The sequence below is a fragment of the Rathayibacter sp. AY1B4 genome (genome assembly GCF_002932815.1).
GTDB lineage: Bacteria > Actinomycetota > Actinomycetes > Actinomycetales > Microbacteriaceae > Rathayibacter.
The window spans coordinates 57,672-114,382 of record NZ_PSWN01000007.1 but is presented as its reverse complement, the minus strand read 5'-3'; the positions used below and the strand labels follow the sequence as shown (position 1 = coordinate 114,382).

Sequence of the window (56,711 nt, the reverse complement as noted above, 5' to 3'; positions counted from 1 at the left end):
CGCCCTCGCGGCCCCGGTCGCCGCCGCGACGGCGACCTCGACGCCCGCTCCCGGCATCGTCACCACGACCGCGGGGGCCGGCAGCGACGGCGTCCTGCGGCCCGGCCAGGACCTCGAGCTCTCGATCGCCGTGCGCAACGGCACCACCGAGGCGATCGACAGCGCCGACGTGACGGTCGCCCTCTCCTACGCCACCCTCGACACCCGCGCGGAGCTGCACGACTGGCTCGACGCCGAGGCCGACAACGACACCGACCCGGTCCGTGCGACCGCCCAGCTGCGCCTGCTGCCCTCCAGCACCGCCGAGGCCGGCCTCACCGTGCCGGTCGACCAGATCCCCTTCTCCAACGACCGGACCGCCCTCGGCACCCACGCCGTCCTCGTCACGGTCACCGGTCCGGGTGGTGTCGTCTCGACCGCCCGCACGGCCGTCGAGCTGACCGACGACGCGGCGGCCCCGGAGCGCGAGACCGGCGTCAGCGTCCTCGTCCCGCTCACCGTCCCGGACACGGCCGACGGCCTGCTCTCGGCCGAGGCCCTCGCCGACTACACCGACGGCACGGGGACCCTCACCCGGCAGCTCGACGCGGTCGCGGGGAAGGGCGTCACGATCGGGGTCGACCCGCGCATCCTCGCCTCGATCCGCATCCTCGGCAGCGCCGCTCCGGAGTCGGCCCTCGACTGGCTCGACCGGCTGCAGTCCGTGCCGAACGAGCGCTTCGCCCTGCCGTACGCCGACGCCGACGTCTCGGCCCAGGCGCAGGCCGGGCTCTCCGCGCTCCTCTCTCCCACCTCCTTCGAGTACGCGATCGACGACACCCGCTTCGCCGCGGTCCCCGGCACCGCCAGCCCGGCGCCCACGGTCGCCGTCGACTCCGACCAGCCGGCCGAGGAGCTGCCGGCGCGTCCGAGCACCGAGTCGCTGCTCGCCTCCGACTGGAGCACCTCCCTCGGCAGCGTCGCGTGGCCCGACGAGGGCACCCTCCGGGGGTCGGACCTCGACGTCTACGCGGCCAGCGGAGTGAACCGCACGGTCGTCCCCTCCTCCGGTCTCCTGCTGCCGGAGGAGGTGACCACGACCTCGCGCGCCACCGTCGGCGACTCGGACCTGGTCGTGGCCGACTCGCGCCTCACCGAGGCGTTCGACGCGGCCGCCACCGCCACCGACGACACCGAGTGGCGCGCCCGCATGTCCGAGATCGCCACCGATCTCGCCGAGGTGCAGGAGGAGGGGACCGCGCCGGACGTCGTGCTCACCCTCGGCCGCGGCTCGGCGATCGGCGCCGCGCGCCTCTCCGAGACCCTCGACGCGATCGAGTCGCTGCCCTGGGCCCGCGGAGTCGCCCTCTCCACCGCCCTCGCCGTCCCCGCGACCGAGGGCGCGAGCGTCGTCGACTCGCCGGAGTCGGAGTCGCGGCTCGACCGGGTGCGCGACCTGCTCGACGCCGGCTCCGAGGTCGAGGCGTTCTCCTCCGTGCTGCAGGAGCCGGAGCTGCTGTCGGGCAAGAGCCGCAACGACGTGCTGGCGCTGCTCTCGGTGACCTGGCGCGGAGACGGCAGCGGCTGGGGCGACGCCGTCGGCGCGGCCATGACCGAGGCCGACCGGACGCTCTCGCTGGTGTCGATCGACGCGACCGGCAGCATCCTGCAGGTCTCCCGCGACTCGAGCATCCCCGTGTACGTCCGCAACGAGCTCCCCTGGCCGATCGCCGTCCGCATCCAGGCCTCGACCTCGAACGCCGTCCTCGACATCGACGAGGAGGCGATCGAGACCACCGAGATCGACGCCCGCTCGCAGGGCCGCGTCCTCATCCCCGTGAAGGCCCGGGTCGGCAACGGCGAGACGAGCCTCGGCCTGCAGCTGACCTCGGCGCAGGGCGTCCCCATCGGCACCCCCACGGGCATGACGACCAGCGTCCGCGCCGACTGGGAGACCGTCGGCACCCTGGTCATCGGGATCGCGCTCGTCGTCGTCTTCGGAGCCGGCATCCTCCGCAACATCCGCCGTCGCCGTCGAGGCGACACCCCTGAGGACGAGGAGGACCCGAACGCCGTGCTCGAGGTCCAGCCCGACCTCGACGACCAGCGATCGGACCCGCGTGGCTAGCTTCTCCCTCGGACGCGCGAGCGCCGTCCTCGCCTCCGGCACGATGGTCTCGCGGATCCTCGGCTTCGTCATGTCGATCGTCATGGCGAACACGATCGGAGCCGCGGTCGCGCCGGGCGCGGACGCCTTCACGACGGCGAACCTGCTGCCCAACACGATCTACTCGATCATCGCGGGCGGCGCTCTGAACGCCGTCCTCGTCCCGCAGATCGTGCGGGCGGGCCTCGACGCCGACGGCGGCCGCGGCTACATCAACCGCCTGCTGACCCTGGCGCTCGGCCTGCTCCTGGTGACCACGATCGCCGCCACGGTCCTCGCTCCCCTGCTCGTGCGCCTCTACGCGCCCGGCTACGGACCGGAGCAGTACCAGCTGGCCGTCGCCTTCGCGTTCTGGTGCCTGCCGCAGGTCTTCTTCTACGGCCTCTTCACGATCCTCGGCGAGGTGCTCAACGCCCGCGGCTCGTTCGGCCCCTTCACCTGGGCGCCCGTGCTGAACAACGTCGTGGTGATCGCCGGGCTCGTCGCCTTCATGGTGCTGTTCGGCGCCGATCCGGAGGGGAACCGTCCGGTCGACTCGTGGTCCCCGGCGATGGTCACCCTCCTCGGCGGGAGCGCGACACTGGGCATCGTCGTCCAGTCGCTGTTCCTGATGCTCTTCTGGCGGAGGGTCGGCCTCAGCTACCGCCCCGACTTCCGCTTCCGGGGCGTCGGTCTCGGCACGGCCGGGCGGATGTCGCTGTGGTCGTTCGCCACGGTGCTGCTGACCATCGTCGCCGGCATCGTCGAGAGCCAGGTCTCCTCCACCGCGTCCGGCGAGGGGCCCTCGGCCGCGGCGCTGCAGAAGGCGTGGCTGATCTTCATGCTGCCCCACTCGGTCATCGCGATCTCGATCGCCATGGCCTACTTCACCAAGATGAGCGGCCACACCGCGCGGGGGGAGATGAAGGAGTTCCGCTCGGACGTCTCCACCTCGCTCCGCCTGGTACTGATGATGCTCGTCTTCGCCGCCGCCGCGATCGTCGTGGTCGCAGTGCCGTTCGGCTCCGTCTTCACCGACTCGTTCGCGGACGCGCAGGCCATCGGAGCGATCGCCATGGCCTACGTGATCGCCCTGCCGCTGTTCTCCTCGATCGCCATCATGCAGCGCGCGTTCTACGCCCTGAGCGACGGAGCGCGGCCGTTCCTGTTCACCCTGGTGCAGGTCGTCGTGGCGGTCGCCGGGTACCTGATCGTGCTCCGGCTCCCCGCCGACCGCACCGCCGTCGGCATCGCCGCTGCGACCTCGCTCGGCATCTGCGTGCAGGCCCTCGTGGCGGCCCTCCTCCTGCGCCGCCGGCTCGGCGGCCGCGGAGGCAGGCGGATCCTCGTCAGGCTCGCGCAGTTCGTCCTCGCCGCGGTGCCCTCCGCCGCCGCCGGCTACGGCGTCCTGGTCGCCCTCGGCGGCACGCGCGCGGGCGGTTTCGCCGTCTCGAACTACGTGGAGCCGCTGCTCTCGATGGCCGCGATCGGCACCGTGATGGCGCTCGTCTACTTCGCGGTCCTCTGGTTCCTCCGGGTGCCGGAGCTGCGCGCCGTCCTCGCTCCGGTGCTCCGCCGACTGGGCCGCTGATGCTGCTCCGGTAAAAGCCCGGTCAGAGTGCATTTCCTGGGCTGCTGCATCGAGCGGCGCGTGGCACGACCGGCACTCCCGGGCCCGCGGAATAGTGCCCGCCTAGGATGTGTTGTAGCCCACGGAGCCGCGGAACGATTCGAGCGACCGGCTCCGGGTGCTCGGCTCCCGCCCCACCCGTCACCGCTCGTACAGACCCCGAGGAGTTGCCGTGCGCGACATCGTCATCATCGGATCCGGCCCCGCCGGCTGGACCGCCGCCATCTACGCGGCGCGCGCCGAGCTGCACCCGGTGGTCGTGGCCTCGTCGGTCGAGATCGGCGGCGACCTGATGAACACGACGGACGTCGAGAACTTCCCCGGCTTCCCCGACGGCGTCCTCGGCCCCGAGCTGATGACCTCGATGCAGGCGCAGGCCGAGAAGTTCGGCGCGGAGACCTTCTACGACGACGTCACCTCCCTCGATCTCGAGGGCGAGGTCAAGACCGTCCACCTCGGCTCCGGCGAGAGCATCGAGGCGAAGACCGTCGTCGTCGCGACCGGATCCGCGTACCGCAAGCTGGGCCTCCACGACGAGGACCGCCTGTCGGGACACGGCGTCTCGTGGTGCGCCACCTGCGACGGCTTCTTCTTCAAGGGGAAGACCATCGCCGTCGTCGGCGGAGGCGACTCCGCCATGGAGGAGGCGACCTTCCTCACCAAGCACGCCGCGAAGGTCTATGTGATCCACCGTAAGGACTCGCTCCGCGCCTCGAAGGTCATGCAGAAGCGCGCCTTCGACAACGACAGGATCGAGTTCATCTGGAACGCCGAGGTCACCGGCATCACCGGCGAGAACCACGTCGACGGCGTGAAGCTGCGTGACACGGTCGACGGCACCGAGTCCCACCTCGACCTCGACGGCCTGTTCATCGCGATCGGCAACGACCCGCGCACGCACGTCGTGCACGGCAAGCTCGACCTCACCACCGAGGGCACCATCTCGGTGGTCGGCCGCTCCTCCCAGACCTCCGTTCCCGGCGTCTTCGCCGCGGGCGACGTGATCGACCCGACCTACCGTCAGGCCGTCACCGCCGCGGCATCCGGAACGGTCGCCGCCCTCGACGCGGAGCACTACCTCGCTTCGCTCGCCGATGGCACCGCCCACACCGAAGGCTCACCCCGGGCCGAGCTCATCACCCGCTGACCGTCCGGTCATCGCACATCGGAGCCGGCAGCCCGCCGACTCGTGAAGGAGAGAACACCATGTCCACCGCGAAGAGCGTCACCGACGCATCGTTCCAGTCCGACGTCCTCGACTCCGAGAAGACCGTCCTGGTCGACTTCTGGGCCGAGTGGTGCGGCCCCTGCCGCATGGTCGCACCGATCCTCGACCAGATCTCGGCCGAGCACGGCGACAAGATCGAGATCGTCAAGCTGAACGTCGACGAGAACCCGCAGACCGCCGCGAAGTACCAGATCACGTCGATCCCGGCGATGAAGGTGTACCAGAAGGGCGAGGTCGTGAAGACCGTCATCGGCGCCAAGCCGAAGCCGGCCCTCGAGGCCGACCTGGCCGCGTTCCTCTGAGTTCGCACTCCTGACCGCCCTCTGCGGTCTCCGAGAGCCCCTGTCACGTCGTGACGGGGGCTCTCCTCGTTCCCGGAACTGTTTCACGTGAAACAGCCGCGCTGGGGCGCAGGCCACGATCCCTGCACTGGCGCCCGACCGCCCCGCCGCAGCACAGGACCGGCCGGTACTGTGGATCCACCCGGCTCCGGCCGGAGAGACCCTGTCCACCGAGCGAAGCGGAACCATCGTGACCAACCGCGGCACCAACCTCGACCCCTGGTACAACTCCTATGCGGAGCGCACGGCCGGTCTTGCCGCCAGCGAGGTCCGAGCCCTGTTCGCCGTCGCGTCACGCCCCGAGGTGGTCTCGCTCGCCGGCGGCATGCCGTTCGTGTCCGCGCTCCCCCAGGAACTGGTGACCGGCGCCATCGACACAGTGATGCGGGAGCAGGGGCCCGTCGCGCTGCAGTACGGGTCGGGCCAGGGCGTCCCCGTCCTGCGCGAGCAGATCCTCGACGTCATGGCCCTCGAGGGCATCTCCGCCAGCGCGGACGACATCGTGGTCACCACGGGCTCTCAGCACGCCCTGGAGCTCGTTTCAAAGCTGTTCCTGGACCCGGGGAACGTCGTCCTCTCCGAGGGCCCCAGCTACGTCACGGCGATGGTCATCTTCCGGTCGTACCAGGCCGAGGTCGAGCACGTCCCGATGGACGAGCACGGGCTCATCCCCGCAGCCCTCCGCGAGCACATCGCCCGCGTGCGCGCCGCCGGGAAGACGATCAAGTTCCTGTACACGATCCCCACCTTCCACAACCCCGCAGGCGTGACCCTCAGCTGGGAGCGCCGCGTCGAGATCCTCGAGATCTGCAAGTCCGAGGGAATCCTCGTGCTCGAGGACAACCCGTACGGCCTCCTCTACTTCGAGGACGTCCCGCCGAAGGCGATGCGCTCGCTGGAGGAGGACGGAGTGATCTACCTCGGCACGTTCTCGAAGACGCTCGCTCCCGGCTTCCGGGTGGGCTGGGCTCTCGCTCCGCACGCGATCCGCGAGCGGCTGATCCTCGCCAACGAGGCGGCCGTCCTCAGTCCGTCGTCCTTCAGCCAGCTGGTCATCTCGAAGTACCTCGAGACGGCCGACTGGCGCGGACAGATCGACACCTTCCGCGGCGTCTACCGTGAGCGGAAGGAAGCGATGCTGAAGGGCCTGCAGACCCATCTGCCCGGCCTCAGCTGGACGAACCCGAACGGCGGCTTCTACGTCTGGGTCACGCTGCCCGAGGAGCTCGACTCCAAGGCGATGCTGCCGCGCGCGGTGAAGGAGCTCGTCGCTTACACGCCGGGCACTGCGTTCTACGGCAACGGAGACGGACGTCAGAACATCCGCCTCTCGTTCTGCTACCCGACGCCGGAGCGGATCGGTGACGGCATCCGCCGCCTCGCCACGGTCATCAACGGGGAGCTCGATCTGCTGTCGACCTTCGCGGGCACGGGCCGGCTGAGCAGCGCCGACGCGAGCAAGCGCGACGCCGTCCTGCCGCCGAACGTCTCCTGACACCGCTCCTTCGATAAGAAAGCCCTGGTCATGACTGATTTCTCTGTGCTCGACCGTACTCTCGACATCGTCGTCATCAGCGGCGGCATCAGCCACGAGCGCGATGTCTCCCTGCGGTCGGGCCGTCGCGTGGCGGATCGTCTCTCCGCGATGGGCCACCGCGTCTCCCTGCACGAACCGGACGCCGGTCTTCTCTCGATGCTCCTGCAGAAGCGTCCCGACGTCGTCTGGCCCGCAGTGCACGGGGCGAGCGGTGAGGACGGTGCGCTCCTCGGGCTCCTCGAAGCGGCGGGCTTCGCCTACGTCGGCTCGCAGACGGACGCGGCGCGCTTGGCCTGGTTCAAGCCCACCGCGAAGACGCTCGTCGCTCGCGCCGGCTTCTCGACCCCGCGCTCCGTCACCCTCCCCCGCGAGACCTTCCGCGAGCTCGGAGCAGCCGGGATCCTGGAGCTTGTCGAAGCGCACCTGCCCGGCTCCCTCGTGGTGAAGCCCGCTCAGGGCGGTTCGGCCCAGGGCGTCAGCATCGTGTCGGAGTCATCGCAGCTCCCGCGAGCGATGGTGGAGGCGTACACCTACGGCGACGTCGTGCTCATCGAACAGCAGATCCATGGGATCGAGGTCTCCGTCGGTGTTCTCGACCTCGGTGACGGTCCTTTCGCCCTGCCGCCTGTCGAGATCGCACCCGTCGCGGGCCAGTACACCTTCGAGGCGCGCTACAACGCGGGGGAGACGCACTTCTACACGCCGGCACGGATCTCGCCGGAGATCACGGAGGAGGTGTCCCGCGTGGCCGTTGCGATCCACGAACTGCTGGGACTCCGCCACCTGTCGCGGCTCGACTTCATCATCGACGACGCCGGACTCCCCTGGTTCTTCGACGCGAACGTCCTTCCTGGAATGACCGAGACCTCACTCGTTCCCCAGGCTATCGAGGCGTCCGGCCGCTACCTCGGCGACGTCTACTCCACCCTCGCGAAGCTCGCAGCCTCCTGACTCCATACCGTTTCACGTGAAACGGTCGTCCGCTGCGCGTACGCTCCTGATCACGTGGCTGCTGAGTTCTGAACGAGTACTCGAATCCATGCCAGACGAGTAATTGCGTCGCGGCCGATCAGGACCCTCTATCGCCGCCTTCTCCCTACAATGCGGGTCGAGTAGCCGCTCAATAACGGGTCCACGTCTTCATCAGCAGACCAGTAGTGGCAACCCGGGGAAGAACCCGAGGCCGCGTATCGACTCCCACCAACATTAGCCATCTGTCGCCGCGCCGGTCGATTATCCGCAGATCAGCGTGGTATATCCCGCCCCCGCCGCCACCTTTTCACCAGGCTTACGGGCATCCATCGCCACCTGGTCCTCGTCGTCATGCTCGTCGAGTAGACGCATTGCCGCGTATCGAGACCCGGCCACCCCCAGTGGGTACCTGGTGAGCGTTGCTTGGAGCGATGTATCCACGCCCACTGTCTGGCCATATCCGCAGACCTAGCGGTGAGGAGCAGTTGTGCGTCGAATCGAGGCTCACCACGATCGCCGCCCGCGCCATCTCTGCAGAGACACAACATGGTCGATCGACGCTGATCGACACCAGCCAGCCGTCGCCATGCTGGTCGAGTAGCCACAATGCAACGTATCGAGACCCACGGCCCGAAGGGACCCCTATCGCTTGGTTCTCCGACCTCAACTCCGCCTCGGGCGGGTGGTGTTTCAATCTCGGCTGGTCAGGCGAGCAATCTCTTTCGAGCATTGCGGTCGAAGTCGGTCCCACGATGATCCGCATGGGCGTCCAACGTTTTCGGCAGGGGCGTTTCACGTGAAACGCTTCTGCAGCCGTTGAGGAACTTCAATCCGAAATGTTGCGCCCGTTGGAGCGAGTCGAGCCGATGAGGGCCTCCCCTCCTACATGACAAGCTCGTAGCTCTTCAATGGCTAGGCCGCCCTAGAGCGCACCGTTTCACGTGAAACGGCCCTTCAATCGTCTCTCTCAGTGCTCTCCGGGGGCGACCGCCGACGGGGTCCTCCGTCAAACCTCGGCGAACCCACCCATCACATCCGCGTCGATCCGCGAGAACGAAGCGATACTGCATTTCGTCAAACTTGCCCCCCCGCCAGCCAATTTCTGGAGGCCCAGGAAGCGCTCCTTACCGGCGAATTGGGATGCACGGACAGCCGAGGGGGTCCTCATCTCAGCGGCCAACGTAGGAATGTTTCACGTGAAACACTCCGCACGGGAATATCGGCGACCATGACGTCGCCCTGGGCAGCGGAGAGCGCCACCGAGTACGACCCACCCAGGCACCCGTCCTGCGCCCGCCAGCGAGTCACCGAAAGCGACATGAACTCCGGAGGTCAACGAGGTCTGAACTCAGCCAACCCTAGATCCGGCGCTCCACGACTACTCAACCGCCATGTAGGCGCATCGTGAGCTGCTCTATCCAGAGATCAATGCCCCAGATACCCGGCGATCGTCGCCGTTCGGCTATACCAGCCGTATTCTCGACCAGGCCCGGAGTCAGCAGGGCCCCGCAGAACCTGGGGCCACTTCATCAGACTGTGCCGGTCACAAGGGCTCATCAATCAGAGAGATGGCGACGGCCGAGAATGCACAGCTCACAAGGCATTTCGTAGGCCGCCTCAAGCGTACCGATTCCTGTGATCGCGGTGCCGACGAGGGGAGCGGATACCGCCACATCGGCGATTGCGGCCAAGTGGCGGTCACTAGGCCGGCCACTACGGAGCGAGCGACACCTCGGTCGGCTCCCCGATCTCGGCGAGGATGCGGTTCAAGTCCTGGATGGTGGCGAAGTCGATGACCATCTGGCCCTTACGTGCGCCCAGGGTGACCTTGACGCGCGTGTTCAACCGGTCGCTTAGGTGATCCGCGATCGACGAGAGGTGTCCGGAGTGCCCGCCCTGCTCCTCCACCACGGGACGCACGGTCGTCCGCGGCGCCTTCATCTGCGCGGCGGCAGCCTCGGCGGCACGGACGGACAGGTCCTCGTTGACGATCTTGTCGGCCAGGCGGCGCATCATCTCGACGTCGTCGAGGGACAGAACCGCACGCGCGTGTCCTGCGGTCAGGACGCCGGCAGCGACGCGGGCCTGCACATCGGCCGGGAGCCGCAGGAGACGGAGCGTGTTCGAGATCTGCGGCCGAGACCGTCCGAGCCGCGTGGCCAGGGCCTCCTGGGTGATCCCGAAGTCGCTGAGGAGCTGCTGGTAGGCGGACGCCTCCTCGAGCGGGTTGAGGTCGGCGCGGTGCAGGTTCTCCAGCAGCGCGTCGCGGAGCATGTTCTCGTCGGTCGTGTCCTTGACGACCGCGGGGATGGTGGTCAGTCCCGCGGCCTTCGAGGCGCGGAACCGGCGCTCACCCATGACGAGCTCGTACTTCGCTCCACCGCGAGCCGTCACGGGCCGGACGACGATCGGCTGCAGCACTCCGAACTCGCGGATGCTGTGGACGAGTTCCGCGAGGTCGTCCTCGTCGAACACCGACCGCGGCTGCGCCGTGTTGGGGGTGATGTCGGCGAGGGGGAGTCGCGCCAAGCGCGCGCCGGGGACCTCGAGGAGCTCCTCGGCACGGGCCGAATCGCCGACCTGATCAGGGAAGAAGACGTCGACGGGCCGGGAGCGCGACTCATCGCTGGTCGGGATGAGCGAGCCGATCCCCCGGCCGAGTCCCGTGCGCTTGGTCGCCATCAGCGTGCCTCTCCTTCGTGTGCCGTCTCGGGTGTCTTCCGGGCTCCGCGTCGTGCGATCTCCGCGGCCGCCTCCAGATACGCCAGCGAACCGGACGACTGCGGGTCGTAGCTGATCACGCTCTGTCCGTAGCTCGGCGCCTCCGAGATCCTCACGTTGCGCGGGATCACCGCGCGCAGCACCTCCTTCGGGAAGTGCTCTCGGACATCCGCTGCCACCTGCTGGGAGAGGTTCGTGCGGCCGTCGTACATCGTCAGGAGGATCGTCGAGACACCGAGGTTCGGGTTGAGGTGCCGCTCGATCAAGTCGATGTTCTTGAGCAGCTGGCTGAGCCCCTCGAGCGCGTAGTACTCGCACTGGATAGGGATGAGCACCTCGCGAGCGGCGACGAACGCGTTGATGGTCAGCAGACCGAGCGACGGCGGGCAGTCGATGAAGACGTAGTCGAACGGCTCGTCCATGGTGTCGAGCATGCGGTCGAGCGCACGGCGGAGACGCTGCTCGCGTGCGACGAGCGAGACCAGCTCGATCTCGGCGCCGGCCAGGTGGATGGTCGCCGGCACACCGTAGAGCGAGGCGAACTCCGGGCTCTTCTGCACGACGTCCGCGAGGGGAGTGTCGTTGACGATCACGTCGTACACGCTGGCCGTCTCGGCGCGGTGCTCGATGCCCAGGGCCGTCGACGCGTTGCCCTGCGGATCGAGGTCGATGACGAGCACCTTCGCCTCACCGCGGGCGAGCCCGGCGGCGAGGTTGACGGTCGTCGTCGTCTTGCCGACGCCGCCCTTCTGGTTCGAGATCGTGATGACGCGCGTCGACTCGGGCTTGGGCAGCGGCTGGGCGTTCAGCAGTGCGCGCCGACGGGTCATGTCCGCGATCTCCCGGGCCAGGGGAGTCGAGGAATCGAAGCCTCCGGTCAGACCGGCGGAATCGGTTTGTTTCACGTGAAACCTTCGCTCAGCGAGTGGGACGGACAGCAGCACCGAGGAGTCGACGGACGAGGAGTCGGGGGCTCACTGCGGCGTCGTGGCGATCAACCCACTGTAGCCCGGACGACCCTCGTCACCTCGGAGAGCACGCCGTCGCCGAGCACGACGACCTCGGGCGGGGAGAGCCGGAAACGACGGATCTGCTTGGCCGCCGCCTCGATCTCCTTCTCGGCGTTGATGCCCTTCAGCAGGACCAGCTCGCCTCCGGGCCGCAGCAGCGGCGCGGTCAGCGGGATCAGCTTCGAGAGGGCGCTGACCGCCCGAGCGGTCACCTGGTCGAGAGGCTCCGCGAGCTCCGCCTCTTCAGCACGGACTCGAAGAACTGAGACATTCTCGAGTCCGAGTCCGTCCACCTGCTCCTGAAGCCAGACGACGCGACGCTCCATCGGCTCGATGAGCACGAAGCGGACGTCGGGCCGCACGATGGCCAGGACGAGCCCGGGAAGGCCCGCGCCACTGCCGACATCACCCACCAGTCCCGGACGCAGGAGAGGGGCCACCAGGGCGCTGTTGAGCACGTGCCGCGTCCAGAGACGGGGGAGCTCCAAGGGCCCGATCAGGCCGCGCTCCTCACCCTGGTCGGCGAGAGCCTCCGTGAAGCGCCGCAGGAGGGGCAGGCGGTCGCCGGCGATCGCCGCAGCGGCTGCGGGCTCGGCCTCGAGGGTCGACTCCACGCCGCTCAGCCGCGGGTGATGACGGTGTGGCGCTCGCGCGCCTCGCCGCGCGACTCCGACACGAAGCCGCGCTCGCCCACCATGTCGTGGACCAGCTTGCGCTCATACGACGACATGGGCGGGAGCGAGGCCGACGTGGCGCCGTCCTCGATCCGCTCGATCGCGCGGTCGACCAGCTGGGCCAGCTCCGCCTCGCGGGCGTCGCGGGAGCCGCCGATGTCGAGGATGAGGCGGGAGAACGCGCCGGTCTTCGTCTGGACCGCCAGTCGCGTCAGCTCCTGCAGCGCCTGGACGGCGTCGGGACGGGAGAGGACCCGGAGGTTCGTGTCGCCGGAGGCGGTGACCGAGAGGTAGGCGCGGCCGTTGCGCACCTCGATGTCGATGTCGCCGTCGAGGTCGCAGATGTCGAGGAACTCCTCGATGTAGTCGGCGGCGACGTCGCCCTCGTCCTCCAGCTGAGAGAGCGTGGACTCGGGCGCCTCGTCGACGGCGGACGCGTCCACGTCCGCGGGTGCGGACGCGTCGTCGGTGATGGTCTGCATCGGATCGGTCATGGCGGCTCTACTTCTTTCCGGCTTGCTTCTTGGAGCGGTTCTTGCTCACGGGCTGCGTGCGCTGCACGGCCTTCTTCTCGACGAGGGTGACGTCGCCGGCGGCCGTGGTCTCCTCGACCAGCTTGCCCTTGCGGCGCAGGCGCTCCTCGCGGGCCTTGGCGGCCTCGCTGCCCGGGGTCGGCATGTTCCGGATGACGATGAACTGCTGGATCATCGTCCAGATGTTCGAGGTCAGCCAGTAGAACATGACGCCGAGGGGGAACGCGAAGCCCGAGAAGGCGAAGACGAGGGGGAGGATGTAGAGCAGGATCCGCTGCTGCTTGAACGTCGGCGAGGCCTTCGCCTCGGGCGACATGTTCTTCGACACGATCTGCAGCTGCGTGATGAACTGCGACGCCGTCATCAGGACGACCATGATCACCGCGATGATGATGACCGGCTCCTGGCCGCCCTCGGCGAGTGCGCCCTGGATCGACTGGTGCAGCGGTGCGACGCCGAAGAGGTTCGCCTCGCCGAACTGGCGGGCGAGCGTCTCGTCGAGCGGGCCCACGCCCTTCTGGCTGTGCTGCGCCGCGTTCAGCACCGAGAACAGGCTGAAGAAGATCGGCATCTGGATCAGCAGGGGCAGGCAGGAGGCGAGCGGGTTGGTGCCCGTCTTCTTGTAGAGCTCCATGGTCTCGCGGGACATCGCCTCGCGGGACAGCTGGTCGCGCTTGCCCTTGTACTTGTCCTGGATCTTCTTGAGCTGGGGCGCGACCTCGAGCATCCGGCGCTGGCTCTTGATCTGCTTGACGAAGATCGGGATGAGCGCGGCGCGGATGACGATGACCAGGCCGACGATCGAGAGGACCCAGGTGATTCCCGCGGCCGCCTCCATGCCGGTGAAGGTCAGCAGCTGGTGGAAGGCGACGAGGAGCAGCTCGACCACCCACTTGAGGGGCCAGAGGATCGTGCCGAGGAGGTCCATGGAGTGGGGTCAGTCCTTTCGAGGGCCCACGACGAACCCGGCTCGCGTCACGGCGAAGCGGGTCCGGCCGGAAGCCGGTCGGTGCAGGGGGATCGAGGTCGGGACGTCGTCGATGCCGCCGGCCGCCCACGGGTGGCAGCGGAGCAGACGGCGGGCCGCGAGGACGGAGCCGAGGACGAGCCCGTGGAGCTGGACCGCCTGGAGCGCGTACGCGGAGCACGAGGGGTAGTAACGGCAGACGTCCCCGTAGAGAGGGGACACGACCGCCCGGTAGACGATCAGGAGCAGGACGCCGATGTTCCGCGGCAGCAGGAGGATCGCCCACCCGAGCCGGGCGAACGGCGCCTCGCGGCGGGGGAGCACGGCGGTCACGAGGACGCCCCGCTCTTCCGCGCGGCTCGCGCCATCGCGGACCACACCTCGGAGCGCAGCTCCGACCAGGGGGCGTCGGCGCTGCCGGGCAGCGCGCGGACGACGACCTGGGTGCCGGGGTCGATCTCGGGGACGAGCTCGAACGCCACGGCCTTGAGCCGGCGGCGGACGGTGTTGCGCGTCACCGCGGTGCCGACCGTCTTGGCGACGATGAACCCGAACCGCGCCGGATCGCCCGCGGAGGACCGGCGGACATACGTGACGGTGTGCGGTCCTGTGGACCGCACACCGCGACGGACGACTGTCCGGTACTCGCCTCCGTGGACGATGCGATTGGCTCTGGCCAGCACCGCTGGTCGGTACCGCTCGCTGCTAGGCGGAGAGCTCGGTGCGCCCCTTGGCGCGGCGCGCGCTGAGGATGCCGCGGCCGGCACGGGTGCGCATGCGCAGACGGAAGCCGTGCACCTTGGCGCGACGACGGTTGTTCGGCTGGAAGGTTCGCTTGCTCATAATCAGATCTCCACGTACGTGTTCCGCGGCGCGAACCGGCACCACCCGCTCGGGCGGAGACTCGGATCCTCCGGGAAGAAGGGGTGCCCGGCTGCGGAATCCGCTCGGCCTGCGAGGGCCGCACGGACGACACCGGGCAGGCGTCAACTGATTTAAACTACGGCCTGTTCCGCCACCGGTCAAATGTGGACGGCGCGAAACCTCGATCATGCACACGGGACACGGGGTTCCGCGCATTGACACGCGGGTGTCGCTGTGGTGGATTTGTCTCCCGTCGGCTCCGTTCGTTACGGTGTTGAGCCGCAGTTATCCACAGGTGGGATCCGCGTCCTCCCGCGCCCGCACAGGCATCGCTCGAGGCCGGTGGACAACCCTGTGGAGAGAGCGGCACTCGAGACCCGGCTCCGCGCCCGGTCCGCGACGCCCCTGCAGCGGGCGACGACGGGTCCGGCGGAGACGGCGATCCCGCAGCGACTTCACAGCGACAGCACCCAGGACCGGAGACAGATGGCAGACGACACGTCGATGGTCGACGCGTGGAACGTGATCCTCGGCGCACTGTCCCAGGACGAGCGGATCACCGCTCCCCTCTACGGGTTCGTCTCGCTCGTGGAGCCCAAGGGCATCATGGCGGGCACCTTCTACCTGGAGGTCCCGAACGAGTTCACCCGCGGGATGCTCGAGCAGCGCGTGCGCGTGCCGCTGCTCAGCGCGATCGGGACGCTCGACGACTCCTTCGGCGTCACGACGTTCGCCTTCGTGGTGAACCCCGACATCGAGCACGAGCCCCTCAGCTCCCCGTCGTCGCAGGAGTCGATGAACCCGTTCGAGCCGATCACCGCCTCCTCGGCGACGGTCGCGCCGACCCGCGGGGTCGAGGAGCTGCGGACCGTGCCAGCGACCGACACCCGGCTGAACCCGAAGTACAGCTTCGACAACTTCGTCATCGGAGGCTCCAACCGGTTCGCGCACGCCGCGGCCGTCGCCGTCGCCGAGGCTCCCGCCAAGGCCTACAACCCGCTCTTCGTCTACGGCGACTCCGGGCTCGGCAAGACGCACCTCCTCCACGCCATCGGCCACTACGCGATGAGCCTCTACCCGGGGATCCGCGTGCGGTACGTCTCGAGCGAGGAGTTCACGAACGACTTCATCAACTCGATCGCGAACAACCGGGGCAACGCCTTCCACGGCCGCTACCGCAACGTCGACATCCTCCTGATCGACGACATCCAGTTCCTGCAGGGGAAGGCGGAGACGCAGGAGGCGTTCTTCCACACCTTCAACCAGCTGCACGACCACAACAAGCAGGTCGTGATCACGTCCGATCTGCCGCCGAAGGCCCTGACGGGCTTCGAGGACCGGATGCGCTCGCGCTTCGAGTGGGGCCTCATCACCGATGTGCAGGCTCCCGACCTCGAGACCCGCATCGCGATCCTCCGCAAGAAGGCGGTCAGCGAGAAGCTGCTCGTGCCCGACGACATCCTCGAGTTCATGGCGTCGAAGGTGTCGAGCAACATCCGCGAGCTCGAGGGGACGCTCATCCGCGTCACCGCGTTCGCGAGCCTGAACCGGACGCCGGTCGACATGTCGCTCGTGCAGACCGTGCTCAAGGACCTGATCACGCTCGACGAGGACAACGTCATCTCGCCGGTCGACATCATCAACCACACCGCGGACTACTTCAAGCTCACGGTCGACGACCTCTACGGCTCGTCGCGCTCGCAGGCCGTCGCCACCGCGCGCCAGATCGCCATGTACCTGTGCCGCGAGCTGACGAACCTCTCGCTGCCCAAGATCGGCCAGCTGTTCGGCAACCGCGACCACACCACGGTCATGTACGCGAACAAGAAGATCTCGGAGCTCATGAAGGAGCGCCGCAGCATCTACAACCAGGTCACCGAGCTGACCACCCGCATCAAGACGAACCGCTAGCCGGCAGTCGTGCGGTCCCCGGGACCGCCTGTCGCGGGTGGCGTGCCCCGGGGTCCATCGGCGTACGTGCCCGGTGGTCGGGTAGTCGCTCTCCTTCCTCGCGTGAGGGGAGGCGGAGGCGACGGGGGTCGCAGCGCGAGCAGCAGGACGTCGGTGTCGGCGCGCGTCGAGATCGGGCGAAGGAGCCGGCGGGGGTCTCGATACGCCGCGCTGCGGCTACTCGACCAGCATGAACCGCACGTGCTCAAGGGGTCCGGGTGAGCGGCTGAGCGGCCGGCGTGCGATCGGACGGTGTCGATCCGCCGTGCGTTGGCCCGGAGGGCAACGCGGGGGAGAGGGAGCGCGCACTGTCTTCCGGGCTGCTCGGACGGCGGCAGCTGCGCTCGACGGTCTCCGTCGTGACCGGAGAAGTCGTCGACGGACTCCTCGGACCTGCAGCGCGCGCCTCGGACACGCCGCCTCGCGCGCCCCGGAGGGCCGATTTCCACAGTGTGAGGAACCTGTGGATAACTGTGGACAACCGCCTCGGGACTGTGCGCCGGGAGAGCCCGCCTGTGGAGGGCGACCGGTCGGCTCGGATCCCTCCACAGGGCGTCCACGGGCCCGCTCACACTCCCTCCACAGGGGCGGGTCCCTCCGATCCCACCCAGGAGTAGGGGTCCGAAGCGTTTTCCACAGTTTCCACACGTGTTAACACTGTTAACGCAGTTCTCTCTTTAATGAAGCCTCGACCGGCAACCTCTCCACAGCGGCTCGGGAGTGCTCGGCGGTCCACCCCCTTCCGAGCTCGCCGAGCCCGGCGGGTACGATGGGCGACGGTCTTCGTCCGCGACTCGTCAGGGGTGTACTCGTGAGGTTCCAAGCCAACCGCGATGTCTTCAGCGAGGCGGTGTCCTTCGCGGTCAAGCTGCTTCCGCAGCGCACGACCCTGCCGATCCTCTCCGGAGTCCTCATCGAGGCGACCGCCGAGGGTCTGACGCTGTCCTCCTTCGACTACGAGGTGTCCGCGCAGACGCAGATCGCGGCCGACGTGGAGGAGACGGGGACCGTGCTCGTCTCGGGCCGTCTGCTCGCCGACATCGCGAACCGCCTCCCCAACGCTCCCGTGCGCATCGCCACGGAGGAGTCGCGCGTCTCGGTCTCGGCCGGCTCAGCGCACTTCACGCTCCTGCAGATGCCCGTGGAGGAGTACCCGAGCATCCCCGAGATCGACGCCTCCACCGGCCTCGTCCCGGCCGACGCTTTCGCGGCCGCCGTCTCGCAGGTCGCGGTCGCCGCCTCCCGCGACGACGTGACCCCCGTCATCACCGGCGTGCAGCTCGAGATCACCGAGAACACGATCGGCCTCGTCGCGACGGACCGCTACCGCGTCGCCGTCCGCGAGATCGACTGGGACAACGGGGACAACCCCGCGCCCACCCAGCCGCTCACCGCCCTCGTGCCCGCGCGCACGCTGCAGGAGGTCGGGAAGACCTTCGGCCACTCCGGCACCGTCTCCGTAGCGATCACCAACCGCGACGAGCGCGAGCTGATCGCCTTCACCGCGGACCGCAAGACCGTCACCTCGCTGCTGATCAAGGGCAACTTCCCGCCCGTGAAGCGCCTCTTCCCCGCCTCCGTCGAGAACTACGCGGTCATGTCGACCAGCGACCTCATCGAGGCCACCCGCCGCGTCTCGCTCGTGCTCGAGCGCGAGGCGGCCCTCCGCTTCAGCTTCAGCAGCGACGGCCTCACCCTCGAGGCCATCGGCTCCGAGCAGGCGCAGGCGTCCGAGAGCATCGACGCGATCGTGACCGGCGACGACGTGGTCGTCTCGCTCAAGCCGCAGTTCCTGCTCGACGGCCTCGCCGCCGTCCACTCGGAGTTCGTGCGCATCGCGTTCACGAAGACCGAGAACCCCAACAAGCCCGGCCCCGTCCTGATCACCGCGCAGACCTCGCGGGAACAGCCCGGCAGCGACAGCTACCGCTACCTGCTCCAGCCCAACCTGCTGCTGCGCTGACCACTCCCCGGATCGCAGAGCCGCGACCGCCCCGCTCCCGACGAGCGCCCGCCCGCCGGACAACGAATCCAGGAAGGTTCACCATGCACATCGGACTCGTCGGCCTCGGCAAGATGGGCGACAACATGCGCTCCCGCCTCCGCTCCAAGGGGCTCGAGGTCACCGGCTACGACCGCAATCCCGACGTCTCGGACGCGGCCTCTCTCGACGAGATGATCGCCGCACTCCCCTCGCCCCGCATCGTCTGGGTGATGGTGCCGGCCGGCGAGATCACCGACGCGGTCGTCAAGGACCTGTCGGAGAAGCTCAGCGAGGGCGACCTCGTCATCGACGGCGGCAACTCCCGCTTCACCGAGGACTTCAAGCACGACGCGCTGCTGAAGCCCAAGGGCATCCACTACATCGACGCGGGCGTCTCAGGCGGCGTCTGGGGACTCCAGAACGGCTACGGCCTGATGGTCGGCGGCCCGAAGGAGCTCGTCGAGTACGCCATGCCCGTCTTCGACGCGCTGCGCCCGGAGGGCCCCCGCGAGGAGGGCTTCGTCCACGTGGGCGAGGTCGGCGCCGGCCACTACGCGAAGATGGTCCACAACGGCATCGAGTACGCCCTGATGCAGGCGTTCGCCGAGGGCTACGAGCTGCTCGAGACCCGCAGCGACATCATCAAGGACGTCACCGGCACCTTCAAGGCGTGGCAGCGCGGCACGGTCGTGCGCTCCTGGCTGCTCGAGCTCCTCGTCCGCGCCCTCGAGCAGGACCCGGACTTCAAGAACATCGAGGGCTACGTGCAGGACTCGGGCGAGGGCCGCTGGACCATCGAGGAGGCCATCAACAACGCCGTCCCGGTGCCCACGATCAGCGCCTCGATCTTCGCCCGCTTCGTCTCCCGCCAGGAGGACTCCCCCGCGATGAAGGCCGTCGCAGCGCTCCGCAACCAGTTCGGCGGGCACTCCGTCAAAGCCGTCGACTGAGTCGGCTGGTGAGGACTGCCTCCGGCAGTCCTCACGGCGGTCGGCTTCCGGAGGCGGGCGCGTTCCCTAGAGCCGGTGACGGACGGCGGACTGCGGCCCGCCGCCCCGTGAGGCAGGGATGCTCTCACGGGGGCGGCGGGCCTCCGGCCGCCTCCACCTTGCTACCGACGTCGGGCGGCGGGCCTTCGGCCGCCTTCACGGGCGGGGACGGGGCGCCGCCGATCATGGTGAGCGAGTAGTGGCCCCGGAGGGGCGTATCGGGATCCGCTCTCGTACGGTTCCGCCGCCGTGCTGGTCGAGTAGCCCGCAGGGGTGTGTCGAGACCGGGGGCGCAGGCCAGGCCGGCAGGGGGAGAGCGGACCGCAGGCGCCGGAGCGGGTGGATCGGCCGATCGGGACGGGCGAGGAGCCCGCAGGGGTGCAGGGAAGGCCCGCGACGACGGGTGGAGGAGAGGAGCGCGACGTGCAGGTGACGCAGCTGGCGCTCAGCGACTTCCGGAACTACGAGTCGGTCGACGTCGAGCTCGTGCCCGGACCGAACCTCTTCGTCGGCCGCAACGGCCAGGGCAAGACGAACCTCGTCGAATCTCTCGGCTACCTCTCCACCCTGGGCTCGCACCGCGTGTCGAGCGACCAGGCGCTGATCCGCGCCGGCCGGGACAGCGCCGTGGTGCGCGCCCGCCTCCGCAACGGCGAGCGCGACCTGCTGGCCGAGGTGCAGATCAACCGCTCCTCCCCCAACCGCGCGCAGATCAACCGCGGCGGGATCAAGCCGCGCGAGCTCCCCCGCTTCTTCTCCAGCGTCCTCTTCGCGCCGGAGGACCTCCTCCTCATCCGCGGCGACCCGTCGGCCCGCCGCCGCTTCCTCGACCAGCTGGTGATCCTCCGCTCCCCGCGGATGAGCGCCGTCCAGGCCGACTACGAGCGGGTGCTGCGCCAGCGCAACTCGCTGCTCAAGTCCGCACGGGCGAGCGGCGTCCGCGACCCCTCGAAGCTCGGGACCCTCGACATCTGGGACGAGCGCCTGATCGCGCTCGGGACCGAGATCATGCAGTCGCGCCTCACCCTGGTGGAGGAGCTGAGCGGACCGGTGCGCGCCGCGTACGAGGCGGTCGCCGGTGCCGACCAGCGTCCGGTGCTCCGCTCCCGCCTGAGCATCGAGGGCGCGGTCGACGACGACGGCGAGCCCGTGGAGCAGCCGGGCGCCGCGTCACCGGCGGCGGGCGAGGGACTGGCGGAGGCGTTCGCGTCCGCGCTGGCCGGGGTGCGCCGCCGCGAGCTCGACCGGGGCGTCTCCCTCGTCGGCCCGCACCGCGATGACGTGCAGTTCGAGCTGAACGCGCTGCCGGCCAAGGGCTACGCCAGCCACGGTGAGAGCTGGTCGTTCGCCCTGGCGCTGAAGCTGGGCGCCGCGGAGCTGCTCCGGCGCGACTCCCCCATGGGCGATCCGGTGCTGATGCTCGACGACGTCTTCGCCGAGCTGGACGCGCGCCGGCGCGAGCGCCTCGCCTCGGTGGTCGCCGACTACGAGCAGGTCCTGATCACCGCGGCCGTCTTCGACGACGTCCCGGAGGCGCTGGCCGCGCACACCGTGCGGATCGAGGCCGGCCGGATCGTCGGCACGGGCGCCGCCGCCGCGCCGATCGCTGTGCCGGAGCCGATCGCTCCCGACTCGGCCTCGCCCGATCCGGTGTCCTCCGACTCCCCTCCTCCCGGTCCCGAGTCCTCCCGCTCCTCTTCTCCCGATCCGGTCTCGTCCGACTCCCCTTCTCCTGGTGTCGTCTCCTCCGCCGCGGCCTCCTCCTCGGAGCCCGCGTCCCCAGCGCCGGCGTCCACGGATCCCGCGTCCCCGGAGCCGACCGCCCCCGCCCCGTCGGAGCCGTCCGATGGCTGACTCCCCCCGCCGCGGAGCCCCCGCACCCGACTCCGAGGCCGCCCGCGTCTACCGCCACCTCAAGGAGGTGTTCGGCGCCGACGGCCCGCGCCGCATCCGGAAGACCGTCGAGCGCGCCGAGCCCAAGGGCGACGCGATCCCGTTCGGCAAGGGCCGCGACCCGCACGACCTCGGCGACGTCCTCGACTCCCTCACCGTGAAGCTCGGCTGGACGGCGCCGCTGGCGCAGGGCGACCTGATGTCGTCGTGGACGGCGATCGCCGGCGAGGAGACCGCGAAGCACTCGACTCCGGTGGGCGTCGTCGACGGCGTGCTGACCGTCGCGTGCGAGTCCACGGCGTGGTCGACCCAGCTCCGGCTGATGCGGATCGAGATCATGAACCACATCGCGGTGAACTTCCCCGACGCGGGCATCGCGTCGATCCGTTTCCAGGGCCCGGACGTCCCGAACTGGAAAAAGGGTCCCAGGTCGATTCCAGGGCGTGGTCCGCGCGACACCTACGGCTGAGGACGCATTTTCGGTCGACCGCCGATCTTTCGCGCCTCAGATCGCCGTCCAGCGCTTCGGATCGACCCGGCACGCGGTAGAATGGAGGGCCGCCGAACCGCAGTGACGCCGCCGCGCGGGCGATCTCCAGATCACCGTGCGCGTCGCGACGGACCGTCAGAGGAGAACTCCACAGCTATGACTCACGAGCCGAACGACTCCACGTCACCCGCAGCGAACGACCTGGACGCGAACGGCTCAGCAGCCCCCTCCGCTCCGCACGAGAGCATGTCGACCAAGTCGTCCGGCGACTACGGCGCGAACCAGATCCAGGTCCTCGAGGGCCTCGAGGCGGTCCGCAAGCGCCCCGGCATGTACATCGGATCCACGGGTCCGCGCGGTCTGCACCACCTGGTCTACGAGATCGTCGACAACGCCGTCGACGAGGCGCTCGCGGGCTACTGCGACAACATCGAGATCCTGATGCGCGCCGACGGAGGCGTCACCGTCTCCGACAACGGCCGCGGCATCCCGGTCGACATGCACCCGACCGAGGGCATCTCCACGGTCGAGCTGGTCCTCACCGTGCTGCACGCCGGCGGCAAGTTCGGCGGCGGCGGCTACGCGGTCTCCGGCGGCCTGCACGGCGTCGGCTCCTCCGTGGTCAACGCGCTGTCGACGCGACTCGACGTCGAGGTCAAGCGCCAGGGCGCCGTGTACCGGATGAGCTTCACCGACGGAGTGCCGGACGCCCCGCTCGAGAAGGGCGAGGCCAGCGACGAGACCGGCACGACGATCACCTTCTGGCCCAACGCCGGCATCTTCGAGACGGTCGAGTTCGACTACGAGACCCTGCGCGCGCGCTTCCAGCAGATGGCGTTCCTCAACAAGGGCCTGCGCATCGCGCTGACCGACCAGAACGAGGTCGAGTTCGAGGGGGAGGGCGAGAACGAGACCGAGGGCGACCGGACCGACGTCTTCCACTACGAGAAGGGCCTCGTCGACTACGTCGAGTACATCAACTCGCTGAAGAAGTCGGACCTCGTGCACTCCGAGATCATCGACTTCGAGTCCGAGGACACCGAGCGCCGCATCTCGCTCGAGGTCGCCATGCAGTGGACCACGGCCTACACCGAGAGCGTCCACACCTACGCGAACACCATCAACACCCACGAGGGCGGCACCCACGAGGAGGGCTTCCGCGCCGCGCTGACCACTCTGGTCAACCGCTACGCGCGCGCGAACAACCTGCTCAAGGAGAAGGACGAGAACCTCTCGGGCGACGACATCCGCGAGGGCCTCACCGCCGTCGTGTCGATCAAGCTCGGCGAGCCGCAGTTCGAGGGCCAGACCAAGACGAAGCTCGGCAACACCGAGGCGAAGGCGTTCGTGCAGCGCGTGGCCGGCGAGCAGCTGGCCGACTGGTTCGACCGCAACCCGAGCCAGGCCAAGGACATCATCCGCAAGGCGATCCAGGCGGCCTCGGCCCGCATGGCGGCGCGCAAGGCGCGCGAGACCGCCCGCCGCAAGGGCCTGCTCGAGGGCGGCGGCATGCCGGGCAAGCTCAAGGACTGCCAGTCCAAGGACCCGTCTATCTCCGAGATCTTCATCGTCGAGGGCGACTCGGCGGGAGGATCCGCGGTGCAGGGCCGCAATCCCGAGACGCAGGCGATCCTCCCCCTCCGCGGCAAGATCCTCAACGTCGAGAAGGCGCGGCTCGACCGCGCTCTCGGCAACAACGAGGTCCAGGCGATGATCACGGCGTTCGGCGCCGGCATCGGCGAGGACTTCAACCCCGACAAGGCGCGGTACCACAAGATCATCCTGATGGCCGACGCCGACGTCGACGGCCAGCACATCACGACGCTGCTGCTGACGCTCCTCTTCCGCTACATGCGCCCGCTGATCGACCTCGGCTACGTCTACCTCGCGCAGCCGCCGCTGTACCGCCTCAAGTGGTCGAACTCCCCGCACGAGTACGTCTACAGCGACCGCGAGCGCGACGCCCTGATCGCGCACGGCTCGGCGACCAACAAGCGCATGCCCAAGGAGAACGGCATCCAGCGCTACAAGGGCCTCGGCGAGATGGACTACAAGGAGCTGTGGGAGACCACGATGGACCCCGCCACGCGGACCCTCCTCCAGGTCACGCTCGACGACGCGGCCGCGGCCGACGAGATCTTCTCCACCCTCATGGGCGAGGACGTCGAGTCCCGCCGCTCCTTCATCCAGAAGAATGCGAAGGACGTGCGCTTCCTCGACATCTAGTGGTCGAGGAAGCGGACGTCCTTCGAAAGACGGCGGCCGGGCGGTCCAGTGGACCGTCCTCGCGACCACCTCGGACACGTGACGGCGGCCCTCGATGGGCCGCATCCTCGACCAGAACACGACAGAGGCCGTCACCGGCCCGCACACCGACGACACACCTGACACCCAGCGCGACCGCCGCCCCCGCTCCTCCGGGGCACGGACCCACCTGAGAGACCAGAGACCATGGCAGAAGAACCCACCACCCCCACCGGCCCGGACGAGAGCGACGACATCGTCACCGAGACCGGTGTGGTGATCCACGGTCACGACAAGATCGAGCCGGTCGACCTGCAGCTCGAGATGCAGCGCTCCTACCTCGACTACGCGATGAGCGTCATCGTCGGGCGAGCCCTGCCGGAGGTGCGCGACGGCCTGAAGCCCGTGCACCGCCGCGTGATCTACGCCATGTACGACGGCGGCTACCGCCCCGACAAGGCGTTCTCGAAGTGCTCGCGCGTCGTCGGCGACGTGATGGGCCAGTTCCACCCGCACGGCGACTCCGCGATCTACGACGCGCTGGTCCGCCTGGTGCAGCCGTGGAGCCTCCGCTACCCGCTCGCGCTCGGGCAGGGCAACTTCGGCTCCCCCGGCAACGACGGCGCGGCCGCCCCCCGGTACACCGAGACCAAGATGGCGCCGCTCGCGCTCGAGATGGTCCGCGACATCGACAAGAACACCGTCGACTTCCAGGACAACTACGACGGCCGCACCCGCGAGCCGGCGATCCTGCCGGCGCGGTTCCCGAACCTGCTCGTCAACGGCTCCGTCGGCATCGCGGTCGGCATGGCGACCAACATCCCGCCGCACAACCTGCGCGAGGTCGCCGCCGGCGCCAAGTGGGCGCTCGAGAACCCCGACGCGACGCGCGAGGAGCTCCTCGAGGCGCTGCTGCAGCGGATCAAGGGACCCGACTTCCCCACCGGTGCGCAGATCCTCGGCGTCCGCGGCATCCAGGACGCGTACCGCACCGGCCGCGGCTCGATCACGATGCGCGCCGTCGTCTCCATCGAGGAGATCCAGGGCCGCACCTGCCTGGTCGTCACCGAGCTGCCGTACCAGGTGAACCCGGACAACCTGGCGATCAAGATCGCCGAGCTGGTCAAGGACGGGCGCGTCTCGGGCATCGCCGACATCCGCGACGAGACCTCCGGTCGCACCGGCCAGCGCCTCGTCGTCGTCCTCAAGCGCGACGCCGTGGCGAAGGTGGTGCTGAACAACCTCTACAAGCACACGCCGCTGCAGGAGAACTTCGGCGCGAACATGCTCGCGATCGTGGACGGCATCCCGCGCACGCTCTCGCTCGACGGCTTCATCCGCGCCTGGGTCGACCACCAGGTCGAGGTCATCGTGCGCCGCACCCAGTACCTCCTCGACGAGGCGGAGGCGCGGATCCACATCCTGCGCGGCTACCTCAAGGCGCTCGACGCGCTCGACGAGGTCATCGCCCTCATCCGCCGCTCCCCCACCGTGGAGGAGGCGCGCGACGGCCTGATGGAGCTGCTCGACATCGACGAGGTGCAGTCCCGCGCCATCCTCGACATGCAGCTGCGCCGCCTCGCGGCCCTCGAGCGCCAGAAGATCATCGACGAGCACGACCGGATCCAGGCCGAGATCGAGGACTACAAGTCGATCCTCGCGAGCCCCGAGCGTCAGCGCACGATCATCTCGGATGAGCTCGACGAGATCGTCGACCGCTTCGGCGACGATCGCCGCACCGAGATCCTCTTCGGGTTCGACGGCGACATGAGCGTCGAGGATCTGATTCCCGAGGAGGAGATGGTCGTCACCGTCACCCGCGGCGGCTACCTCAAGCGCACCCGGAGCGACTCCTACCGGGCGCAGCACCGCGGCGGCCGCGGCGTGCGCGGCGCGCAGCTGAAGGCCGACGACATCGTCGAGCACTTCTTCGTCACCACCACGCACCACTGGCTGCTGTTCTTCACGAACACCGGTCGCGTGTACCGCGCCAAGACCTACGAGCTGCAGGAGGCCGGCCGCGACGCCAAGGGCCAGCACATCGCGAACCTGCTCGCGCTCGAGCCGGGGGAGCAGATCGCGCAGATCCTCGACATCCGCGACTACGAGGCGGCCCGCTACCTCGTGCTCGCCACGCGCGACGGCCTCGTGAAGAAGACGGCCCTCTCGGAGTACGACACGAACCGCTCCGGCGGCATCATCGCGATCAAGCTGCGCGACGGCGACGAGCTCGTCTCGGCGCTCCTGGTCGAGGAGGACAGCGACGTGCTGCTGGTCTCCCGCAAGGGCATGTCGATCCGCTTCACCGCGTCCGACGAGGCGCTTCGTCCGATGGGCCGCTCCACCTCCGGAGTCCGCGGCATGTCGTTCCGCGGGGAGGACCGCCTCCTCGACGCCAACGTCGTCAGCGACGAGGGCTTCGTGTTCGTGGTCACCGAGGGCGGCTACGCCAAGCGCACCGCGGTCGACCAGTACCGCCTCCAGGGACGCGGCGGGCTGGGCATCAAGGTGGCCAAGCTGGAGGAGAAGCGCGGCGACCTCGTGGGCGCCATCATCACCGGAGAGGACGACGAGGTGCTCGTCGTGCTCGCCAGCGGCAAGGTGGTACGCTCTGCGGTGGCCGAGGTACCGGCCAAGGGTCGCGACACCATGGGAGTCGTCTTCGCACGATTCGCTGAGGACGACCGCATCATCGCACTCGCCAAGAACACCGAACGCAATCTCGACGCCCAGGACGAGGATCCCGACGCCGCGGCGCCGGCCGAGTCCGCTCCGGTGTCGGAGGAGGATGGGTCCGTAGATGAGTAGCACCGTCGCCGAGAAGCTCGCCAGGAAGTCCGCGAAGAGCCCGGCGGCGAAGCAGGTCCGCCTGAAGCTCGTCTACGTCGACTTCTGGTCGGCCGTGAAGCTCTCGTTCCTGCTGGGCCTGACGCTCGCGATCATCACGATCGTCGTCGTCTACCTGGTCTACACGGTCCTGGCCCAGACTGGCGTGTTCGACGAGGTCAACGGCCTCGTGCAGGACATCGCCGGCGCGGAGGCGTTCGACCTCAACACGATCATCTCGCTGCCGCAGGTCATGGGCTTCGCGATCGTCGTCGCGGTGCTGAACACCATCGTCACCACCGCGCTCGGCGCGATCGTGGCGTTGCTGTACAACCTCAGCGTCAAGATCACCGGCGGCCTCCTGGTGGGCTTCACCAACCAGTAGGGCGCACGGTCCGGCCGATTGGGATTCCTGCTCGATGTCGGGTAGAGTCTCCTCTGGCCATTCCGGGGGTATAGCTCAGGCGGTTAGAGCGCTTCACTGATAATGAAGAGGTCCCAGGTTCAAGTCCTGGTACCCCCACCCGGTCCGAACGGCCCGTCACCTCGCGGTGGCGGGCCGTTCGACTCTCGGAGACGGATCGCCCCGTCTCCGGCCCGGGGCCTTAGCTCAGTTGGTAGAGCGCCTGCTTTGCAAGCAGGATGTCAGGAGTTCGAATCTCCTAGGCTCCACACTTCCTCCCCTCTCGCGGGTGCTCCCAGTCGCCAGATGCGCCCATGCAGTTGTGCCGATGCAGCTCGGACGGCTCTCGAGGGTGCACGACGCAGGCACATCCTCACAGCAAGGCGCCGCGGGCCGTCCACTCGGAGCGACCACCGCATCTCCGTGCTGGGACGATAGTGTGACCGCCGTGGGGGACGCGACGGAGAAGAAGGCTCAGAGGCGCGGTCTGCGGTTCTGGGAGATCGTGGTCTACGTCATCGGCGCGGCTCTGGTCGTGCTCGGCGGTTGGGTGTGGGTTCTTCGCGCAAGCGTCGAGGGGGACCTGTCGCTTCGCTTGTCGCAACTATGGGACTCCATCGGGCTCATTTCGCTCGGTCTCGCCATGGTTGCCATCGGACTCACTCTCTCCATCCTTCGCGTGCAGAATCGCGAAGCCGCGCGAGCCGACCGCGAGACGAAGACCCGCCAGGACCAGCATGAAGAAGTGCTGAGGCGGGTCGAGGCCATCGCCGAGAGAACGCAGGTCGCCGTCAGCGAGACGGGAGTGGACGTCAAGGACATGAAGCAACTCCTCGGGTCGCAGATCGAGTCAGCTCAAGCCGCGAGCCGGTCGGAGCCGGAGCCGGATCCGGGAACGTCATCGACGACGGAGTCCGAGACTGACGCGCTCTTCGACGACCTGTCGCTCGAAGGTGTCCGCGATGGCGACATCTCGAACCTCCCGCTCGATACTCACGCTCTCGCGGACAACCGACTGCTCGAAGAGGTGAGAATGCGCGAGGGTGTCTTCTATCCTGTCGGTGCTGTTCCCATCGGCGTGCTCGCCGACATCTTCGACGGGTGGGAAGCCGCCTATCCCGAGTCGAAGGCTCAGTGGAAGGTGGGCGCGCTCGTCGGCGCGTACCGCTCGTACTCAGCGAAGGCTCTGGCCAAAGGGCGCCGGTCGTTGCAGGGCGCGCCCTGGTACGTCACCTTCCGTCCGTCGCACGACACTCTCGTCACGTACTACCTGTCGAGATCCGGTCGTCTCCGACGCGGCCAGACCGAGCGAACACCAGTCGTGAAGCGTCTGATGGGCGAAGGTGAGGATGCGCGCTGGGTGCCTCTCAATGAGGCACCCGACTTCACATGACGCGCTCACAACCGACGGCGTAGACATCAACACGACGATCGGGCGGTGGAGCCTCGGCTCAACCTCGGCTCGCACGCGAGAGGGGTGCGCCGTGCTGACGATTGAGCGGTGTCGTCGCGCATCTTCGGGGTGAGCAGACACCGACACGGGTGCGAGTACGTCGCGGCGCAGCTAGCCACTACGTCGAATCTCCTGCGCGCGACGGCTCCACCGCGAGTTCTCCGCCGTCGCCTGACCGCCGTTGGTCGCGGAGGGTCCGCGTCGGGGTCCACGAGCCGGCGGCCTCTCCTGTCGCCGACCGTGCGGTCCCCGCGATCGAGGTCGCCACTCGGACGGCCGAGCCGCACGCTCAGCGGTCCACGCAGGCGAGGCCGAGGAACTGCTGGACCGAGAGGGTCTCGGACGTGCCGTCGCGGATGTCGCCGACGATGATCTCACCGACGGAGAGCGTGTCGAACTGCTCGGCCGTGAAGACGACCGGGCGGGCGAGCACGGAGCGGTCGGTCGCGTAGGCGCCCAGCGCGAGGTCGACGCCGAGCGGGAACCGCTCGATCACCGTGTCGGCCGGCCAGACCGTGGATCCGGAGAGGTCGGTCGCGCCCAGCTGCGTGACCGGTGACGGGGAGACCCAGCGGGTGACCCTCCGCAGCCCGTCGCCGATGGTCAGGGGGGCGGAGTCGGAGGCGGCGAGGTCGAGGCCGTCGACGGACCCCGAGCACACGACGACGACGCCGAGGACCTCGCCCCGCTCGCCGCCCCGTCCGAGCCCGACCGCGGCCGTGGTCACCGGCTCCTCGGAGGCGCATCCCGAGAGCGCGAGGGCGCCGAGCAGAACGACGGTGCTCGCGAGCGCAGCGCGACGGTGCATCGGTCCTCCCGCGGCCACCCTACGCGGGCAGGGCGAGGGCCAGAGCGGCGAGAGCCTGCGGAAGGGAGGGAGCGCCCTCCGCCCGGAAGACCACCTCTCCGGCCGTGTCCCGCACGACGACGGTGGGGGTCGAGCGGACACCGGCGGCCTCGGCCTCGACGGGGTGGTAGGCCACGTCGCGCTCGCGGATCTCGGCGGCGGGGACGAGCTCCGCGGCACGCTCCAGCACCGAGCGCGCGGCATGGCAGGCGCCGCAGAAGGCGGAGGTGTAGAGCTCGACGATCACGACGAAGGGAACGCCGGGGCGCGGCCGGGGATTCCCGGGCACCGTCAGCGGAGGAGCCAGGCCTCGTTCATGGTGAGGGCCGCGTCGACGAGCTCGACGCGCTCCAGCTCCTCGACGTCGCTCAGGGGGAACCAGGCGGCGGCGTCCGTGGAGCCGTCCACCTCGTGCGTGAGCTCGCCGCCCACGATGCGGGCGCGGTACACGACGCGGATGGCGTGCAGGGGGCCGGCCTCGGGATCGCTGCGGCGGTGCGCGGGGATCACGTGCGAGTCCACGCCGATGAGGGCCTCGAGCTCGGCACGGTAGCCCGTCTCCTCGAAGATCTCGCGGACCGCGGCGTCGGCGGGCGACTCGCCCTCGTCGATCCCGCCGCCCGGAAGCGTCCAGGCCGACCAGGGGCCCTGGCTCCAGTGCGCGAGCAGCATCCGCTCACCGTCGATGATCACGCCGTACGCGGCGACCCGGATGTCCACCGCAGAAGCCTAACCCGGGCATGCGAAGGAGCCGGACCCCCTGAGGGGCCCGGCTCCAGCGACGAGAACGTCAGGAAGCGGTCGAGGCCGCGTTCTGCGCGGCGCTCTGCGGCTCGTCCTCGGCGACCCACAGCTCGTCGTCGGCGCGGAACGTCTGCCAGACGGCGTAGCCGATGCCGCCGACGGCGACCAGCGCGGCGCCGATCGCGAAGACCGTGCCGACCTTGTTCTTCTTCTTCGGGGGAGTGGTGAGCTCCTCCCAGCGCGCCTTCGAGATCTCGGCGAGCTTCGCGCGGTTCTTCGAGTCCTTGGCAGCCTCGAAGGCGGCGGCGGCCGTGCCACCGACAGCGGCGAAGGTCGGGACGACCTTGTGCTTGTAGGCGTGGCGGGCCGAGGAGTACGTGCCCTCAACGGCCGAGACGCCGTTGTCGTAGACCGGCTTGACGCGCGAGTCGTACGTGTCCTTGACGAAGGGGACGAGCTCCTTCTTGGCGTACTTCGACGCGTGGCGGCGGCTCTTCTCGAGCACGGAGGCCGCGTGCGCCAGCACCTCCTGCTGCTCGCCCCAGACCGCCTCGGCGTTCTTGCGAAGACGCTTGAGGTCCTTCTTGTGCTTACGTGACAGACCCATGTTGGTCCTCCATCGGCTACGAGCAGCGAACGCCTCAATACTGCCACTCATCGATCGGCGTCCGCATCGCGCACCCAGCGCATTGACACCGGGCGTTGCAGGGGCCTACAGACGCGCTGTGCGAGAATCCGAGCATGCCTTTGCACACCGCAGTCGCGACGTTCCACACCAACAAGGGCGACATCGTCGTCAACCTCTACGGGAACCACGCTCCCAAGACGGTCCGCAACTTCGTCGGTCTCGCGACCGGCGACATCGAGTGGACCCACCCCGCCACGGGTGCGAAGACGAAGGAGCCGCTCTACAACGGCACCGTCTTCCACCGCGTCATCCCCGACTTCATGCTCCAGGGCGGCGACCCGCTCGGTCAGGGCATCGGCGGCCCGGGGTACCAGTTCGACGACGAGATCAACTCGGAGCTCGACTTCACCCAGCCCTACATCCTCGCGATGGCGAACGCCGGCAAGCAGGCGGGCCGCGGCACCAACGGCTCGCAGTTCTTCATCACCGTGGCGCCGACCACCTGGCTCCAGGGCAAGCACACCATCTTCGGCGCCGTCGCCGACGAGGAGTCGAAGAAGCTCGTGCAGTCGCTCTCGGCTGTTCCCACCGACGGCCGTGACAAGCCGCTCGAGGACGTCGTGATCGAGAGCGTCGAGATCACCGAGGTCTGATCGCCTCATCCACCACTCATTCGAGGGCCGGGTCCGTCAGGGCCCGGCCCTCGTTCTCCCCGGAGGCACGTCCGTGACCCAGGTCCCGCCGAGCAGCACCTACTCCTGCTACCGACACCCCGACCGGCAGAGCTTCGTGCGCTGCCAGCGGTGCGGCCGCACCATCTGCGGCGAATGCCAGACTCCCGCTCCGGTCGGAGTGATCTGCCCGGACGACATGGCGCAGCAGCGCGCCACCGCGCCGCGCACCCGCGGTCCCCTCCTCTCCCGCGTGCGGGCCATGACCCGCGCCGACCAGCCGACGGTGACCTACGCGATCATCGCGCTCTGCATCGTGCTGTGGATCGTCGAGATCCTCCCCTTCGTCGGCGGGCCGGCGGTCAACGCGCTCCTGTACGCCCCCGCCTACACGCTCCCCGGCTTCGGCGCCGGCTTCGAGCCGTGGCGGATGCTCACGTCGGTGTTCCTCCACAGCACGTCGCTCTTCATCGTCATCCCGTTCCACCTGGTGCTGAACATGTACACGCTGTGGGTGTTCGGCATGGTGCTCGAGCGGATGCTGGGCCGCGGGCGGTACCTCACCCTCTTCCTCCTGAGCGGGTTCGCCGGATCGGTGGGCGTCCTGCTCCTCGCGAACCCGTTGACCCCGGTGATCGGCGCCTCCGGTGCGATCTTCGGGCTGATGGGCGCGTACCTGGTGATCCTCCGGCACCTGGGCGGTCAGGCGTCGCAGCTGCTGGTGCTGGTCGGACTGAACCTCGTCATCGGCTTCCTGCCCGGGATGAACGTGGCGTGGCAGGCGCACGTCGGCGGTCTGGTGGCCGGCGCGCTCATCGGGCTGGTCTTCACGAAGACCCGGCAGCGCGCCCAGCGGCGCACGCAGAACCTCCTCGTCGGGCTCATCGGAGTCGGACTGGTGGCGATCACCGCGGGCGCCTACGTCCTCGGCTGATCCCGTCCCCTCCCGCAGCGGCGGGTCCGGCAGTGCCTCGCGCACTCCCGGGCCCGCCGCTTCGTCGTTCCCGCGGCGACCGTCTCCACCGCTGTCCACAGGTGCTCTCAACAGGTGGGGAGGAAGTTATCCACAGAGTTGTTAACACTGGGGAGAACGTCCCGGGTGTCCTCCTCGGGAGGACGATCCGGGGACGGCGGCGCGTCCGAGGACCGGCGGACTGGTGCGGATCCGGGCCCTCCTCGCCTCGAGCAGGCCAGCGCGGCGGAGACCGCGGAGTTCTCCACAGGAGATTCCACAGCTGGGGATAATTACAGCGGTGTAGTTCTTCGGCGGACGGCCACCAGGGCGGTCGCCTCACGGTCGTCGTCGCGGTGCAGCGAGGTGGCGAACCCGGCCGCCTGGAACGCGGAGGCACTCGCCGCGGCCTGATCCGCGCCGACCTCGATCACGACGACGCCGTGGGGTGCGAGCCACGCTCCCGCCTCCTGAGCGATGCGGCGGTGCAGGGCGAGCCCGTCCGACCCGCCGTCGAGAGTGAGCATCGGCTCGTGCACCCGGGCCTCCGGCGGCATGAGCGCGATCGCGGCGGTGGGGACGTAGGGGGCGTTGACGACGACGACGTCGATCCGCCCGCGCTCGCTCCCGGGGAGCGCGTCGAAGAGGTCGCCCTCGTGGACGTCGGCGCGGCCTGCGAGCGTGCGGCGCGCGCAGGCGACGGCGGCGGGGGAGAGGTCGGCCGCGAGCAGGCGGACGTTCGGCCGCTCCTCGGAGATCGACCGGGCGAGGGCGCCGGATCCGCAGCAGAGGTCGAGCACCACGGCGCCGTCCGGGAGGACCTCCAGGGCGCAGTCGACCAGCCACTCGGTGCGGACCCGGGGTACGAAGACGCCGGGTGCGACGGGGACGCGCAGGCCGCGGAAGGCGACCCAGCCGAGGATCTGCTCGAGGGGCTCGCCCGTCTCGCGGCGGCGGAGCAGCAGCTCGAGGTCGGAGGAGGAGCCGGCGGCCTCCTCGAGCAGGCCCGCCTCCTCCTCGGCGAAGACGCAGCCGGCGGCGCGCAGACGCTCCACCGACGACGAACGCCCCGTCGGCGGACCGGACGGGGCGTCGTTCACGACTGGGGGAGGCTCAGCGCCAGCGCGTCGTCATCAGGAAGCCGATGAACGCGATGCCGAAGCCGATCAGGATGTTGAGGTTGCCGAGATCGGGGATCGGCAGGGTGCCCTGGCTCACGTAGAAGACGATGATCCAGGCGAGTCCGAGCAGCATGAAGCCGAACATCACCGGCTTGAACCAGACCGGATTCGGTGCGTTCTCGCCGGTCCGGGCCTCGTCGCGCTCGGGCTTCGGGCTCTTCGTCGCTCGTGCCATGCCGACCACTGTACCGGGCGGAGGCTCCGGGCCGGGAGCGCCGGGGCTGCGCGGGTGCTGTGCGGACTCGCGGAGCGGCCGGTGCGGGCGCTCGAGTGGTCCCCTCGGCCCTCCTCAGGCGGCGACTCGGGAGGCCTCTCCACAGGTCCGGATCATGCGCCACAGCCGGTCACGGCTCGCGCCTAGACTCGTCGCATGACCGCCCAGAACTCCGACGGGGCGGCTCTGCGGCCGCGAGCGAAGCGACGGAGGGCCCGCCCGGTCCGACGACTCTCGTTCTTCGGAGTTGTCGGCGAGCTCCTGATGACCGCCGGCGTCCTGGTCCTGCTCTTCCTGGCCTGGCAGCTCTGGTGGAACGACGCGGTGATCGCCGGCCGGCAGACGACGCAGGCCGCGGAGCTCCGCGAGACCTGGAGCGACTCCTCTCCGGCACCGCAGCCGACCGAGGCCGCCCCGGCGGAGCCGGTCGTCGCGTCGGTCGCCGCCCTCGACACCTCCTTCGGCAACCTCTACATCCCGCGCTACGGCGAGGGGTGGGTGCGCACGATCGCCGAGGGCATCGACGCCGAGAACGTGCTCGACGAGGGGAGCATCGGCCACTACCCCGGGACGCAGATGCCCGGACAGGCCGGCAATTTCGCGCTCGCCGCGCACCGCAGCGCGTACGGCGGAGGCATGCACCTGATCGACGAGCTCCAGCTCGGCGACCCGATCTACATCGAGACGGCGGACGGCTGGTACACCTACCGCTTCCGCAACCTCGAGTACGTCCAGCCCTCCGACGTCCAGGTGATCGACCCGGTCCCCTGGACTCCGGACGCGGCTCCAACCGACCGCCTGATCACGCTGACGAGCTGCAACCCGCTCTACTCGACGGCCGAGCGGATCATCGCGTACGGCGTCTTCGACTCGTTCCAGCCGCGGTCCGCGGGGGCCCCCGCCGAGATCGCCGCCTCGCTGGCTCAGGAGGGCTGACCGTGTACGCAGCGCTGTGGCGGCTCCTGCCCGGGCCGTGGTGGGTCAGGCTCCTGATCGTCCTCGTCCTCGTCGCGGCGGTCCTGGTCGCGCTCGACGAGTGGGTGTTCCCCTGGGTGCAGTCGCTCGTGCTCGACCGGAACGTGACCGTCGGCTCGTGACCGGCGGCGCGGCCCCGCGGATCCTGGTCGTCGACCACCACGACAGCTTCGTCTTCACGCTCGTCTCGTACCTCCGCGAGCTCGGTGCCGAGGTCGACGTGGTCGAGGGCGACGACCTCGGGACCACGGCGCTCCTGGCTCGTGCGGAGGAGGCGGACGGAGTCCTGGTCTCACCCGGACCGGGCCGCCCCGAGGACGTCCCCGCGTCGACGGCGCTCGTGCAGCGGGCGGAGGCGACCGGGCGGCCGCTGCTCGGAGTCTGCCTCGGCCACCAGGTGCTCGCCCATGCTCTCGGCGCCCGCGTCGCGGAGGCGCCGGAGCTGCTGCACGGCCGGACGTCCGCGGTCCTCCACGACGGAGATCCGCTCTTCGACGGCCTGCCCTCCGGATTCGCCGCGATGCGGTACCACTCGCTCGCGGTCGACGGCGAGAGCCTTCCCGAGGAGCTGCGGGTGACGGCGCGGACACCGGAGGGAGTGGTCATGGCCGTCCGGCACCGGAGTGCTCCGCTCGTGGGCGTGCAGTTCCATCCGGAGTCGGTCCTCACCGAGGGCGGGCGGCGCCTTCTCGAGAACTGGCTGCGCGAGGTGAGGCCGGGCGGAGCGTCCGTATCGGCCGACGACACGCCCGGACTCTCGATCCCGGCTCGATGAGGCGGAATTCGCCGGGCTTATCGGGCTCGTTATCGAGTCGAGAGCATTGAGAATGATCAGCGACCACCGTCCCCCGAACGGGGATGCCGCCCTGAGTGCGTTCTCACGTAGAAATCCGCCATCTGACGGCTAAATGACGGCGGGCGGAGGAGAACGCCGGGACAGGGTATGAGCGTGACCTTGTCCACCCCCTTGCGCACCCCCCGATCAGGTGGCGGGATTTGACGGGCTCCCGGCGGAGGATGCGGCCCCTTTTCCCTGCATAATCAGAGGGCGTCGGCAGGGGGTCGGCGCCACAAGAGAAGTCCGGGGGGACCTCATGGTCGCATCGATCTCCTGGGCTTTCTCGGGAATCCGAGAACTCGAGAATCTCGGTCCGCGCATCGTCGTCAAACCCGGCACCGTTCCGAGCATCACCGGTTCGGGATTCGGCACCGCCGATCTGAGCGTCGTGCTGATGACGGTCTCGCCGTTGCGCGTCCTCCGCGGGACGTGGCCGGCCGACGACACCTCCTTCCTCACCTTCAGCTTCCTCATCGACGGCTTCGTGCGCATGGTCGCACCGGACCGCACGGTGCTGCTGCGTCCGGGCTCGATCTCGTACCAGCAGGGCACGACGACGTTCACGACCGAGTCGACGACTCCGGCCACGATCCTCCACCTCTCGCTGCGCGCCGACGAGATGCGCCGCTACGGTTTCGACACTTCCGCCCCGGTCTACGCGCTCGACCCCGACGCCCGGTCCACCCGCGCCGCGTACGCCTTCACGACCGCCTTCGCCCTCGCTGCGGAGTCCGGGACGGGGCTGCCCGGCGAGGGCGAGGTCACCGGCTTCGCCCACGTGGTCAAGCAGCTCCTCACCAGCGCGTTCCTCGCAGCGGCGAGCTCGCAGCCCGGCACCACGAGCGTCCGGGCCGCCACGCTCGGACGCGCGCGCACGGTCATCGACCGGACGCACCGCACGCCGCGCTGCACCCCGGAGGCGGTGGCCGACGCGGTCAACGTGTCCACCCGCTCCCTCCAGCGGCTCTTCGAGGACGCGGGCACCACGGTCGCGAGCGAGATCGAGCGCTCCCGGGTCGCCAGCGCCGTGGAGCTCCTGCGCCGCCGCCCGCGGGAGGTCCCGCTCGAGGCGATCGCCGCCGCGTCCGGATTCTCCTCGGCGGACCACCTCCGCCGTGCGCTCAAGCGCCGCGAGGGGCTCACCCCGAGCGACATCCGCGGCAGGATCGCACGCCCCGCCGACGGAGCGGCAGTCGGCGAGGTCGTGCGGCTCCAGCCCCCGCTCGCCGACGCGCGCCGGGCGTAGCCGTTCACCTCGGGGCCGTCGGCCCCGTGGAGCACCGAACCCGACGAGCGACGTCCGGACGAGCCCTCTTCGGCGCGCAGAGCAGCGGCCCGGCCTCCACCGGGCGCCGTCGGCCGACGCCGCAGCCGCAGCGGGCTGCAGGCCGGGTCAGCCCGCGCAGTAGCCGAGCTGGACGGTCGATCCCTGCGGGACGTCGCCCGGAGCCAGGGACTGGGTCGTGATGGGCGGGTTCGCCCGGGTCGCGTCGCAGGTCTCGTCCGGGACCTCGACCCCCACGAGCTGCAGCTTCTCGGAGGCGAGGGTGGCCAGCGCGCTGCTGAGGGACGTCCCGACGAGGTCGGGGAGCGTGACCTGGCCGGAGGAGACCGTGAGGTCGACCGGCGTGCCCGGGGCGACCTGCTGTCCCGCTCCGGGGGAGGCGGAGAGCACGACGTCGCCCGGGACGGTCGGCGAGTTCTCGCGGGTCTGGGAGCCCTCGACGAAGCCGACGGCGGTGAGCGCATCGATGGCCTCGGTGAGGCTCCGCCCGACGGTGTCCGGCACGGCGACGGGCTGCGGGCCCTGGGACACGACGATGCGGATGACCGTCTCGGGTGCGACGATCGTGCCCGAGCCCGGATCCGTGCGGATCACCTCGCCCTCGGGGACGGTCGAGCTGTACTCCGCGACCTGGCTCGGCACGAGATCGAGCTCGGTCAGGGTCGACTGCGCGCTGTCGTAGGTGGTCTCGGTGAGGGTGGGGACCTCGCGCGACTGCGACGGCAGCGTCGACGCGGGCTGGAGCGTCAGCACCCAGATCACGAGTGCGGCGACGATCACGGCCAGCACGACGATCGAGGACCAGATCCAGAGGACCGGCGGGCGGCGCTGGGTGCGGACGATCGAGTTGTCCTCGGCCAGCTGGCGGAGGGCGAGCTCGGAGTCGTTGACTCCGCCCTGGCTGCGGGCCGCGAAGAGCGAGGTGGTCAGCTCGTCGATCGGGCGGTGGTCGGGTAGGCGTCCGGCGGCGGCGTCGCGCAGGTCGTCGCGGAACTCCGCAGCTCCCTGGAAGCGCTCGTAGCGGTCCTTCGAGAGTGCGCGGGCGACGACCGCGTCGAGCGCCGGCGTGACGGCCGGGTTGATGGAGCTCGGCGCCGGCGGTGTCTCGCTGACGTGCTGGTAGGCGACAGCCACCGGGGTGTCGCCGCGGAAGGGCGCACGGCCGGTGAGGAGCTCGAAGAGCACGATGCCGGCGGAGTAGAGGTCGCTGCGGGCGTCGACCTGCTCGCCCTTCGCCTGCTCGGGGGAGAAGTAGGCCGCGGTGCCGAGGATCGCCGTGGTCTGAGCGACCGTGGCGGCGGAGTCGGAGACGGCGCGGGCGATCCCGAAGTCCATCACCTTCACCTGGCCCGACGGGGTCAGCATGATGTTGCCGGGCTTGATGTCGCGGTGGACGACGCCTGCGCGGTGCGAGTACTCGAGGGCGGTGAGGATGCCCTCCGTGATGCGGACGGCCTCGTCCACGTCGAGGGGGCCCTCGGCGATCAGGTCCTTGAGGAGGCGGCCCTCGATGTGCTCCATGACGATGAAGGGCCGGCGCGACTCGGCGCCGTTGTCGTCGAGCGAGACCTCCTCGCCCGCGTCGAAGACCCGGACGATCGTGGGGTGCGACATGCGCGACGCGGACTGCGCCTCCTGGCGGAACCGCAGGCGGAAAGCGGAGTCGGAGGAGAGGGAGAGCTTCAGCTCCTTGATGGCGACGGTGCGGCCGAGCCGGGTGTCGGTGCCGAGGTACACCTCGGACATCCCGCCGCGGCCGAGCCGGGGCCCGACCTGGTACCGTCCCGCGATCAGGCGACCCTCATCCGTCACGCGCACGCTCCCGCCCTGTACTTCCGTGTGGTGCGGCCCCGAGGAGCCACGGCAAGTGTACCTATGGGCCCCTGGTGTTCCGGGCGGGGGCGCGACGCGACGGCCGCGAGGCGCCGGGCCGGAGCGGTGCCCCGACCCGGCGCGCCGCCGCTACTCGGAGGGGGTGGGCGTCGAGGTCGCCTTCGAGGTGGGGGTCGGCGCCGGGGTCGGAGCCGGCTCCTCGACGGTGACGGAGAGGGTGGGCGAGGCCGCCGACTCCGACTCGCCGCAGAGCACGGTGTACGTGACGTCGATCGTGCCGGCCGTGGTGCCGGCCTGGATCGTCGCGGTCGTCGAGTTCGACGGGTTGGTGCTCGTCACGCTCGCGCCCTCACCGGTCGCGGTCACCCGGTAACCGCTCACGGAGGTTCCGCTCGGGCACTGGTTGTAGTTGCTCCAGGTGACGTTGAACGTCGCGCCCGCCTCGACGCTGGAGGCGGCGGGGGTGACGGTCGGCACGGCGGTCGGTGCGTCCGGGGTCGCGACCTCGGTGAAGACGGAGACCTCGATGGTCGTGCCCTTCACCACGTTCGCGGTGGGGTTCACGTCCTCGACGAGTCCGACCTGCTCGGCGGTGGGGGCGCTCGGGCCGTCCGCGCGGCGGACGCCCATGCCCAGGGCCTCGAGCTCGGTCTCGACGTCGTCGAAGGAGCGCCCGACGTAGTCGGCCTTGTCGATGACCACCGTGTTGGAGGTCGGCGTCGGCGTGGGGCTCGGAGTCTCGGACGGCGTCGGCGACGGGGCCGTGCTGGTCGTCGCGGTGGGGGAGGCGGCCGGGTCGCTGCTCCCGCCGGTCGTCAGAGCGAAGATCGTGCCCGCGATGACGACGGCGAGGATCACGATGAGGGCGATCAGCGGCCAGGTCCAGGGGCTGCGCCTGCGCGGCTCCTCGGCCGGCTCGAGAGGCTCCTCGATCGGCACGAACGGAGCGGCGGCCGCGGCCGCGAGCGCCCCGGAGGGCAGCACCGTGGTCGCCTGCGTCGCGCCCTGGTTGGAGGGGAGGACCGTGGTCGCCTGCGTCGCGGGAAGGTCGCTGAGGACCGCGGGGACGGCCAGCGCCGCTCCGCGCACGTCGCCCGAGCGCAGCGCCTGGGCCGCCCGCGCGAGGTGCGCGGCGGTGGCGGGGCGGTCGGCCGGCTTCTTGGCGATGCAGGAGTAGACGAGGTTGCGCACCGGCTCCGCGACCGTGACCGGCAGCTCCGGCGGGGTGTCGTTGATCTGCGCCATCGCGATGGCGACCTGCGACTCGCCCGTGAAGGGGCGGCGCCCGGCCAGGCACTCGTACGCGACGATGCCCAGCGAGTAGATGTCGGTGGCGGGGGAGGCGGGCTGGCCGCTCGCCTGCTCCGGGGACAGGTACTGGACCGTGCCCATGACCTGGCCGGTCGCCGTCAGCGGGACCTGGTCGGCGATGCGTGCGATGCCGAAGTCGGTGATCTTGACGCGGCCGTCCGGCGTGATGAGCAGGTTGCCCGGCTTCACATCGCGGTGCACGAGGCCCGCGGCGTGCGCGGCGTGCAGGGCGAGCGCGGTCTGCGCGACGATGTCGAGGACCTTGTCGGTCGAGAGGACGCGCTCGCGCTCGAGGACGGTCGAGAGCGCCTCGCCGGGGACGAGCTCCATGACCAGGTAGGCCGAGCCGTCCTCCTCGCCGTAGTCGTAGACGTTGGCGATGCCCTCGTGGTTGACCAGCGCCGCGTGGCGGGCCTCGGCGCGGAAGCGCTCGAGGAAGCCGGGGTCGCCGAGGTACTCGTCCTTCAGGATCTTGATCGCGATGGTGCGGCCGATGACGAGATCGGTCGCCTGCCACACCTCTCCCATGCCGCCGATGGCGATCCGGGACTGCAGCTCGTAGCGTCCCCCGAAGGTGAGGCCTGTCGTGGGTCTCATTTGTTCAGCACCGCCTCTAGTACCTGTTGTCCGATGGGTGCGGCGATCAGGTTGCCGTACCCGGTCTGGCCGAGCCCTCCACCGTTCTCCACGAGCACGGTGATGGCGTACTGCGGGTCGTCCGCAGGCGCGAAGCCGGTGAACCAGAGGGTGTACGGGTCGTCCCCGCCGTTCTCGGCGGTACCGGTCTTACCGGCCACAGTGACGCCCCCTATTGTTGCATTCGTCGCCGCGCCGCCCTGGACGCTGGCGACCATCATCGCCTTGACGGCGTCCGCGGTCTGCGTGCTCACCGCCCGGCCGAGCGACTTCTCCTGGAACTGCTGCAGCACGCTGAGGTCCTGCGAGCGGATCGAGTCGACCAGGTTCGGCTGCATCACCTCGCCGCCGTTCGCGATCGCCGCGGAGACCATGGCGATCTGCAGCGGCGTCGCGCGCACCTCGTACTGCCCGAAGGCGGTGAGGGCCGTCTGGGCGTCGTCCGTCTTCGTCGGGTAGGTGCTCGCCTCGACCGACATCGGGATCTCGAGCTCGGTGTCGAAGCCGAACTTCTCGGCCTGCGAGCGGATCGCGTCCGCTCCGAGCTGCACGCCCATCTCGGCCATCGGGACGTTGCAGGAGAGCGAGACGGCGGTGGCCAGCGTGACCGTCTCTCCGGAGCCGCAGAGACCGCCTCCGGAGTTGATCACCTGCGACGAGGAGCCGGGCAGCGTGTAGGACTCGACGTTGGGGAAGCTCGAGTCGGCCGTGAAGCGGCCGGACTCGAGGGCGGCCGAGGCCACGACGAGCTTGAAGACGGAGCCGGGCGGGTTGAGCGAGCCGCCGATCGCACGGTTCACGAGGGGCTCGGAGGAGTCGTCGTTCAGCGCCCGGTAGGCGGCGAGGACGTCGTCGGTGTCGTGGGAGGCCAGCGCGGTGGGATCGAAGGTGGGCTTCGAGACCATCGCGAGGATGCGTCCGGTGGCCGGCTCCGTCACGACGACGGCCCCCGTGTAGTCGCCGAGCGCGTCGAAGGCGGCCTGCTGGGCGACCGGGTCGATCGAGAGCTCGACCGACGCTCCCTTCGGGTCCTGGCCCGTGACGAGGTTGTTGATCTCGTCGAAGAACTGCGAGTTCGAGGTGCCCGAGAGGTAGTCGTTGAGCGTGCGCTCGATGCCGGTGGTGCCCTGGTTCAGAGTGAAGTAGCCGGTCACGGCGGAGTAGAGCGGGCCGTTCGCGTACTGCCGCTGGAACTTGTAGAGGTCGTCCGACGGCGTCGAGGAGGCGATCGGCTGACCGCCGGCGAGGATCGCACCGCGCTCGGTCGAGAAGCTCTCGTAGAGGGTCCGCGTGTTGCGGCCGTCCTCGTCGAGGGAGTCGGCCTGGATCACCTGGATGGTGGTGGTGGAGAGGAAGAGGGCCACGAACATCGTCAGCACGACGAGGCTCACCCGTTTGAGTTCTCGGTTCATCGACGGATCACACCACCAGACGAGGCTGACTGCGGACTGTGTCGGACAGGCGCAGCAGCACCGCCACGATCATCCAGTTCGCCACGAGGGAGGAGCCGCCGGCGGCGAGGAACGGCGTGGTCAGGCCGGTCAGCGGGATGACGCGGGTGACGCCTCCGATGACGATGAAGCACTGCAGGGCGATCACGAACGAGAGGCCGACTCCCAGGAGGCGCCCGAAGTCGTCCTGCCCGGCGAAGCCGATGCGGAACCCGCGCGAGACCAGCAGGAGGTAGAGGCCGAAGATCGCGAAGAGCCCGGCGAGGCCCAGCTCCTCGCCGAGGCTGGCGATGATGTAGTCGGACTGCGGGACCGGCGTGAGATCCGGCATCCCCTGGCCGAGGCCCGTGCCGAGCAGCCCGCCGTGCGCGAGGCCGAAGAGGCCCTGCACGAGCTGGTAGCTGCCGCCCGGATCCGCCCCGTAGCGCTCGGCGCTGAAGGGCTCGAGCCAGTTGGCGAAGCGGTTGCCCACGTAGTCGAGCGTCTGGCTCGCCAGCAGCGCGCCGCCGAGGAACAGGCCGACGCCGATGAGGACCCAGCTGGTGCGCCCGGTCGCGACGTAGAGCATGACCAGGAACAGGCCGAAGTAGAGCAGCGCCGTCCCCAGGTCGCGCTGGAAGACGATGACGCCCATCGTGACCGCCCAGACCACCAGGATCGGGCCGAGGTCGCGCAGGCGCGGGAAGCGCATCCCGAGGACGGTGCGGCCCACCATCGAGAGGGAGTCGCGGTTGCGCACGAGGTAGCCGGCGAAGAAGACCGCGAGGGCGATCTTGGCGATCTCGCCGGGCTGGAAGCTCGCCACGTCGCCGATCCCGATCCAGACGCGCGCGCCGCTGACCTCGCGGCCGATGAAGGGCAGGAGCGGCAGCAGGAGCAGCACGATCGCCGCGAACCCGGCGACGTAGGTGTAGCGGAACAGCACGCGGTGGTTGCGGATGACCAGCAGCACCACGATCGCCGCCACGACGGCCAGGGCGCTCCAGAAGATCTGCCGCACCGCCACCGACTCCCAGCCGGTCGCGCCGTCGGCGATGTCGATCCGGTAGATCTCGGCGACGCCCAGGCCGTTCAGCACGGTGGCGATCGGGAGGAGGAAGGGGTCGGCCGCCGGGGCCGCGAAGCGCAGCACGACGTGCACGGCGAGCACGAGCGCCGAGAGGCCGGCGCCCAGCGAGACCAGCGTGGTGTCGATCGAGCCGAGGGCGCCGAGCTGCACGAGCACGATCGCGCCGGCGTCGATCAGGCATGCGCCGATCAGGAGCAGGAGCTCGAGATTGCGCAGCTTCTGGCGGAAGAAGCCCTGCCGCTCGGGGGCGGGGCGGGCGGTGGCCGTGGCGGCGTCCGTCATGGTGCTCCGTTCGCGTCCGTGAGGCGCTCGACGATGTCGACCGCGCCGGCGTAGGAGTCGGCGCTGATCGTCTGCTCCAGCTGCTCGACGTCGTAGGCGCGGAGGGAGTCGAGCGGGATTCCCGTGTCCTCGTTCACCTCCGAGAGCGAGAGCGGGCCGACCGACTGCTGGATGCCCTGGTAGATGATCACGGTGTCCCCGTCGGTGCCGACGTAGAAGCGCGACTGCGTCCAGTCGTAGGCGAAGAGGATCCCGAGGAATCCGATGATGAGCACGAGGGACAGGCCGACGAGCCAGGTGATGCGGCGGCGCAGGTGCCGGCGGCGGTCCTCCTCGATCAGCTCGTCGAGGTAGTCCTCGGACGCGGGCTCGAAGTGGGTGGGGCCCTGCGCGGCGGGAGCGCGGGTGTGCAGGCGGAGGCCGGGGATCCGGACGCGGTTCTGCGAGTCGTCGGTGCTGAAGGGCGTGGGCGCGGCGGCGGATCCGACGACCACCGGCTCCTCCACGGGGGCGAGGATGCGCGCGGTGTCGCCTGCCCCGGGGATGTCGAGGACGACGACGGTGACGTTGTCCGGGGCGCCGTGCGAGAGGCTGTCGCGGATCAGGCGGTCGGCCACCTGCTGGGCGGTCTCGTCGCGGCTGAGCTCCTTGAGGATCTCGTCGTGCGGGACGACGCCGGAGAGGCCGTCGGAGCAGATCAGCCAGCGGTCGTGCGGCTCGGTCTCGAGCGTGAGCGTGTCGATCTCGGGGTTGGTGTGCACGTCGCCGAGGACCCGCATCAGGACGGAGCGGCGCGGATGCGTCATCGCCTCCTCCTCCGTGATGCGGCCGGAGTCGACCAGGCGCTGCACGAAGGTGTGGTCGGTCGTGACCTGCTCGAGCCGGCCGTCGCGGAGGACGTAGATGCGGGAGTCGCCGATGTGCGCGATCGCCACCGACTCGCCGACGCGGGCGATGGCGCTGACGGTGGTGCCCATGCCGGTGAGCTCGGGGTGGTCGACCACGGCGTCGGCCAGCAGGGTGTTGGCCGCCAGCAGGGTGCGCTTGAGCTCGTCCTCGGCCTCGTAGGTGGAGGCGTAGACGCGGTCCGCCTCCGCGATGCGCTTGATCGCGATGGAGGAGGCGACGTCGCCGCCCGCGTGGCCGCCCATGCCGTCGGCGACGACGAAGAGCTGCCGGCCCGCGTAGCCGGAGTCCTGGTTGTTCGAGCGGATCCTGCCGACGTGCGAGACGGCGGCGCTCTCGCGCACCGCGCCGTGGCCGGAGCCGCTCTCCGGAGTGGGGGCCACGCGCTACGACCGCCGCAGTTCGAAGGTGGTGGTGCCGACCTTCACGGGCGTGTCCAGCGGCACCTTGGTGGGCGCGCCGACGCGGCGGCCGTCGAGGAAGGTGCCGTTGGTGGAGTCGAGGTCCTGGATCATCCACTCGTCGTTCCAGAGGAGCAGGCGCGCGTGGTGGGTCGAGGTGTAGTCGTCGCGGATGACCAGCGTCGACTCCGCGGAGCGGCCGATCGTCAGCGGGTCGCCGGTCAGCTCGAGCTCGGTGCCCCGCTTGGGGCCCGAGGTGATCACGAGGCGCTGCGCCGTGTGGACCGTGGCGGCGCCTCCCTGCTCGGCGCGCTCGGCGGCGGCCTCTCGGCTCCTCCGGGCCGAGGGGGCCGACGGAGAGGCGGGCTGCGCGGGCGTGGGAGCCGCGGCGGCCGCGGCGACCACGGGCTGGGCCGCCGTCACGAACGGGGCCTCGGGGGACGCGGCCTGCGCGCCGGGCGGCAGCTTGCGCACGCGCTGCCCGAACAGGTCGGAGCGCAGCGCGTAGACGATGCCGAACACGAAGAACCACAGCAGCGCGAGGAACGCGATGCGCAGGAGGAAGAGAGTGAGCTCGCTCATAGCCGGTCGTCCCAGAATCCCTCGGAGCCGCGTCCGGCTGCCCTGCCGGACGACGGGCGGTCGGTGCGTGCGGGCGCGGAGCCCTGCACGACGCGGTAGACGATCGAGGTGCGCCCGATCGTGATGGTCTGCTCGGGGGCCAGGGGCGCCTGCGTGACGGGCCGGCCGTCGAGCTTGGAGCCGTTCGTGGACCCGAGGTCGTGCACCTGGGCGCGGGAGCCGTCCCAGAGGATCTCGACGTGCTTGCGGGACGTGCCCGAGTCGTCGACGGTGATGTCGGCGTCGCTGCCGCGGCCGATGACGGTGCGCGCCTTCGTGATCGGGTGGCGCCGGCCGTCGATGTCGAGGACGGGCGTGTAGGCGACGGTGCCCTTCACGCTGCGGGAGTCGACCTCGACCATGCCGTCGCTGAGCGCCGGATCGACGGCGAGGGAGATGTCGATCGGGCCGGGGAAGCGGAAGCCCTGCTTGGTGGCGTGCTCGGTGGCCACGGTGGTGAGCTCGTCGATCAGGGTGGCGCCGAGGCGCTGCATCCGGTCGAGGTCGGTCGCGGACATCCGCAGGACGAGGCTGTTGGGGACGAGGATGCGGTCGCGGCTGACCACGGCGGCGGTGGTGTCGAGCTCCCGGCGGAGGGCGGAGGCGAGCTCGACCGGCTGCAGACCCGACTTGAAGGTCCGCGCGAACGCGCCGTTGACGACGCGCTCGAGTCCCTTCTCGAAGTTGTCCAGTATGCCCACAGTCTTCCGATCTTCCGGTTCTTCGCCTTCTCGGCGGTCGCGCACGGATCGAGATGTCTGCGCGCCCGTCGCCGCTTCCTCTTCTTGGTCTGCGCCGCGCACGGCTACGGGCATGTTACTGGGATGGTCTGGATGCGCGATCCTCCGCGGTGGTTTCGCGGCCGGAGTGCCGTGTGCGCGCTCTCACCGGCACGGCCCGGTGGCGGCTCCCGGGGGAGCTCCGACCCGGGGCGGCGGGTGCCGGTTCGGCTCCGGGGCCGGGGGATGCTACGATTTCTCGTCGGCGCTTCGGTGCCGCTGGTGAGCGCGAGTGGCGGAATAGGCAGACGCGCACGGTTCAGGTCCGTGTGCCCGAAAGGGCGTGGGGGTTCAACTCCCCCCTCGCGCACCAGAGTTCACGAGAACCGGAGAGAAGCCCCCGATCGGATGTCCGGTCGAGGGCTTCTCCCGTTCCCGGGTGCGGTGCGCCGCGGGGCGGGCTCCTGTCGTGTCGTTCTCGCGGACGGCGTCCCGCGGAGGCGCGGTGTTCACCGGGAGGTCGGCGGGAGGTCGTTCGGCGCGGGCACGCTTGCGGAGTGATCGCCCTCCGTGCCGACGTGTCCGCCCTCGATCCGCGGGCGCTGCCCGAGCTGCTCCGACGCCTCCGTCGGCACCGGAGCGTGCAGGTGGGGGAGTGCCAGTGGATCGCGGTGCTGCCCGGATCGGGCCCGGTGCTGCTGACGGCGGGCGACCGGCTCGTGCTCGACCTGCTGATCGAGCGGCGCGCGCTGCTCCCCGTGGTGATCGACGCGCTCGAGGCGGAGCTGCGCAGCGGCGGCTTCCGCGAGCGGATCGCGCTGCGCTGGAGCACGCCGGACACGGTGCCCGTGCCGCTGCGCTGACGAGCCGCGGTCAGCGGCGGGTGAGCTCCACGACCGGGATGATGCGGGTGGTGCGCTTCTCGTAGTCGAGGAAGCCGGCGGAGGCGGTGGTGAAGCGGGCCCAGCCGGCGTCGCGCTCCTCCCCGGCGAGGACGCGCGCCCGGACGTCGACGGTGCCGTCGTCGGGGGTCTCGATCGCCAGGTCCGGGTGGGCGATCGTGTTGTGGAACCAGGCGGGGTGCTTCGGCGCACCGGCGGCGGACGCGGCGAGCAGCCAGACGTCCTCGGAGGGGTGCAGCGCCATCAGCGGGGTCACGCGCTCCTCGCCGGAGCGGGCGCCGCGGTGGTGCACCAGCACGAGGCTCCTCCCGAAGCCGCCCGTGGTCACGGTCCCGCCGTTCGCGCGGAACTCCTCGATGATCGTGTCGTTCCAGTCGGCCATGCTCGTCCTCCTCGGCGCGGTGCCGGCACTCGAGTGCCGGGGTCAGGCGCGGGCGCCCAGAGCGTCCTCGCGGCTGCTGCTCCCACCCGGCGGCTGTGCGCCCCCGGTAACGGCGGCGGGATCCGCCAGCGCCCGCCGCCAGGGTAGCTCCGCGGCGCCGACGAGTTCCAGCCTCGAGCGCAGGGCCGCGCGCTCGATCCGCACGCCGCGCGCGAGGTCGCTCAGGGCGCGGGCCGAGACGCGGGCGGCGAGGCGCTCGCGGTCGACGGTGAGCAGCGAGCCGAGGAAGCCGCCGAGCACGACCGCGGTGGGGTTGAAGAGGTTGATGTAGGTGGACAGGCCCTCCGAGAGCAGGTCGACCTGGCGGGCGACCTCGCCGAGGACGGCGGGGTCGCGGGAGGTGCCCAGGGCGATGTCGAGCTCGTCCTGGTCGAGGACGCGGGCGCCGAGGACGTCGAGGAGGGAGCGCATCCGGACCTCGGCCTCGAGGCAGCCGCGCCGGCCGCAGCCGCAGAGGCGGCCGTTCGTGGCGACGAGGGTGTGGCCCAGCTCGGCCGCGAACCCCGAGGAGCCCTGGAGCGGGACGCCGCCGATGATGACTCCTCCGCCGATGCCGCCCGCGCCGCCGGTGACGTAGACGACGTCGGCCACGCCGTGCGCGGCTCCGAAGAGGGACTCGCCGATGGCGCCGAGGGTCGCGTCGTTGCCGACGGCGACCGGGAGGTCGAGGGCGCGGCTCAGCTGGGTGGCGAGGTCGACGTCGCGCCAGCCCAGGTGCGGGGCGCGGTGGACGAAGCCGGAGTCGGCCTGGACGAGGCCGGGGACGGCGACGCCCGCGCCGACCAGCGTGCGCAGCGACTCCCGCTCGGAGCGGAAGCCCTCGACGATTCCGGTGACGACGCGGACCACCGTGGCCGGGCTCGCGGGCTTGGGGGTGTCGAAGCGGACGCGGCGCAGCAGCTCGCCGTGCAGGCCGACGAGGCCGACGATGATCGCGTCGGTGTCGAGGTGGACGCCCACGGCCGCGAACCGGTCGCCGGGGACGACGGTGGCGCTGGGGCGGCCGATGCGGCCGTCGGGCGCGGTGGTCTCCTCCGCCACCCAGCCGAGCTCGCTCAGCTCGCCGACCAGGTTCGCGACGGCGGAGCGGTTCAGCCCGGTGAGGCGGCCGAGCTCGGCGCGGCTGGTGGGACCGGAGCGGTGCACCAGGGTCGCGAGGCTCGCGAGGTTCGTGCGGCGCAGCAGCGCGTTGCTGGAGGCTCCGACTGCTCCTGCCATGATCGCCTGCCTGTCGCTGGACCCCGACGGGTCTCGGATGCACTCGGGCGCGGCTCCCCCGAGGAGAAGCCGCGCCCGAGAACTGTAGAAGAGAAGGACGAGGAGCGCCGCTGGGCGGCGCCCGGCGTTCGCCTAGCGGCCGCCGGCGCGGCGCTTGTTGAAGATGTCGAACGCCACCGCGAGCAGGAGCACGAAGCCCTTGATCGCCATCTGCCAGGCCGCGTCGACCGAGAGGATGGACAGGCCCATGTTGAGCACGCCCATCACGAGTCCGCCGATGACGGCTCCGACGACGGTGCCCACGCCTCCCTGGACGGCGGCGCCGCCGATGAAGACCGCGGCGATCGCGTCCAGCTCGTAGTTCTGTCCGGCCGAGGCGACCGCACCGCCGGCGCGGGCGGTGCTGACGATGCCCGCGACTCCGGCCAGTGCGCCCATGTTGACGAAGATGAAGAAGTTGACCCACTTCGTCTTGACGCCGGACATCATCGCGGCGAACAGGTTGCCGCCCATCGCGTAGATGTGGCGACCGAAGACCGTCCGGCCGAGCACGAAGCTGTAGGCGAGGATCAGCACGGCGAGCACGATCAGGATGATCGGGGTTCCGCTGTAGCCGGCGAGCAGCCAGGAGAGGGCCATGATCGCGACGACGGCGATGGCCGACTTCGCGACCAGCGAGCCGATGGGCTCGCGGGGCAGCTCGAGGCGGCGGAGGGTCGCGCGGCTGCGGAGCTGCTGGGCCACGAGGACGACGCAGACGATCAGGCCGAGGACCAGGGTGAGCGCGTCGCGGCCGGCGATGCCCCCGAGGACGCCCGGCAGCCAGCCGGCGCCGATCGCGGTGAACTCGGTGGGGAGGCCGTTGATCGTTCCGCCGGTGAGGAGGACGAGGGTGAAGCCGCGGAAGATCAGCATGCCCGCGAGGGTCACGATGAACGCCGGTATGCCGACGAAGGCGACCCAGAAGCCCTGCCAGGCTCCGACGGCGGCGCCGGTGACGAGGGCGACGACGACGGCCGCCCACCAGGGCAGGCCCCAGTTGTTCATCGCGATCGCCGAGATGGCGCCGACCATCGCCACGACCGAGCCGACCGAGAGGTCGATGTGGCCGGCGATGATGACCATCACCATGCCGATCGCGAGGATCAGCACGTAGGCGTTCTGCTGGATCAGGTTGTTGACGTTGCCGGGCAGGAGCAGGCGCCCGCCGGTCAGCACCTGGAAGAGCAGGATGATGATGGCCAGCGCGGCGAGGATGCCGTACTGCCGGAGGTTGATGTTCAGCCGGCGCGAGCGCTTGGGCGGGGTGGAGGGCGTGTTGGCGGGCGTGTCCGCCGGCGCTGTGGTGGTCGTGGCGCTCATCGGGCCTGTTCCTTTCCGGCGGTCATGTAGTGCATGAGGTGCTCCTGGGTGGCGTCGGCGCGATCGATCTCGCCCGTGATCCGTCCCTCGGAGATGGTGTAGATGCGGTCGGCGAGGCCGATCAGCTCGGGCAGCTCGGACGAGATGACGACGACCGCCTTGCCCTGGGCCGCGAGCTCGTTGATGATCCCGTAGATCTCGTACTTGGCTCCCACGTCGATGCCGCGGGTGGGCTCGTCGAGGATCAGCACGTCGGGACCGGAGAAGATCCACTTCGAGAGGACGACCTTCTGCTGGTTGCCGCCGGAGAGCTTCCCCGTGACGGCCGAGACGGTCGGCGCCTTGATGTTCATCTTCGATCGGTACGAGTCGGCGACCTTGTACTCGCGGTGCTTGTCGATCACGCCGAGCCGGGCCAGGCGCGAGAGCGCGGCGGCCGAGACGTTGACGGTGATGTCGCCGATGAGGTTGAGCCCGTAGCGCTTGCGGTCCTCGGTCGCGTAGGCGAGGCCGTTGCGGATCGCCTCGTCGACGGTGCGGGTCTGGATCTCCTTGCCGTCCTTGTAGACGCGGCCGGAGATGCCGGTGCCGTAGCTCCTCCCGAAGATGCTCATCGCGAGCTCGGTGCGTCCGGCACCCATCAGGCCCGCGAAGCCGACGATCTCGCCGGCGCGGACGGTGAAGGAGGCGTCGTCGACGACCACGCGGTTGATGTCGACCGGGTGGTGGACCGTCCAGTTCTCGACGCGCAGCTTCTCCTCGCCGATCTGCGGGTCGCGCGGCGGGAACATGCTGTTGAGGTCGCGGCCGACCATCGCGCGGATGATCCGGCTCTCGGACGCCTCCTCGCCGGCCATCGGGAAGCTCTCGATGGTGCGGCCGTCGCGGATGATCGTGACGGTGTCCGCGATGGCGCGGATCTCCTTCAGCTTGTGGCTGATGATGATGCAGGTGATGCCCTGCTTGCGGAGCTGGTCGATCAGGCCGAGCAGGTGGTCGCTGTCCTCGTCGTTGAGGGCGGCGGTGGGCTCGTCGAGGATGAGGAGCTTCACCTCCTTGGCGAGGGCCTTGGCGATCTCGACGAGCTGCTGCTTGCCGACGCCGAGCTCGAGGATCTTGGTCGCGGGGCTCTCGGCGAGGCCGACGCGGGCGAGCAGCTTGGCCGCCTCCGCGTTGGTCGCGTTCCAGTTGATGACGCCGCGGGTCGACTTCTCGTTGCCGAGGAAGATGTTCTCGGCGATGGAGAGGTAGGGGCTGAGGGCGAGCTCCTGGTGGATGATCACGATGCCGTCGGCCTCGCTGTCGTTGATCGACCGGTACTGCGCCTCCTCGCCCTCGAACTCGATGGTGCCCTCGAAGCTGCCGTACGGGTACACGCCGGAGAGGACTTTCATCAGGGTCGACTTGCCGGCGCCGTTCTCGCCGCAGATGGCGTGGACCTCGCCGGGCTGGACCGAGAGCGAGACGCCGTCGAGGGCGCGGACGCCGCCGCCGAACTCCTTGACGATGTCGCGCATGATGAGGATGGGACTGGCCAACAGGGCCTCACTTCGTTGGGGGGGAGTGGTGTGCGGACGGGGAGGCGGGGGCGGGGAGGATCGCTCCTCCCCGCCCCCGCCCGACGGATCAGAGTCCGACGTCGCCGGCCTTGAGGAAGCCGGAGTCGACGAGGACCGACTGCACGTCGTCCTTCGTGACGACCTGCGGCTCCAGCAGGTAGGACGGGACGACCTTCTCGCCGTTGTCGTAGGTCTCGGTGTCGTTGACCTCGGGCTCCTCGCCCGCGACGATCGACTGCACCATCTGGAAGACGCGGTCCCCGAGGGTGCGGGTGTCCTTCCAGACCGTCATGGACTGCTCGTCGGCGAGGATCGCCTTGACGTTGGCCTTGTCGGCGTCCTGGCCGGTGATGACCGGGTAGTCGGCGCCGGGGGTGTAGCCGGCCGACTTCAGCGAGGCCTCGATGCCGATGGCCAGGCTGTCGTTGGGGGAGAGCACGACGTCGACCTTCTGGCCGCCGGTGTAGAAGGAGGAGAGGCGGTTGTCCATCTCGGACTGCGCCTTGTCGGAGGCCCAGCCCTGGATGCCGATCGAGGCCCAGTCGTCGTCCGACGCGGGCGACTTGCCCGAGGGGACGGTGAGCTTGCCGCTCTCGATGTAGGGCTGCAGGACGTCCCACGCGCCGGAGAAGAAGAACTTCGCGTTGTTGTCGTCGGGGCTGCCGGCGAAGGGCTCGAGGGTGAAGGGACCCGCGGCGTTCTTCAGGTCGAGGGTCGACTCGATGTACTGGCCCTGGAGCTGGCCGACCTTGTAGTTGTCGAAGGTCGCGTAGTAGTCGACGTCCGCGGTGCCGTTGATGAGACGGTCGTAGGCGATGACGGTGGCGTTCTGCTTCTTCGCCTCGGCGAGGACGGGCGCGAGCGCCTCGCCGTCGATCGCGGCGATGACCAGGATCTTGGAGCCGCCGGCGATCTGGTTCTGGATCTGCGAGATCTGCTGATCGGTCTTGTTGTCGGCGTACTGGAGGTCGACGGTGCAGCCGTCGCCCTCGAGCTGCGACTGGAGGCCTTCGCCGTCGTTGATCCAGCGCTCGAGGCTGCGCGTGGGCATCGAGATGCCGACGGTGCAGTCGCCTTCCGCGCCGGCGCCGGCAGCGGCGCCTCCGGAGTTGGCGGGGCTCGCGGAACAGGCCGCGAGGCCGAGGGAGATGATGCCGGCGGCGGCCAGCGTGGTGATGCCGCGGGAGAACTTCATGGAGTGCATTCCTCTCTGAAAGCAGTGTCCGAGGGAGAGGACGACAAGAGGCGTGCACGTGTGGCGCACGTCGTCGTGTCGTCGCCCGGGAGGGCGGGAGAGCCCCGAGGGGCTTTGTCCACGGAGAGAACATATTCCTTCGATCGGGGGGAGTAAAGCGCGGGCGGCGAATTTGTCCAGGCGATGCCGAAATGTGATCTTCGGGACGTCGACCCCCGCCGTTGCTGGGGGAGAACGCTCTCACCGCTCGGCTCCCGCCCGGCTCGCGCTCCTCCGCCGGGCGCCCGCCGCCGTCCGCGTGAGGGAAACGCGAGGACTCCGGGCCGGGCCGTAGGGGAACCGTGAGGACCGCTCCGAGGGGCCCCCGCGAGGTGTTGCATCGCTTCCTGTGCCGCTTCCCGGCAGGCGTCCGGTCCCGGGCGTCGTCCGCTCCCCGGATGGAGTCCTCCGTGCTCGACCTCGCCTACGTCCTCGGCGTGCTCGCCCTCTTCTCGCTCATCGCTCTCGCCGCGAAGGGGGTCGAGCGGCTGGGCGGACCGCCCCCCTCGGCGACCCGCGGGACCCGCGAGAAGGAGGCGGGCCGGTGATCGTCTTCGACGCCCTCGCGGCCGTGCTGGCGCTCGCCGCCGTCGTCTACCTCGTCGCGGCCCTGATCCGACCGGAGCGCTTCTGATGGATCCGCTCCTCGCCGTCCTCCAGGTCGCGACCGTCGGCCTGGCCGTCGCCCTCCTCCACCGCCCCCTCGGCGACCACATGTTCCGCGTCTACACCTCGACGCGCGACCTCGCGCTCGAGCGCGGCGTCTACCGCCTCATCGGCGTCGACTCCGCGGGCGAGCAGAGCTGGCGCGCCTACCTCCGGGCCGTGCTGGCCTTCTCGCTCGTCGGCGTGCTCCTGCTCTACGGGATGCAGCGCCTCCAGGCGGTCCTGCCCGGCTCCCTCGGCCTGCCCGCGGTGCCGGAGGGGCTGGCGTTCAACACCGCCGTCTCGTTCGTCACCAACACCAACTGGCAGTCCTACTCCCCGGAGGCGACCCTCGGCTTCGCGGTGCAGCTCGGCGGCCTCGCCGTGCAGAACTTCGTCTCGGCGGCCGTGGGCCTGGCCGTGGCGGTGGCGCTGATCCGCGGATTCGCGCGCCGCTCCTCCGGAACGCTCGGCAACTTCTGGGTCGACCTCGTGCGCGGCACGCTGCGCCTCCTGCTGCCCCTCGCGGTGGTGGCGGCGGTCGTGATGATCGCCGGCGGCGTGATCCAGAACCTGAACGGCCCGCTGACGGTGACCACCCTCACCGGCGGCGAGCAGAGCATCCCGGGCGGCGCGGTGGCCTCGCAGGAGGCGATCAAGCTGCTCGGCACCAACGGCGGCGGCTACTTCAACGCCAACTCCGCGCATCCGTTCGAGAACCCCTCGGCGTGGGTGTCGCTGCTGCAGATCGCGCTGATCCTCGCGATCCCGTTCTCGCTGCCGCGCACCTTCGGCCGGATGGTCGGCGACGTGCGGCAGGGCCGCGCGATCCTCGCGGCGATGGCGACGATCTTCGTCGTGTCGCTCGCGGCCCTCACCGCGCTGGAGGCGGCGGGCGGCGGATCCGCGGCGCAGGCCGCCGGAGCCGCGATGGAGGGCAAGGAGACGCGCTTCGGCATCGCCGGCTCCGCTCTCTACGCGACCGCCTCGACGCTCACCTCGACCGGCGCCGTCAACGCGATGCACGACTCCTTCACCGCGCTCGGCGGCATGCTGCCGATGCTCAACATGATGCTCGGCGAGGTCGCCCCCGGCGGCGTCGGCTCGGGCCTCTACGGGATGCTCGTGCTCGCGGTGCTGGCCGTGTTCGTCGGCGGGCTGCTGGTCGGCCGGACGCCCGAGTACCTGGGAAAGAAGCTCGGCCCGCGCGAGATCAAGCTCGCGAGCCTCTACATCCTCGTGACGCCGACGCTCGTGCTGGCAGGCACGGCCCTGAGCTTCGCGATCCCGGCGGTGCGGGAGGACGTGGAGAGCACGTCGATCCTGAACCCCGGGCTGCACGGGCTCTCGGAGGTGCTCTACGCCTTCACCTCCGCGTCCAACAACAACGGCTCGGCGTTCGCGGGGCTGACGGCGAACACGCCCTGGCTGAACGCGGCGCTCGGCGCCGCGATGCTCCTCGGCCGCTTCCTCCCGATCCTGCTGGTGCTCGCCCTGGCCGGCTCGCTCGCAGCGCAGTCGCCGGTGCCCTCCAGCGCCGGCACGCTGCCCACCCACCGGCCGCAGTTCGTCGGCCTCCTCGTGGGCGTCACGGTCGTCGTGACCGCGCTCACCTACTTCCCCGTACTCGCGCTGGGCCCCCTGGCGGAAGGACTGCGACTCCGATGACCACTGCACTCACCGAGGCCCCCGCGGAACCCGCGCGCCCCGCCCGCGCCGCCCTCGGGCCGCGCCAGCTCGCCGCCGCGCTCCCCGGAGCGCTGCGCAAGCTCGATCCGCGCCTGATGTGGCGCAACCCCGTCATGTTCATCGTCGAGGTCGGCGCCGCGCTGACGACGGTGCTGGCGATCGCCGAGCCGTTCCTCGGCGGGCCGGAGGAGTCGGGCGGATCGACGGTGCCCGTCACCTTCACGGCCGGCATCGCGATCTGGCTCTGGCTCACCGTGGTGTTCGCGAACCTCGCGGAGTCGGTGGCCGAGGGCCGCGGCAAGGCGCAGGCCGAGAGCCTGCGCGCCACCCGGACCAGCACTCCGGCCCGGCGCGTGGCCGACTACGACCCCGCGGACCCCTCCGCCCTGTCGGCCCGCCTGGTCGAGGTCTCCTCGGCCGAGCTGCAGCTGGGCGACGTGGTCGTGGCGGAGGCGGGCGACCTCGTCCCCGGCGACGGCGACATCGTCTGGGGCATCGCCTCCATCGACGAGTCGGCGATCACGGGCGAGTCGGCCCCGGTCGTCCGCGAGAGCGGAGGCGACCGCAGTGCGGTGACGGGCGGCACGCGAGTGCTCTCGGACCGGATCGTGGTGCGCATCACTTCCCGGCCGGGCGAGACCTTCGTCGACCGGATGATCGGCCTGGTCGAGGGCGCGTCTCGGCAGAAGACGCCGAACGAGATCGCGCTCGACATCCTCCTGGCGAGCCTCTCGATCGTGTTCGTCGTGGTCGTGCTGACCCTGAACCCGATCGCCTCGTTCGCGGGAGCCTCCGTGAGCGTCCCGGTGCTGGTCGCCCTGCTCGTCTGCCTCATCCCGACCACCATCGGCGCCCTCCTCTCGGCCATCGGCATCGCCGGCATGGACCGGCTCGTGCAGCGCAACGTGCTCGCGATGTCCGGCCGGGCCGTGGAGGCGGCGGGCGACGTCACGACGCTCCTGCTCGACAAGACGGGGACGATCACCTACGGCAACCGCCGCGCGGTGGCGTTCCTCCCGCTCGACGGAGTGGCGCAGGCCGCCCTCGTCGACGCGGCCGCCTCCTCCTCGCTCAGCGACCCGACACCCGAGGGGAAGTCGATCGTCGACCTCGCGGGCGACTCGGGCCGTCCCGCCGTCGAGCCCGCTCAGGCCGCCGTGGTGCCGTTCACCGCGCAGACCCGGATGAGCGGGCTCGACCTCCCCGACGGCTCCTCCATCCGCAAGGGCGCCGGCTCGGCCGTGCGCGCCTGGGTGGAGGAG

General features: G+C 70.1%; 51 protein-coding genes, 3 tRNA genes and 1 pseudogene (2 of these 55 cut by a window edge). 29 read left to right on the top strand and 26 right to left on the bottom strand.

All coding sequences use genetic code 11. The features are described from left to right. The 6 genes from C5D66_RS06770 to C5D66_RS06745 all read left to right on the top strand — a co-directional run. Window positions 1-2,107 carry the 3' portion of a DUF6049 family protein gene (locus C5D66_RS06770; protein ID WP_104255636.1) on the top strand. 113 nt of this gene lie to the left of the window's left edge, so 2,107 of the gene's 2,220 nt are visible here — the last part of the coding sequence; the start codon falls outside the window, past its left edge; the stop codon is at window positions 2,105-2,107. Continuing rightward, on the top strand, window positions 2,100-3,716 hold the full coding sequence (gene murJ / locus C5D66_RS06765; protein ID WP_258064653.1) for a murein biosynthesis integral membrane protein MurJ: 1,617 nt from the start codon (window positions 2,100-2,102) through the stop codon (window positions 3,714-3,716). The genes C5D66_RS06770 and murJ overlap by 8 nt, the downstream gene beginning before the upstream one ends. A 211-nt stretch (window positions 3,717-3,927) precedes the next feature. Next, the gene (gene trxB, locus C5D66_RS06760; RefSeq protein WP_104222688.1) at window positions 3,928-4,902 is read left to right on the top strand and encodes a thioredoxin-disulfide reductase; all 975 of its coding nucleotides are present in this window, start codon (window positions 3,928-3,930) and stop codon (window positions 4,900-4,902) included. 59 nt (window positions 4,903-4,961) lie between these two features. Further along, on the top strand, window positions 4,962-5,285 hold the full coding sequence (gene trxA, locus C5D66_RS06755; RefSeq protein ID WP_104222687.1) for a thioredoxin: 324 nt from the start codon (window positions 4,962-4,964) through the stop codon (window positions 5,283-5,285). Window positions 5,286-5,514: 229 nt separating this feature from the next. Beyond that, complete coding sequence (locus C5D66_RS06750; RefSeq protein ID WP_104255637.1) at window positions 5,515-6,819, top strand: PLP-dependent aminotransferase family protein; 1,305 nt, start codon at window positions 5,515-5,517, stop codon at window positions 6,817-6,819. 30 nt (window positions 6,820-6,849) lie between these two features. Further along, on the top strand, window positions 6,850-7,812 hold the full coding sequence (locus C5D66_RS06745; protein ID WP_104326821.1) for an ATP-grasp domain-containing protein: 963 nt from the start codon (window positions 6,850-6,852) through the stop codon (window positions 7,810-7,812). Between the two features lie 1,734 nt (window positions 7,813-9,546). On the opposite strand, the gene C5D66_RS06740 is transcribed toward C5D66_RS06745, so the two are convergent. The 8 genes from C5D66_RS06740 to rpmH all read right to left on the bottom strand — a co-directional run bounded on the left by C5D66_RS06740 (window position 9,547) and on the right by rpmH (window position 14,581). Then, window positions 9,547-10,515: a ParB/RepB/Spo0J family partition protein gene (locus C5D66_RS06740; protein WP_104255639.1), complete on the bottom strand. Its 969-nt coding sequence runs from the start codon at window positions 10,513-10,515 to the stop codon at window positions 9,547-9,549. Continuing rightward, window positions 10,515-11,384 (bottom strand): ParA family protein, encoded by an 870-nt coding sequence (locus C5D66_RS06735; protein WP_104247021.1) that lies wholly within the window; start codon window positions 11,382-11,384, stop codon window positions 10,515-10,517. The genes C5D66_RS06740 and C5D66_RS06735 overlap by 1 nt, the downstream gene beginning before the upstream one ends. Window positions 11,385-11,548: 164 nt before the next feature. Further along, window positions 11,549-12,178: a 16S rRNA (guanine(527)-N(7))-methyltransferase RsmG gene (gene rsmG, locus C5D66_RS06730; protein WP_104255640.1), complete on the bottom strand. Its 630-nt coding sequence runs from the start codon at window positions 12,176-12,178 to the stop codon at window positions 11,549-11,551. Window positions 12,179-12,183: 5 nt separating this feature from the next. Next, window positions 12,184-12,732, bottom strand: a complete 549-nt coding sequence (locus C5D66_RS06725) for a R3H domain-containing nucleic acid-binding protein (protein ID WP_244229531.1) — start codon at window positions 12,730-12,732, stop codon at window positions 12,184-12,186. Window positions 12,733-12,739: 7 nt separating this feature from the next. Beyond that, window positions 12,740-13,699 (bottom strand): membrane protein insertase YidC, encoded by a 960-nt coding sequence (gene yidC, locus C5D66_RS06720; protein WP_104222681.1) that lies wholly within the window; start codon window positions 13,697-13,699, stop codon window positions 12,740-12,742. Window positions 13,700-13,708: 9 nt separating this feature from the next. Then, entirely contained in the window at window positions 13,709-14,062 is a 354-nt protein-coding gene (yidD, locus tag C5D66_RS06715) for a membrane protein insertion efficiency factor YidD (RefSeq protein WP_244230695.1), read from the bottom strand. A 5-nt stretch (window positions 14,063-14,067) separates the two neighbouring features. After that, window positions 14,068-14,421, bottom strand: coding sequence for a ribonuclease P protein component (gene rnpA / locus C5D66_RS06710; protein WP_104222680.1), 354 nt, complete (start codon window positions 14,419-14,421; stop codon window positions 14,068-14,070). A 22-nt stretch (window positions 14,422-14,443) separates the two neighbouring features. Continuing rightward, window positions 14,444-14,581 carry a 50S ribosomal protein L34 gene (rpmH, locus tag C5D66_RS06705; RefSeq protein ID WP_055784512.1) on the bottom strand — a complete coding sequence of 46 codons (138 nt, stop codon included), beginning with the start codon at window positions 14,579-14,581 and terminating at the stop codon, window positions 14,444-14,446. Window positions 14,582-15,088: 507 nt separating this feature from the next. Between rpmH and dnaA the strand changes: the two genes are divergently transcribed. From dnaA to C5D66_RS06650, 11 genes and pseudogenes are all read left to right on the top strand, one after another. Then, window positions 15,089-16,513: a chromosomal replication initiator protein DnaA gene (gene dnaA, locus C5D66_RS06700; RefSeq protein WP_104225789.1), complete on the top strand. Its 1,425-nt coding sequence runs from the start codon at window positions 15,089-15,091 to the stop codon at window positions 16,511-16,513. Between the two features lie 850 nt (window positions 16,514-17,363). Then, the gene (dnaN, locus tag C5D66_RS06695) at window positions 17,364-18,515 is read left to right on the top strand and encodes a DNA polymerase III subunit beta (protein ID WP_104232992.1); all 1,152 of its coding nucleotides are present in this window, start codon (window positions 17,364-17,366) and stop codon (window positions 18,513-18,515) included. An 83-nt stretch (window positions 18,516-18,598) separates the two neighbouring features. Continuing rightward, entirely contained in the window at window positions 18,599-19,486 is an 888-nt protein-coding gene (gene gnd / locus C5D66_RS06690) for a phosphogluconate dehydrogenase (NAD(+)-dependent, decarboxylating) (protein ID WP_104222677.1), read from the top strand. Window positions 19,487-19,948: 462 nt separating this feature from the next. Then, a pseudogene (recF, locus tag C5D66_RS06685) lies at window positions 19,949-21,109 on the top strand (DNA replication/repair protein RecF); the annotation flags it as partial. A 262-nt stretch (window positions 21,110-21,371) separates the two neighbouring features. Beyond that, window positions 21,372-21,887, top strand: coding sequence for a DUF721 domain-containing protein (locus C5D66_RS06680; RefSeq protein ID WP_104237766.1), 516 nt, complete (start codon window positions 21,372-21,374; stop codon window positions 21,885-21,887). A 267-nt stretch (window positions 21,888-22,154) separates the two neighbouring features. After that, complete coding sequence (gene gyrB, locus C5D66_RS06675; RefSeq protein ID WP_208543372.1) at window positions 22,155-24,134, top strand: DNA topoisomerase (ATP-hydrolyzing) subunit B; 1,980 nt, start codon at window positions 22,155-22,157, stop codon at window positions 24,132-24,134. Between the two features lie 225 nt (window positions 24,135-24,359). After that, window positions 24,360-26,960: a DNA gyrase subunit A gene (gyrA, locus tag C5D66_RS06670; RefSeq protein ID WP_104222674.1), complete on the top strand. Its 2,601-nt coding sequence runs from the start codon at window positions 24,360-24,362 to the stop codon at window positions 26,958-26,960. Further along, a complete protein-coding gene (locus tag C5D66_RS06665) occupies window positions 26,953-27,363 on the top strand; it encodes a DUF3566 domain-containing protein (protein WP_104222673.1) in 411 nt (136 codons plus the stop codon). Before gyrA ends, C5D66_RS06665 begins: the two co-directional genes overlap by 8 nt. 64 nt (window positions 27,364-27,427) lie before the next feature. After that, window positions 27,428-27,501: transfer RNA gene (locus tag C5D66_RS06660), tRNA-Ile, on the top strand. Window positions 27,502-27,577: 76 nt separating this feature from the next. Beyond that, window positions 27,578-27,650 (top strand) — tRNA-Ala (locus C5D66_RS06655). 179 nt (window positions 27,651-27,829) lie between these two features. Then, complete coding sequence (locus tag C5D66_RS06650) at window positions 27,830-28,774, top strand: hypothetical protein (protein WP_146079262.1); 945 nt, start codon at window positions 27,830-27,832, stop codon at window positions 28,772-28,774. A gap of 349 nt (window positions 28,775-29,123) precedes the next feature. On the opposite strand, the gene C5D66_RS06645 is transcribed toward C5D66_RS06650, so the two are convergent. The 4 genes from C5D66_RS06645 to C5D66_RS06630 form a co-directional block, all read right to left on the bottom strand. After that, the gene (locus C5D66_RS06645) at window positions 29,124-29,642 is read right to left on the bottom strand and encodes a hypothetical protein (protein ID WP_104222672.1); all 519 of its coding nucleotides are present in this window, start codon (window positions 29,640-29,642) and stop codon (window positions 29,124-29,126) included. Window positions 29,643-29,661: 19 nt separating this feature from the next. Next, a complete protein-coding gene (locus tag C5D66_RS06640; protein WP_258063857.1) occupies window positions 29,662-29,970 on the bottom strand; it encodes a thioredoxin family protein in 309 nt (102 codons plus the stop codon). 2 nt (window positions 29,971-29,972) lie between these two features. Continuing rightward, window positions 29,973-30,401, bottom strand: a complete 429-nt coding sequence (locus C5D66_RS06635; protein WP_104222671.1) for an NUDIX hydrolase — start codon at window positions 30,399-30,401, stop codon at window positions 29,973-29,975. Between the two features lie 70 nt (window positions 30,402-30,471). Continuing rightward, window positions 30,472-31,032 carry a hypothetical protein gene (locus tag C5D66_RS06630; RefSeq protein WP_104255643.1) on the bottom strand — a complete coding sequence of 187 codons (561 nt, stop codon included), beginning with the start codon at window positions 31,030-31,032 and terminating at the stop codon, window positions 30,472-30,474. 134 nt (window positions 31,033-31,166) lie between these two features. Between C5D66_RS06630 and C5D66_RS06625 the strand changes: the two genes are divergently transcribed. Both C5D66_RS06625 and C5D66_RS06620 read left to right on the top strand, forming a co-directional pair. Further along, the gene (locus tag C5D66_RS06625) at window positions 31,167-31,706 is read left to right on the top strand and encodes a peptidylprolyl isomerase (RefSeq protein WP_104255644.1); all 540 of its coding nucleotides are present in this window, start codon (window positions 31,167-31,169) and stop codon (window positions 31,704-31,706) included. Between the two features lie 73 nt (window positions 31,707-31,779). Continuing rightward, the gene (locus C5D66_RS06620; protein WP_104222668.1) at window positions 31,780-32,658 is read left to right on the top strand and encodes a rhomboid family intramembrane serine protease; all 879 of its coding nucleotides are present in this window, start codon (window positions 31,780-31,782) and stop codon (window positions 32,656-32,658) included. Between the two features lie 311 nt (window positions 32,659-32,969). Here C5D66_RS06620 and C5D66_RS06615 read toward each other — a convergent pair whose 3' ends face one another. Beyond that, a complete protein-coding gene (locus C5D66_RS06615) occupies window positions 32,970-33,776 on the bottom strand; it encodes a putative protein N(5)-glutamine methyltransferase (RefSeq protein ID WP_181067892.1) in 807 nt (268 codons plus the stop codon). 13 nt (window positions 33,777-33,789) lie between these two features. After that, on the bottom strand, window positions 33,790-34,032 hold the full coding sequence (locus C5D66_RS06610) for a cell division protein CrgA (RefSeq protein ID WP_104222667.1): 243 nt from the start codon (window positions 34,030-34,032) through the stop codon (window positions 33,790-33,792). Window positions 34,033-34,227: 195 nt separating this feature from the next. On the opposite strand from C5D66_RS06610, the gene C5D66_RS06605 reads away from it, so the two are divergent. The 4 genes from C5D66_RS06605 to C5D66_RS06595 all read left to right on the top strand — a co-directional run bounded on the left by C5D66_RS06605 (window position 34,228) and on the right by C5D66_RS06595 (window position 37,130). After that, window positions 34,228-35,007, top strand: a complete 780-nt coding sequence (locus C5D66_RS06605) for a class E sortase (RefSeq protein ID WP_104255646.1) — start codon at window positions 34,228-34,230, stop codon at window positions 35,005-35,007. Window positions 35,008-35,009: 2 nt separating this feature from the next. After that, on the top strand, window positions 35,010-35,168 hold the full coding sequence (locus tag C5D66_RS17105) for a hypothetical protein (RefSeq protein WP_167299010.1): 159 nt from the start codon (window positions 35,010-35,012) through the stop codon (window positions 35,166-35,168). Further along, complete coding sequence (locus C5D66_RS06600) at window positions 35,165-35,821, top strand: aminodeoxychorismate/anthranilate synthase component II (RefSeq protein ID WP_104255647.1); 657 nt, start codon at window positions 35,165-35,167, stop codon at window positions 35,819-35,821. Before C5D66_RS17105 ends, C5D66_RS06600 begins: the two co-directional genes overlap by 4 nt. Window positions 35,822-36,140: 319 nt before the next feature. After that, the gene (locus tag C5D66_RS06595; protein ID WP_104255648.1) at window positions 36,141-37,130 is read left to right on the top strand and encodes a helix-turn-helix domain-containing protein; all 990 of its coding nucleotides are present in this window, start codon (window positions 36,141-36,143) and stop codon (window positions 37,128-37,130) included. A 147-nt stretch (window positions 37,131-37,277) separates the two neighbouring features. On the opposite strand, the gene pknB is transcribed toward C5D66_RS06595, so the two are convergent. The 7 genes from pknB to C5D66_RS06560 all read right to left on the bottom strand — a co-directional run bounded on the left by pknB (window position 37,278) and on the right by C5D66_RS06560 (window position 46,380). After that, on the bottom strand, window positions 37,278-38,981 hold the full coding sequence (gene pknB / locus C5D66_RS06590) for a Stk1 family PASTA domain-containing Ser/Thr kinase (protein ID WP_104255669.1): 1,704 nt from the start codon (window positions 38,979-38,981) through the stop codon (window positions 37,278-37,280). Between the two features lie 150 nt (window positions 38,982-39,131). Next, the gene (locus tag C5D66_RS06585; RefSeq protein WP_104255649.1) at window positions 39,132-40,910 is read right to left on the bottom strand and encodes a protein kinase; all 1,779 of its coding nucleotides are present in this window, start codon (window positions 40,908-40,910) and stop codon (window positions 39,132-39,134) included. Continuing rightward, on the bottom strand, window positions 40,907-42,361 hold the full coding sequence (locus tag C5D66_RS06580; protein ID WP_104232999.1) for a penicillin-binding protein 2: 1,455 nt from the start codon (window positions 42,359-42,361) through the stop codon (window positions 40,907-40,909). The genes C5D66_RS06585 and C5D66_RS06580 overlap by 4 nt, the downstream gene beginning before the upstream one ends. 7 nt (window positions 42,362-42,368) lie before the next feature. Next, complete coding sequence (locus C5D66_RS06575; RefSeq protein ID WP_104225777.1) at window positions 42,369-43,751, bottom strand: FtsW/RodA/SpoVE family cell cycle protein; 1,383 nt, start codon at window positions 43,749-43,751, stop codon at window positions 42,369-42,371. Beyond that, complete coding sequence (locus C5D66_RS06570; protein ID WP_258063856.1) at window positions 43,748-45,040, bottom strand: Stp1/IreP family PP2C-type Ser/Thr phosphatase; 1,293 nt, start codon at window positions 45,038-45,040, stop codon at window positions 43,748-43,750. The genes C5D66_RS06575 and C5D66_RS06570 overlap by 4 nt, the downstream gene beginning before the upstream one ends. A 3-nt stretch (window positions 45,041-45,043) precedes the next feature. After that, window positions 45,044-45,640, bottom strand: coding sequence for an FHA domain-containing protein (locus C5D66_RS06565; protein WP_104222659.1), 597 nt, complete (start codon window positions 45,638-45,640; stop codon window positions 45,044-45,046). After that, on the bottom strand, window positions 45,637-46,380 hold the full coding sequence (locus tag C5D66_RS06560; RefSeq protein WP_104222658.1) for a DUF3662 and FHA domain-containing protein: 744 nt from the start codon (window positions 46,378-46,380) through the stop codon (window positions 45,637-45,639). Before C5D66_RS06560 ends, C5D66_RS06565 begins: the two co-directional genes overlap by 4 nt. 304 nt (window positions 46,381-46,684) lie before the next feature. On the opposite strand from C5D66_RS06560, the gene C5D66_RS06555 reads away from it, so the two are divergent. Together C5D66_RS06555 and C5D66_RS06550 are read left to right on the top strand one after the other, a co-directional pair. Next, a tRNA-Leu gene (locus tag C5D66_RS06555) sits at window positions 46,685-46,771 on the top strand. Window positions 46,772-46,955: 184 nt separating this feature from the next. Continuing rightward, on the top strand, window positions 46,956-47,261 hold the full coding sequence (locus C5D66_RS06550; RefSeq protein WP_104255651.1) for a hypothetical protein: 306 nt from the start codon (window positions 46,956-46,958) through the stop codon (window positions 47,259-47,261). A gap of 10 nt (window positions 47,262-47,271) precedes the next feature. Here the strand turns inward: C5D66_RS06550 and C5D66_RS06545 are convergent, their stop codons facing one another. The 5 genes from C5D66_RS06545 to chvE all read right to left on the bottom strand — a co-directional run bounded on the left by C5D66_RS06545 (window position 47,272) and on the right by chvE (window position 53,076). Further along, window positions 47,272-47,682, bottom strand: coding sequence for a nitroreductase/quinone reductase family protein (locus tag C5D66_RS06545; RefSeq protein ID WP_104255652.1), 411 nt, complete (start codon window positions 47,680-47,682; stop codon window positions 47,272-47,274). 42 nt (window positions 47,683-47,724) lie between these two features. Beyond that, window positions 47,725-48,960, bottom strand: a complete 1,236-nt coding sequence (locus tag C5D66_RS06540; protein WP_104222655.1) for an ROK family transcriptional regulator — start codon at window positions 48,958-48,960, stop codon at window positions 47,725-47,727. Window positions 48,961-49,092: 132 nt separating this feature from the next. Further along, the gene (gene mmsB / locus C5D66_RS06535) at window positions 49,093-50,322 is read right to left on the bottom strand and encodes a multiple monosaccharide ABC transporter permease (protein WP_104255653.1); all 1,230 of its coding nucleotides are present in this window, start codon (window positions 50,320-50,322) and stop codon (window positions 49,093-49,095) included. Then, complete coding sequence (gene mmsA, locus C5D66_RS06530) at window positions 50,319-51,839, bottom strand: multiple monosaccharide ABC transporter ATP-binding protein (protein WP_104255654.1); 1,521 nt, start codon at window positions 51,837-51,839, stop codon at window positions 50,319-50,321. The genes mmsB and mmsA overlap by 4 nt, the downstream gene beginning before the upstream one ends. Before the next feature lie 109 nt (window positions 51,840-51,948). Next, window positions 51,949-53,076 (bottom strand): multiple monosaccharide ABC transporter substrate-binding protein, encoded by a 1,128-nt coding sequence (gene chvE, locus C5D66_RS06525; RefSeq protein ID WP_374952918.1) that lies wholly within the window; start codon window positions 53,074-53,076, stop codon window positions 51,949-51,951. 437 nt (window positions 53,077-53,513) lie between these two features. On the opposite strand from chvE, the gene C5D66_RS17100 reads away from it, so the two are divergent. The 4 genes in view from C5D66_RS17100 to kdpB are tightly spaced (each overlapping or abutting the next) and all read left to right on the top strand, a layout consistent with a single transcriptional unit that may run on beyond the window. Continuing rightward, entirely contained in the window at window positions 53,514-53,663 is a 150-nt protein-coding gene (locus C5D66_RS17100; RefSeq protein ID WP_181067891.1) for a hypothetical protein, read from the top strand. After that, on the top strand, window positions 53,660-53,749 hold the full coding sequence (kdpF, locus tag C5D66_RS06520; RefSeq protein WP_068209492.1) for a K(+)-transporting ATPase subunit F: 90 nt from the start codon (window positions 53,660-53,662) through the stop codon (window positions 53,747-53,749). Before C5D66_RS17100 ends, kdpF begins: the two co-directional genes overlap by 4 nt. Next, on the top strand, window positions 53,749-55,428 hold the full coding sequence (gene kdpA / locus C5D66_RS06515; protein ID WP_104255655.1) for a potassium-transporting ATPase subunit KdpA: 1,680 nt from the start codon (window positions 53,749-53,751) through the stop codon (window positions 55,426-55,428). The genes kdpF and kdpA overlap by 1 nt, the downstream gene beginning before the upstream one ends. Beyond that, window positions 55,425-56,711, top strand: the 5' portion of a protein-coding gene (kdpB, locus tag C5D66_RS06510) for a potassium-transporting ATPase subunit KdpB (RefSeq protein WP_104255656.1). Its footprint extends 849 nt past the window's final position; the window shows 1,287 of its 2,136 coding nt (coding positions 1-1,287); it begins with the start codon at window positions 55,425-55,427; its stop codon lies beyond the right edge, outside the window. Before kdpA ends, kdpB begins: the two co-directional genes overlap by 4 nt.

What these genes read in the sequence shown, in the direction of transcription:
- rpmH (WP_055784512.1), bottom strand. Translation starts at nt 14,581, where the DNA reads ATGAGCAAGCGAACCTTCCAGCCGAACAACCGTCGTCGCGCCAAGGTG.
- C5D66_RS06575 (WP_104225777.1), bottom strand. Translation starts at nt 43,751, where the DNA reads ATGACGGACGCCGCCACGGCCACCGCCCGCCCCGCCCCCGAGCGGCAG.
- gyrA (WP_104222674.1), top strand. Translation starts at nt 24,360, where the DNA reads ATGGCAGAAGAACCCACCACCCCCACCGGCCCGGACGAGAGCGACGAC.
- C5D66_RS06630 (WP_104255643.1), bottom strand. Translation starts at nt 31,032, where the DNA reads ATGGGTCTGTCACGTAAGCACAAGAAGGACCTCAAGCGTCTTCGCAAG.
- C5D66_RS06605 (WP_104255646.1), top strand. Translation starts at nt 34,228, where the DNA reads ATGACCGCCCAGAACTCCGACGGGGCGGCTCTGCGGCCGCGAGCGAAG.
- C5D66_RS06740 (WP_104255639.1), bottom strand. Translation starts at nt 10,515, where the DNA reads ATGGCGACCAAGCGCACGGGACTCGGCCGGGGGATCGGCTCGCTCATC.
- C5D66_RS06565 (WP_104222659.1), bottom strand. Translation starts at nt 45,640, where the DNA reads ATGAGCGAGCTCACTCTCTTCCTCCTGCGCATCGCGTTCCTCGCGCTG.
- mmsB (WP_104255653.1), bottom strand. Translation starts at nt 50,322, where the DNA reads ATGAGCGCCACGACCACCACAGCGCCGGCGGACACGCCCGCCAACACG.
- C5D66_RS06610 (WP_104222667.1), bottom strand. Translation starts at nt 34,032, where the DNA reads ATGGCACGAGCGACGAAGAGCCCGAAGCCCGAGCGCGACGAGGCCCGG.
- yidC (WP_104222681.1), bottom strand. Translation starts at nt 13,699, where the DNA reads ATGGACCTCCTCGGCACGATCCTCTGGCCCCTCAAGTGGGTGGTCGAG.
- chvE (WP_374952918.1), bottom strand. Translation starts at nt 53,076, where the DNA reads ATGAAGTTCTCCCGCGGCATCACCACGCTGGCCGCCGCCGGCATCATC.
- gnd (WP_104222677.1), top strand. Translation starts at nt 18,599, where the DNA reads ATGCACATCGGACTCGTCGGCCTCGGCAAGATGGGCGACAACATGCGC.
- kdpA (WP_104255655.1), top strand. Translation starts at nt 53,749, where the DNA reads ATGGATCCGCTCCTCGCCGTCCTCCAGGTCGCGACCGTCGGCCTGGCC.
- mmsA (WP_104255654.1), bottom strand. Translation starts at nt 51,839, where the DNA reads ATGCGCGACATCGTCAAGGAGTTCGGCGGCGGCGTCCGCGCCCTCGAC.
- C5D66_RS06680 (WP_104237766.1), top strand. Translation starts at nt 21,372, where the DNA reads ATGGCTGACTCCCCCCGCCGCGGAGCCCCCGCACCCGACTCCGAGGCC.
- C5D66_RS06725 (WP_244229531.1), bottom strand. Translation starts at nt 12,732, where the DNA reads ATGACCGATCCGATGCAGACCATCACCGACGACGCGTCCGCACCCGCG.
- gyrB (WP_208543372.1), top strand. Translation starts at nt 22,155, where the DNA reads ATGTCGACCAAGTCGTCCGGCGACTACGGCGCGAACCAGATCCAGGTC.
- C5D66_RS17100 (WP_181067891.1), top strand. Translation starts at nt 53,514, where the DNA reads ATGGAGTCCTCCGTGCTCGACCTCGCCTACGTCCTCGGCGTGCTCGCC.
- C5D66_RS06580 (WP_104232999.1), bottom strand. Translation starts at nt 42,361, where the DNA reads ATGAACCGAGAACTCAAACGGGTGAGCCTCGTCGTGCTGACGATGTTC.
- C5D66_RS06745 (WP_104326821.1), top strand. Translation starts at nt 6,850, where the DNA reads ATGACTGATTTCTCTGTGCTCGACCGTACTCTCGACATCGTCGTCATC.
- trxA (WP_104222687.1), top strand. Translation starts at nt 4,962, where the DNA reads ATGTCCACCGCGAAGAGCGTCACCGACGCATCGTTCCAGTCCGACGTC.
- C5D66_RS06595 (WP_104255648.1), top strand. Translation starts at nt 36,141, where the DNA reads ATGGTCGCATCGATCTCCTGGGCTTTCTCGGGAATCCGAGAACTCGAG.
- C5D66_RS06540 (WP_104222655.1), bottom strand. Translation starts at nt 48,960, where the DNA reads ATGGCAGGAGCAGTCGGAGCCTCCAGCAACGCGCTGCTGCGCCGCACG.
- C5D66_RS06625 (WP_104255644.1), top strand. Translation starts at nt 31,167, where the DNA reads ATGCCTTTGCACACCGCAGTCGCGACGTTCCACACCAACAAGGGCGAC.
- C5D66_RS06665 (WP_104222673.1), top strand. Translation starts at nt 26,953, where the DNA reads ATGAGTAGCACCGTCGCCGAGAAGCTCGCCAGGAAGTCCGCGAAGAGC.
- C5D66_RS06545 (WP_104255652.1), bottom strand. Translation starts at nt 47,682, where the DNA reads ATGGCCGACTGGAACGACACGATCATCGAGGAGTTCCGCGCGAACGGC.
- C5D66_RS06585 (WP_104255649.1), bottom strand. Translation starts at nt 40,910, where the DNA reads ATGAGACCCACGACAGGCCTCACCTTCGGGGGACGCTACGAGCTGCAG.
- dnaA (WP_104225789.1), top strand. Translation starts at nt 15,089, where the DNA reads ATGGCAGACGACACGTCGATGGTCGACGCGTGGAACGTGATCCTCGGC.
- C5D66_RS06645 (WP_104222672.1), bottom strand. Translation starts at nt 29,642, where the DNA reads ATGCACCGTCGCGCTGCGCTCGCGAGCACCGTCGTTCTGCTCGGCGCC.
- C5D66_RS06735 (WP_104247021.1), bottom strand. Translation starts at nt 11,384, where the DNA reads ATGACCCGTCGGCGCGCACTGCTGAACGCCCAGCCGCTGCCCAAGCCC.